Origin of the sequence: Embleya sp. NBC_00888, assembly GCF_045207655.1 — a bacterium.
Classification (GTDB): Bacteria; Actinomycetota; Actinomycetes; order Streptomycetales; family Streptomycetaceae; genus Embleya.
Map to the genome: position 1 here is coordinate 5857967 of NZ_CP108784.1, position 57671 is coordinate 5915637.

The following is a 57671-nucleotide window of genomic DNA, read 5'->3' on the forward strand; positions in this document are numbered from 1 at the left end:
AGGCCGAGCCGGGCGAGCGCAAGCCGAGGAGGACCAAGCCGAGGAAACTCACGGCCGCCGAGCGGGCCGAGGCGAAGGCGGCCCGGGCCGCGGCGAAGCCGGCGCCCGACCCGAAGCCGGAGCCGGGGGCCGCGTCGGAGTCGGAGCGGGACCCCTCGTGAGGATCGACGTCGTCACGATCTTCCCCGAGTACCTCGCGCCGCTGGACGTCTCCCTGGTCGGCAAGGCGTGCGCCAAGGGGCTCATCGACGTACACCTGCACCAGTTGCGGGACTGGACGTTCGACGTGCACAAGACCGTCGACGACAGCCCGTACGGTGGCGGCCCCGGCATGGTGATGAAGCCCGAGCCGTGGGGGCTCGCGCTGGACGCGGTGCTGGAGCAGGGCCGTGGCGAGGCCGCCGCCGTGCCGCGGATGATCGTGCCGACCCCCTCCGGGCGCCCGTTCACCCAGGACCTCGCGGTCGAATTGGCCGACGAGCCGTGGCTGTTGTTCGCGCCCGCCCGGTACGAGGGCATCGACCGGCGGGTGTTGGACGAGGCGGCCACCCGAATGCGGGTGGACGAGGTGTCCATCGGCGACTACGTGCTCGCCGGCGGCGAGGTGGCCGTGCTTGTCATGGTCGAGGCGGTGGCCCGGCTGCTGCCCGGCGTGCTCGGCAACGCCGAGTCGCACCGGGACGACTCGTTCGCGCCCGGCGCGATGGCCAACCTGCTCGAGGGGCCGGTGTACACCAAGCCCGCGCAGTGGCGCGGTCGCGAGGTGCCGCCGATCACGGTGTCCGGGAACCATGGCGCGATCGCCCGGTGGCGGCGGGACGAGGCGCTGCGCCGGACCGCCGCGCACCGGCCCGACCTGATCGCCAGGATCGATCCGGCGGCGGTGGACAAGAAGGACCGGGCCACCCTCGCCGAGCTCGGCTGGGTCGAGCGGGACGGCCGGTTTCAGCCGGCCGAGGCACCTGTGGCAGACTGAGACGCTGTTGCCATGTCCCGATCCGGACCGGGTTCCCCGGGAGCCGGACGGCACCCCTGCCACAGGGGGAGCGCCACTCGGGAGCGGCGACCCCACACCTGTGACCACGAAACCCGTGGGTGACCTGTGGCACCCACGAGAAAGCGACGCGAGATGAACAAGCTCGACCACATCGATGCCGCATCCCTGCGGGACGACGTCCCGGACTTCCGTCCCGGTGACACCCTCAAGGTGCACGTGCGAGTCATCGAAGGCAACAAGTCCCGCGTCCAGGTCTTCCAGGGCTTCGTGCTGCGTCGCCAGGGTGACGGCGTCCGCGAGACCTTCACGGTCCGCAAGGTCAGCTACGGCGTCGGCGTGGAGCGCACCTTCCCGGTGCACACCCCGGTGATCGAGAAGATCGAGCTGGTCACCCGCGGCGCGGTCCGTCGCGCGAAGCTGTACTACATGCGCGACCTGCGCGGCAAGGCCGCGAAGATCAAGGAGAAGCGCACGGACCGTCCGGGCCGCTGACCCGTACGTTCCACCCGGGGTGCCTCGACCGTGTCGAGGCGACCCGGACGCTAGGCTCGTTCGTGATGGACGACGCAGAGCAGAGCAAAGGCCGTGCCTCCACGGCGGAGGAATCCGCCGGTACCTCGTCCACCGAGGTCGTGGAGGCGCGGCCTTCGCGTGTCTCGGATCGGGCACGGAGCACGGACGGCGGCGGGAGCGGGTCCGAGGGAGCGGTCGCCACGGTCGCGGAGGCGGCCAACTCCCCGCACCCGGCGAAGGATTCGCCCGCGGAGCCGACTCGGGTACCGGCCGCCGCCCCGGAGCCCGAGGCAGTCGCCGACCTCGGCGCGGATCCGGTCGCGGAACCCGACGCCGGCTCCGGCGCCGATCCGGCGGTGGAGCGGGACGAGCCCGCCGATGCCGATGCCGATGCCGACGCGGAGGACGAGGACGCGCCGCCCGCGCCGGGCCGGCGACGGATGCCCGCGTGGGTCGAACTGCCGCTGCTGGTCGCGGTCGCGATGGTGGTGGTGCTGGCGGTGAACTCGTGGGTGGCCCAGCCGTTCGTGATCCCCAGCGGTTCGATGGAGAACACGCTGCAGGTCGGCGACCGGGTCCTGGTCAACAAGCTGGCCTACGAGTTCGGCGACATCCGGCGCGGCGACATGATCGTCTTCGACGGGCGCGGCTCGTTCACCCCCGAGGACACCGACAAGCCCAACCCGGTGACCGGCGCGCTGCGCAAGCTCGGCGGGGTGTTCGGCTTCACGAACCCGGACGACAACGACTTCGTGAAGCGGGTGATCGGGATCGGCGGCGACGTGGTCAAGTGTTGCGACGCGCAGGGTCGGATCACCGTCAACGGAGTGCCGCTGGACGAGGGCGACTACCTGCATCCGGGCGACAAGCCCTCGGACTTCCCCTTCGAAGCCGAGGTGCCCAAGGGCAAGCTGTGGGTCATGGGCGACCACCGCAGCAACTCGGCAGACTCGCGCGATCACCTCGGCGAGCCCGGCGGCGGCATGGTGCCCGAGAGCCGGGTGATCGGGCGCGCGCAGTGGATCATCTGGCCGTTCGGCCGGATCCGGGGCGCGGACCGGCCGAAGACGTTCGAGCGGTCGGACTTCGACCGTCGTGGGTAAGCGCGGCAAACCCAAGGGCGCCCGCGCCGCCCGCCCCTCCGGGCCGAGCGCGGGCCGGGACGTCACCGGCGCCGCCGTCCCGCCCCCGGGGTCGGCCGGCGCGGTGGTGCTCGGCGAGGCCGAACCGCCACCCGCGCCACCCGCGACGCCCCCGGCAGCCGCGGCGCCGTCGGTGGAGACGGGCAGGCCCAAGCGCCGCCGCCGCGGCCGGCGTTCGCGGCGCAAGGACAAGGTGGTGCCGCTGTGGCGCGAGTTGCCGATGCTGGCGGTGATCGCGCTCGCGCTCGCGCTGCTCATCAAGACGTTCCTCGTGCAGGCGTTCTACATCCCGTCCGGTTCGATGGAGCACACCATCAACGTCGGCGACCGGGTGCTGGTGGACAAGTTCTCGCCCTGGTTCGGGTGGACTCCCGAACGCGGCGAGGTGGTGGTCTTCCGGGACCCGGGCGGGTGGTTGGGCAAGAAGAACTCGGACGATCCGCCGCCGGGACTCAAGCAGGTCAAGCAGGGCCTCGTGTTCGTGGGGATGCTCCCCTCGGACGACGAACAGGACCTGATCAAGCGGGTGATCGGGGTCGGCGGCGACACGGTGGCCTGCTGTGACCCCTCCGGTCGGATCACCGTCAACGGCGTCCCGCTGGACGAGCCCTACCTGTACAAGGGCAACGCACCCTCGGAGAAGAGGTTCAGCGTGACCGTGCCCAAGGGGCGGTTGTGGGTGATGGGCGACCATCGCGGTGATTCCGCCGACTCGCGGGCACATATGGATCGGCCCTATCAGGGCACGATCCCGGAGGGTGATGTGGTCGGCCGGGCATTCGTGGTGGCCTGGCCGTTCGGTCGGGCGCATCGACTGCCCGTTCCGGAGACGTTCGGGAACAAAGCCCTGTCGGTTGCGATTCTCCCGTCCACCCCGGTCGTTATGGGAATGGTGGGTGCGGTTCCGATGGTCCTGCTACGCCGACGTGTACGCTCGCGCCGGCGCATGCCGGACCCTTGGGGTCGACATCGACCCGGCGACGTGCGCGGCACGGGTCGGAAATCATCAAGACAGAGCTGTGGGCAGCCGGTGGACAGCCCCGACCGGGTGCCGTCCGGCCTGCACGGGTACGAGGAGGCGCCGTGGGGGAAGTCGTGATCGGAGCGCGATCCGCTGGTGGAGACGACGATCGTGGGCGGGAGCCGCACGAGCGGCATCCGACCGACGCGCCGCACGATCCCGGAGCGCCACCGACCCAACCAACGAGCGGGGACGGGCCGACGCAGTCGCCCGATCTGGTGAAACGACCAGGAAACGGCGCCGCCCCCGACGCGGCGCCGATCTTCCCGCCGGCGGGTCCAACCCCCACCCCCGGCGGCGGCCCGGGCGACGGTTCGCCGCCCGACGCGGACGGTCCCGGCGGTCCCGGCGGCTCCGGCGGATCGGACGAGCCGCAGGATTCCGGCGACGGCGAGGGTGCCTCGGACTCGGGCGAGCGGCGGAAGAAGAAGGGGTCGTTCTGGCGGGAGCTGCCGCTGCTGCTGCTGATCGCCATCGTGCTGGCGCTGCTCATCAAGACCTTCCTGGTCCAGGCGTTCTCGATTCCCTCGGAGTCGATGGAGAACACCATCAAGGTCGGCGACCGGGTGCTGGTGAACAAGTTCTCGCCGTGGTTCGGCGCGGAGCCCGAGCGTGGTCAGGTCGTGGTCTTCCACGACCCGGGCAATTGGCTCCAGGAGGCCCCGAAGCAGTCCGACAACGCGGTGGTGCGCGGACTGCAGAAGGGCATGTCCTGGGTCGGCCTGATGCCGTCCGCGGATGAGAAGGACCTGATCAAGCGGGTGATCGGGGTCGGCGGCGACCGCGTGCAGTGTTGTGACGCGCAGGGCCGCCTGATGGTCAACGGCAAGCCCTTGGACGAGAGCTCGTACCTCAAGAAGGGCGTGGCCCCCTCGACGAAGGTGTTCGACGTGACCGTGCCCAAGGGTCGGATCTGGCTGATGGGCGACAACCGCGACAACTCCTCCGACTCGCGCTATCACATGGACCAGCCGGGCAACGGGACGGTCGACAAGGACCAGGTGATCGGGCGCGCCTTCACCGTGGTGTGGCCGTTGAACCGGATCCACGGACTCGGGGTGCCGGGCACGTTCGATCAGCCCGGTCTCGGGCTCGACGTGATCGGCGGTACGCCGATGGCGGCCGGGCTGATCGGGGCCGTGCCGCTGGTGTTGTGGCGGCGGCATCGTCGGGCCGGGGCGGACGACGCGTCGCACGCGCGGGTGACCACGCGCGATCCCTCGGGAGCGCCGCCCGCCTGAGCGTGGGCTCTCGCGCACGGCCGGGTCGCTCGGGAATCCTTCTCCCGGGCGACCCGGCCGTACGCGTTCGGGGCACAATCCGTGGATGACGACTCAACCCGTGTCATGGCCCGGAGATGTGCCCGAGCCGGTTCCGGACTACCCCGCCGACCTGGCTCCCGACCTGGAACGCCGCGCCGTGCGTGTGGTGCTGCTCGACCCCGATGATCGGGTGCTGCTCTTTCGCACCCACGTCCCCGAATCCGATCCGCAGCAGTGGTACGACCTGCCGGGCGGCGGCCTGGACCCCGGCGAGAGCTACGTGGACGCGGCGGTCCGGGAGATTCTGGAGGAGACCGGCCTGCGGATCGCGCCCGCGGATGTGGGCCCGCCCACCTGGCGGCGGAGTGTGACCTGGGTGCGACCGGGGCATCGGCGGGTGCAGCACGAGTTCGTGGTGCTGGTGCGGATCGCCGAGCGTACGCCGAAGGTCTGCGAGGATCGGTCGCTCTGGACGGCCGACGAATTGGCCGAGTACCAGGAGGCGGTGTGGTGGACGCCGGCCGAGATCGCGGCGGCCCCGGCACGGTTCTATCCGGGACGACTGCCCGAGTTGTTGCCGGCCTTCCTGGCCGGCGAACTGATCGACGAGCCGTTCGAGCGCTGGAACGGCTGAGCCGCGCCGGGCGGCCGGGATCCGCGGATCCGGGCCGAACGGCTGCTCCCGGACGGTTGTGCCATGGTGCGCCGGTGGCCGCGTGGGTCGCCGGTACACAATGGGAGACGTCAGCGAAGCGCAGGAGCGAGGGGCGCGCATGAGTGCGGAAGATCTCGAAAAGTACGAGACCGAGATGGAGCTGCAGCTCTACCGCGAGTACCGCGACGTCGTGGGTCTCTTCAAGTACGTCATCGAGACGGAAAGGCGCTTCTACCTCACCAACCAGTACGAGCTGCACGTGAGGTCGGCCGACGGGGAGGTCTTCTTCGAGTTGTCCATGGCGGACGCGTGGGTGTGGGACATGTATCGACCCGCGCGATTCGTGAAGAATGTCCGAGTCCTTACCTTCAAGGACGTCAACGTCGAGGAACTGACCAAGAGCGAGTTCGAGATGCCCGCGGGCAACGAAGGGTTCGGCAACTGAGCGAACCCGCACACCCGCGAGGGCGGCGTCCACAGCGGCCGAGTTGTGCACAGACGGACGCGGAACGACTCTCGACCACCTCCGGTTCCGGCACCGTCGGGGCCGGAGGTGGTCGTTGTGCGGACCGATGCGGCCGGCGGCGAGGACCGGGGCGAACAGCCCCGGGATGCGGGACACCCGGGCGCCGGGACCCCGGGTGCGGGAGATTCGGGCGCGGGGAGCGGGGGTGCGCGGAGTCGGGGCGCGCCGGCCCGGCAGTCGCGGAACACCGCCGTGGGGCGGTACGGCGAACGGGTCGCCGCCCGGTATCTGGTCGAGGCCGGGATGGCCGTCCTGGACCGGAACTGGCGCTGTCGTGACGGCGAGATCGACATCGTCGCGCGGGACGGGTCCACGCTCGTGGTGTGCGAGGTCAAGACCCGGCGCGCGGGCGGCTTCGAGCATCCGTTGGAGGCGGTCGGCGCGGTCAAGGCGCGGCGACTGCGGGTGCTCGCGGAGCGCTGGCTGCTCGCCCATCCGCTCGGCGGCCCGCCGGGGCGCGAGGTGCGCATCGACCTGGTCGCGGTGGTCCCGGCCGAGCGCGGGGCGGCCCTGGTCGAGCACATCCGAGGGGTGGGCTGAGCATGGGCTTCGCACGCACACGCTCGGTCACCCTGCTCGGTGTGGACGGCGTCGTGGTGGAGGTACAGGCCGACCTGGAGCCGGGGGTGACCACCTTCACGCTGGTGGGCCTGCCCGACAAGACCCTGGTGGAGTCGAAGGAGCGGGTCCGCGCCGCGCTCGTCAACAGCGGCGAGGAGTGGCCGCAGCGGCGGCTCACGGTGGGCCTGTCGCCCGCGACCGTGCCCAAGACCGGCTCCGGGTTCGACCTGCCGATCGCGGCCGCCGTGCTGGCCGCGGCGGGCGTGCTCGACCCCCGCGCGATCGAGGACCTGGTGATGGTCGGCGAACTGGGCCTGGACGGGCGCCTGCGGCCGGTGCGCGGGGTGCTGCCGGCGGTGATGGCCGCCGCCGCGGCCGGCTGCGGGCGGGTCGTGGTGCCCGCCGTGGTGGCCTGCGAGGCCGAATTGGTGCCCGGGATCACCGTGTGCGGGGTGACCTCGCTGCGGCACCTGCTCGCGCTGCTGCGGGGTGAGCCGGTGCCGGTCGAGGAGCGGGCGGTGGCCGACATCGGCCTGGGCCCGGACCCGTTGGCCGTGGTCGGCACCCTGGCCGCCGGTCCCGCGCCGGCGGGTGCGCAGCCGGCCGACCTGGCCGACGTCGCCGGTCAGGGCCGGGCCCGTCGGGCCCTGGAGGTGTGCGCGGCGGGCGGACACCACCTGTTCCTGCTCGGCAGTCCGGGAGCGGGCAAGACGATGCTCGCCGAACGGCTGCCCGGGATCCTGCCCGCGCTGGACGGTCCGGCCTCGCTCGAGGTCAGCGCGGTGCACTCGATCGCCGGCACCCTGCGCCCGGACCTGCCGCTGGTGACCGTGCCGCCGTTCTGCGCGCCGCACCACAGCGCCACGATGCCCGCCATCGTGGGCGGCGGCAACGGCCTGCCGCGCCCGGGCGCGGTGTCCCTGGCCCACCGCGGCGTGCTCTTTCTGGACGAGAGCCCGGAGTTCAGCGGGCGGGTGTTGGACGCGCTGCGCCAGCCGCTGGAGTCCGGCACGGTCACCGTCGCGCGCAGCGGCGGGATGTTGTGCTTCCCGGCGCGGTTCCTGCTGGTGATGGCCGCCAACCCGTGCCCGTGCGGGCGGTTCTCCGGGCGCGGCCTGGACTGCACGTGCTCGGTGCTGATGCGACACAAGTACCTGTCCCGGTTGTCCGGGCCGCTGATGGACCGGATCGACGTACGGGTGACCGTGGACGCGGTCTCCCGGGCCGAGCTGTTCGCGCCGGAGGGGACGGGGGAGCGGTCCGAGGTGGTGGCCGCGCGGGTGCTCGCGGCTCGGGAGCGGGCCGCGCGGCGGCTGGCCGGGACCGGGTGGGCGGTCAACGCCGAGGTGCCCGGACGCGAGCTGCGTACCCGCTGGAGGATCGAGCCGGACGCGCTGGATCGGGCCGCCCGGGACATGGAGCGCGGCCTGCTCACCGCCCGGGGCCTGGATCGGGTGCTGCGGGTCGCCTGGACCGTCGCCGACCTGCGCGGGCACGAGCGGCCCGGCCGGGACGACGTGGACGCGGCGCTGGAGCTGCGGACCGGGATCGTCCGGGGGGACTCGGCCGGCGACGACGGGCCCGCCCGGTGACCGGGCCGGACCCGCTGCCGTGGGGCGACGCGGACCCGGCGGTCCGGGCAGCCCGAGCCCACGCAGCGCAGGCAGCTTCGGCGGTCCCGGCGGTCCCGGCGGTCCCGGCGGTCCCGGCGGTCCCGGTGGGCGAGGACGGCGCGGTCGGCGCGGTCGGCGCGGACGAGCGGGTGGCCCGGGCCGCGCTGACCCGCCTGGTGGAGCCGGGTGACGCGGCGTTCGGCCGCGCGGTGCGCGCGCACGGCGCCGCACGGCTGCTGCGCGACCTGTGCGGCCCCGGACCGCTGCCGGTGGAGCTGGCCCGGCGGGATCCGGCGGGCTACCGGGTCCGGCTGGGCGGCCACGACCCGCGGGCGGACCTGGCCCGGATCGCCGGGCTCGGCGGCGCCTTCGTGGTCCCGGGCGATCCGGGCTGGCCCAGCCAGCTCGACGACCTCGGGGACGCCCGGCCGCTGGGCCTGTGGGTGCGCGGCGCGGCACCGCTGCGGCTCGCCGCGCTGCGCTCGGTGGCGGTCGTGGGCGCGCGGGCGTGCACCGACTACGGCGCGCACGTGGCCGCGACCGTGGCCGCCGACCTGGCCGAGGCGGGCTGGACGGTGGTCTCCGGCGGCGCCTACGGCGTGGACGCCGCCGCGCACCGGGGCGCGTTGGTGGTGGCCGGGCGTACCGTCGCGGTGCTCGCGTGCGGGATCGACGTGAACTATCCGCGCGGCCACGAGCGGCTGCTCGCCCGGATCGCCGAGGAGGGCACGCTGGTCACCGAGCTGCCGCCGGGCGCGCACCCGACCCGGTACCGCTTCGTCGAGCGCAACCGGGTGATCGCCGCGCTGACCAGAGGCACCGTGGTGGTCGAGGCGGCGCTGCGCAGCGGTGCGCTGATCAGCGCGCGTCGGGCGGCGCGGCTGGGGCGCCGGGTGATGGGCGTGCCGGGGCCGATCGGCTCGCCGAGCTCGGCCGGGGTGCACGCGCTGCTGCGCGAGCCGGGATCGGTGCTGGTGACCCGGGCGGCCGAGGTGATCGAGGAGGTGGGGCTGATCGGCGACGACCTCGCGCCGGTGTTGTCCGGTCCGGTCCGGCCGGGGGACGACCTGGCGCCCGAGACGCGTCGGATCCTGGAGACGGTGCCGATCCACGACACGCTGTCCACGGCGCTGATCGCCCGCGAGGCCGGCGTCGCGCCCGCCGCCACCCGCCGCCACCTCGACGTCCTGGTCGGCCGGGAACTGGTCGATCGCACCTCGAAGGGGTGGCGTCGCCGTGGCGGTGCTTGACCTGGGGCGGCAGTGATCATCACCGTGAGGGGAGGCCCAATCGAGGAGGTGCCATACCCCGTGACCGACGAGAGCGTGGCCGAGGAGAGCGGCCCCGACCGGATCGCCCCGCCGCCGGTCGGATCCGCCCGAACGACGGAGCGTGATCCGGCCCACCGGCTGGCCCGCCACCCGCGCGCCCGGCACGTCGCCACAGCCGGCCGGCTCGAACGCGCGTGCCCGACCGGTATCGGCCCGACGGGCGACGACACGCCCGTACCGGCCCACGACCTCGCGGATTCGCCGGCCCCCGGACGGCGCCGCGGCGCGGCGGGTGCGCCCGTCCGGGCCGGCGCGGTCGGCGCCGCCCCCGGGCGCGCCATGGCGCACCCGCCCGGCACACGAGGGCGAGCACGCGCGCTGCCCCGGGACCGGCGCCCCGCGCGCGCCCTCGGGCGGTGGATCATCGCCGGTGGGCGGCGACACGCGGGTGCGATCGCGGGGCCCGCCGCCGGGCGGATCGCCCCCGGGCCGCGCGCGCTGCGCCCGGAGCCGCGAAGGCGCCCGGCAGCCGCTCCGGCGAGCCCGCCCGAGAGCGCGCACCACGATCCGCGCGACCTCGGCCGCACCGCCACGAGCCGGCCGATCGAGGCCGGACCCGATCTTCGTAGCGCTCGGCACTCGCCAGGTCACGCTACGCTCGCGAATACCCAGATTTGCACGCACGTCTCCGTGGAACGACACAAGGCCACGCATGCCCAAGCAAACCCCAGGGCGTAAGAGCGCCACCGCGGCCGGCTCCGAGGACGGACCGGCCGTCACCGTCGAGGACGGTGGCGCTTCCAACCGCGCGCTCGAGAACCTCTGGAGCGACTTCAAGCGCTCGGGGGATCCCACCCTGCGGGAACGCCTCATCCTGAATTACTCGCCGCTCGTGAAGTACGTCGCCGGGCGGGTCGGCGTCGGACTTCCGGCCAACGTGGACCAGGCCGACTTCGTCTCGTACGGGATGTTCGGCCTGATCGACGCGATCGAGAAGTTCGACCTCGACCGCGCGATCAAGTTCGAGACCTACGCGATCAGCCGCATCCGAGGCGCGATCATCGACGAACTGCGCGCGCTGGACTGGATTCCCCGGTCCGTGCGGCAGAAGGCCCGCGCGGTGGAACTGGCCTACGCGGGCCTGGAGGCCAAGCTCAACCGCACGCCCACGGAGGTCGAGGTCGCCCGCGAGATGGGCATCGCGCTGGAGGACCTGCACGCGATCTTCAGCCAGCTCTCGCTGATCAACGTGATGGCCCTGGACGAACTCCTGCACACCGGCCAGGACGGCGGCGACCGGCTCAGCCTGGTGGACACGCTGGAGGACACCACCGCCGACGACCCGGTCGAGGTGGCCGAGAGCCGCGAGATGCGGCACCTGCTCGCCCGGGCGGTCAACGCGCTGCCGGAACGGGAGAAGACCGTGGTGACGCTCTACTACTTCGAGGGCCTGACCCTGTCCCAGATCGGCCAGGTGCTCGGGGTCACCGAGAGCCGCACCTGCCAGATCCACACCAAGGCGGTGCTGCAACTGCGCGGCAAGTTGTCCGACGCGCGATGAAGGTTTCGCGCGTTGTTCGCGGCCCGGCCGTCGTCGGATGTCGGTGCGATTCCTTAATGTGGACAAGTGGACAGCAATTCGGCAGGCACGGCGGCATCTCGAGCGGGACGACCGGTGACCGCGGATCGATCGATCCGCGGTCACTACGAACCCGAGGACCTGGCCCGCTGGGTCCCCGAGCCCAACAAGCGGCCCGGGCGCACCGCGTTCGAACGCGATCGGGCCCGGGTGCTGCACTCGGCCGCGCTGCGCCGGCTCGCGGGCAAGACCCAGGTGGTGGTCCCCGGCGAGACCGCCGCCGCGGGCCAGGACAGCCCGCGGACCCGGCTGACCCACTCGCTCGAATGCGCCCAGATCGGCCGTGAGCTGGGCCAGGCGCTGGGCTGCGATCCCGACCTGGTGGAGACCGCGTGCCTGGCGCACGACCTGGGCCACCCGCCGTTCGGGCACAACGGCGAGCGAGCCCTGGACGAGGCGGCCAAGAGCTGCGGCGGCTTCGAGGGCAACGCGCAGAGCCTGCGCCTGCTCACCCGGCTCGAACCCAAGACGTTCGGCCCCGACGGCCGCAGCGTGGGCCTGAACCTGACCCGCGCCGGACTGGACGCGGTGCTCAAGTACCCGTGGCCGCGCCGCTCGGACACCCACTCCTACGGCGCCTACGACGACGACCGCGCCGTGTTCGACTGGGTGCGCGGGGACGCCGACCCGAGCCGCCGCTGCCTGGAGGCCCAGGTGATGGACTGGTCGGACGACGTCGCCTACTCGGTGCACGACCTCGAGGACGCGGTCCAGTCGCACCGACTGGACCTGGTCCGGCTGCGCGACCCGGGCGAGCGGCGCGAGTTGCTCGACCTCACCGTGCGCCGCTACCGCCCCGACTGTGAGGCCGACGAACTCGGCGAGGCGCTGGACCGGCTGCTCGCGCTCGACTTCTGGCCGGCGGGCTACGACGGCTCGCGCCGCGCCCAGGCCCGGCTCAAGAACGCCACCAGCGGCCTGATCGGCCGCTTCTGCCTGGCCGCCGAGCACGCCACGCGCGAGTTGTACGGCACCGAGCCGGTCACCCGCTACGCCGCCGACCTGATCGTCCCGCGCGCGATCCGGCTCGAATGCGCCGTGCTCAAGGCGGTCACCGCGCGCTACGTGATGGCCCGCGAGGGCGCCGAGCGGCTGCGCGAACGACAGCGCGCGGTGCTCACCGAACTGGTCGAACTGCTGGCCGCCGACGCTCCGGAGAGCCTGGACGCGTCGCTGCGCGAGGACTGGGTCGAGGCCACCGACGACGCGGCCCGGCTGCGCGTGGTGATCGACCAGGTGGCCTCGCTCACCGACCGCGCCGCGATCACCCTGCACGCGACGCTGAGCGCGCGGTGACCGCGCCGGTCGCCGCCCACGCCCGTCCGGTCGACCCGTAGACTCGACGATCGTGGCCGGCCGTATCCGTGAGGAAGACGTCAGGCGGGTCCGCGAGACGGCACGCATCGCGGAGATCGCCGAACAACACCTGCAACTCCGCAACGCGGGCGGAGGAAACTTCAAGGGGCTGTGCCCCTTCCACGACGAGAAGTCCCCGTCCTTCCAGGTCAGCCCGGCGAAGAACCTCTGGTACTGCTTCGGCTGCGGCGAGGGCGGCGACGTGCTCGACTTCGTCATGCGCCTGGACCACACCACGTTCTCGGAGACCGTGGAGCGACTCGCGCAGCAGTACGGCATCGAGCTGCGCTACGAGGAGGGCGGCTACACCCCGGGTCGTCAGCAGGGCCGGCGCACCCGCCTGGTCGAGGCGCACAAGATCGCCGCGCGCTGGTTCGCCGACCAACTCGCCGGCCCCGAGGCGGAGACCGCCCGCCGCTTCCTCGCCGACCGCGGCTTCGAGCAGGACGCCGCCGAACACTTCTCGCTCGGGTACGCGCCCAAGGGCTGGGAGAACCTGGTGCGCTTCCTGCGCGGCAAGGGCTTCACCCCGCAGGAGATGCTGGAGGGCGGCCTGGCCAGCGAGGGTCGCAACGGTCCAATGGACCGCTTCCGGGGCCGGCTGATCTGGCCGATCCGCGACATCACCGGCGACGTGATCGGCTTCGGCGCGCGCAAGCTCTACGACGACGACAACGGCCCCAAATACCTCAACACCCCCGAGACGCCGATCTACAAGAAGTCCCAGGTGCTCTACGGACTGGACCTGGCCAAGAAGGAGATCGCCAAGTCCGGGCGGGCGGTCATCGTCGAGGGCTACACCGACGTGATGGCCTGCCACCTCGCCGGTGCCGGAACCGCGATCGCCACGTGCGGCACGTCCTTCGGCGACGAGCACATCAAGGTGCTGCGCCGGCTGCTGATGGACTCCGGCGAGTTCCGCGGCGAGGTGATCTTCACCTTCGACGGCGACGCGGCGGGCCAAAAGGCCGCGCTGCGCGCGTTCGAGGAGGACCAGAAGTTCGTCACCCGCACCTTCGTCGCGGTCGAGCCGGGCGGTCTGGATCCGTGCGACCTGCGCCTGGAGAAGGGTGACGAGGCCGTGCTCGGCCTGATCGACGGGCGCGTCCCGCTCTTCGAGTTCGCCATCAAGAGCCGGATCGAGGGCCACGACCTGTCCACCGCCGAGGGCCGGGTGGCCGCGTTGGACGCCGCCGCGCCGGTCATCGCGGGCATCAAGGACCAGGCCCTGCGGCACACCTACGCGGTCCGGCTCGACTCGATGCTCGGCTTCCTGGACGAGCGGTTCGTGGTCGGCCGGGTCGCCCAGATCAACCGGTGGCAGCGCGAGCGCGCCGCGCGCGGCGAACGCGGCGCGGGCCCGGGTCAGGCGCCCCCGCAGTCCGGCCGACCGGCCCAGGCCCCGCAACGACCCGCCGGCTTCCGGCCGGACCCGCGGGACATGTGTCAGGCCGTGCAGCGCGAGGTGCTCAAGCTCGCGCTACAGGCTCCCGAACTGGTGGCCCCGGCGTTCGACCACTACGAGGCCGACGAGTTCACCGCCCCGGCGTACGCGGCCGTCCGGGCCGCGATCGCGGCCGCCGGCGGCGTCTCCTGCGACCTCGCGCCGACCCCGAACTGGGTCGCCGAGGTGCGCGCCGCCGCACCCGACGACACCATCCGGCACATGGTCACCGAACTGGCGGTGGAGAGCCTGCACCGCACCGCCGAACCGGACCGCGCCTACGCCGACGGCAACCTGGTCCGACTGCGGGTGTTCTCCGCCGAACGCCGGATCGCGGACGCCAAGTCCCGTCTGCTGCGCATCGATCCGGTCCGCGACGTGGACGCGTACGCGCTGGTCTGGCAGGAACTGACCACGCTGGAGACGTACAAGCGCGCGCTGGTCGACCGAGGCGCCGAGGCGCTGTACGCCCCCGGCGGCTGATCCGCCCGCCGCCCGCCGGCCGGAAACCGCCCCGACGGGACCGGCGCGCCACGTCGATCGCCGCGATCGCCCGTGCGCCGGCGAGATTTCCGCGCCTGGCTCTCGGCTACAGGCCCCCTCGTACAGCAGACTGGGGAAGGTGCATCGGCACACCAGACGGGGGAAAACGCCCGGCGGCGACCCCGCCCACACGGATCGGACGGATGAGCCTGAACCGGGCCCGGCCACCGTCCTCACCCAGCACGCCACCCCAGGAACCGTGCCACCCGCGACACCCGAGCCGGACGCGGCACCCGAGCCACCCGCGACACCCGCACCGACCGCGGCCGCCCTGTCGCACACGGCCGAGCAGACCGCGGGATCGGACACCGACGCCGAGTCGGACGACACCCCGCGGCCGGCCGAGTCCGGCGGCTCGTCCGCCGACCTGCTGCGCCAATACCTGCGCGAGATCGGCCGGGTGCCGTTGCTGAGCGCCGCGGACGAGGTCGAACTGGCACGTCGGGTCGAGGCCGGCCTGTTCGCCGAGGAACGCCTGCTCGACGACCCGCCCGTCGACCCCGCCGCCCGCGACGCGCTGGCCACCCTGGTCCGCGACGGCGAGCGGGCCAAACGCCGCCTGATCGAGGCCAACCTGCGCCTGGTGGTCTCCATCGCCAAGCGCTACGTCGGCCGCGGCCTGGGCCTGCTCGACCTGGTCCAGGAGGGCAACCTGGGCCTGATCCGGGCGGTGGAGAAGTTCGACTACACCCGCGGCTACAAGTTCTCCACCTACGCGACCTGGTGGATCCGCCAGGCGATGAGCCGGGCGCTGGCCGACCAGGCCCGGACCATCCGGGTCCCGGTGCACGTGGTCGAGTTGATCAACCGGGTCATCCGGGTGCAGCGCCGGCTGTTGCAGGAGCGCGGCGAGGAGCCCACCGCGGAGGACGTCGGCGAGGTCCTCGACCTGACCGCCGAGCGGGTCACCGAGATCCTGCGGCTGGCTCAGGAGCCGGTGTCGCTGCACACACCCGTCGGCGAGGACGAGGTGCTCCTGGGCGACATCGTCGAGGACAGCGACGCGACCTCCCCCGCCGAGGCCGCGGCCTACCTGATGCTGCGCGAGCACCTGGAGGCGCTGCTGTCCACCCTGGGCGACCGGGAACGCCAGGTGGTGCAACTGCGCTACGGGCTCGCCGACGGCGAACCGCACACCCTGGAGGAGATCGGCCGGGTCTTCGGGGTGACCCGCGAGCGAATACGCCAGATCGAGTCGCGCACACTCTCCCGACTCCGCGAAAGGTCCTACTCGGAGCAACTGCGGGGCTATCTCGACTGATCCCTACCATTCCGAGGTTCGTCTGCTGTCAGAATTCGCCCATGCCGACAAGCCCGACACCCACCCTCGTCGCCGGGGTGCACTGCTCAGCGCGCCAGTTGCGCATCCTCGTCTGCGACGCCGCGACCGGTACGCCCCTGCGCCAGGGGCGCGCCGCGTACGCCGAGGGCGCCGCGACCACGCCCGGCGCGTGGCTGCGGGCCTTCGGCGAGGCCGCGGCGGGCGGCCTCCTCGACGGTGTGGCGGCGATCGGGGTGGCCGCGCAGAACCACGGCGCGGTCCCGTTGGACGCGCAGGGTGTGGTGCTCGGGCATCCGCTGCCCGGGGACGACCTCGGAGCCTCCGGTGCCGCCGCGGACCTCGTGGACGCGCTGGGCGGGCCGGGGGCGTGGACGGCCGCGACCGGATCGGTGCCCGGTTCGTCGTCGGCGATCGCCCAACTGCGCCGATTCGCCCGGTTCGAACCCGACGCGGTCGCCCGGATCGCCTCCGTGCTGCTCCCGCACGACTGGGTCACCTGGCAACTGCTCGGCTGCCCGCCGGAGCCGGTCACCGACCGCGCGGACGCCTCGACGACCGGCTACTACGCCACTACCGGCGAGTGGCGCGAGGACCTGTTGCACCTGGCCATCGGCCGGGTCCCGCGCACGCCGCTCGTGCTGCCGCCGGGCGGTGCCGCCGGGCGCACTCCCGAAGGTGTGCTGGTCTCCGCCGGCACCGGCGCCGAGGCGGCCCTGGCGCTGGGCGCCGGGTTGTCCGACGGCGACGTGGTGGTGGCGATCGGCACCACCGGCACCGCCTTCGCACCGCACCCGGTGTCGGTGGCCGACCCGACCGGGGTGGTCGCGTCCTACGCGGACGCCACCGGGCGGTACCTGCCACTGGTGCGCACCCTCAACGCGGCCCGGGTGCTGCGCGGCACCGCGTCGATGCTGGGCCTGGACGCCGAGGAGTTCGACCGGGTCGCGCTGGAGTCCACCCCGGGCGCCGCCGGACTGGTGCTGCTGCCCTACCTCGAAGGCGAGCAGATCCCCGACCTGCCGCACGCGGCGGGCACGCTGACCGGGCTGCGCCGGGAGAGCATGACGCCGGCATCGCTCGCCCGGGCGTCGGTGGAGGGGATGTTGTGCGGCATCTCGGACGCGTTGGACGTGCTGCGCGATCGGGACGTGGCGGTGGACCGGGTGGTGCTGGTCGGCCCGGGCGCGCGCTCGGCCGCGGTGGCCACGATCGCGCCGGCGCTGCTCGGGTTGCCGACGGCGGTGCCCGCGGCGGCGCTCGCCGGGCGCTACGTGGCCCAGGGCGCGGCCCGGCAGGCCGCGTGGGCGCTGTTCGGCGTGCTCCCGGCGTGGCCCTCGGGGGTGGGCGCGTTCCCGGAACCGGGCGAGGAGGAACTGGCGCTCGGCGACGCGGTCCGGGCGCAGTACCGCGAGGTGCGTGATCGACTGCACCCGGGCGCGGTGGCGCCGCCGCGCGAGGGCGCGGACGCGGGTGGGCGCCACCGCCGGGGGTGATCGGCCGGGGCGCCGGCCGACGGATGCTCGGCCGGCGCCGTACGGGCCCGATCCGCGGCCCCGCTCGACCGATGCCACCGGCCGTCGCGGGAGCCACGGGTACTGCGGGGACGCGGGTGCTTCCCCGCGTCGGGTGCCTGCGAGTACTACAGCCCCTGTCCGTAGCGCGGCGGTGTCACCGACGTGCCGTTCGCGCCGTGCCGGCCGAACCGGTCCGGCAGGTGCCGGCCCACCCGCTCGGGCAGGTGCTCGCCGATCGCCCGGCCGGCCTTGACGCCGGCCCCGCGGCCGAGTTCGGCCGCCGCGTGCCCGGCCTTCTGGGCGGGCGGGCTGCCCGCCACCGTGCCGGACAACTTCCGGATCTGCTCGTACCGCTCACGCCCGGCCTTCGCCCCCAGCACGTAGCCGATGGCGAGGCCGGTGACGAAGGTGAGCTTGTTGATCATGGTGTCCTCCGCGGTCGTGTGTCCCGCCCGTGCACGTCAGCGCCTACCCGGGCGCGGTGCGTAGGCAACCTGTGAGGTCCTACCGGAAAAACCCTGGTGCGGGCCACCCCTCGGAATGCGCTAATGTATTCCACGCAGCGACCGCCGAACGGTCCGACGCAATCCCGCATAGCTCAATTGGCAGAGCAGCCGGCTGTTAACCGGCAGGTTATTGGTTCGAGTCCAATTGCGGGAGCCACCGGAAGCGCCCACCAGGTTCACCTGGTGGGCGCTTCCGCGTTGCCCGGCCGGGCTACTCGCTCCCGGTGCGGGCCCAGAACTCGCGCCACGACGCCCACGCCTGGGGCAGCTCCGCCTCGGTGATCATCGGGTTGTTCGGGAAGTGGAAGCGGTCGGGCACGGCCAACGGGTGCTCCAGCACGTCGGCCGCGTAGAAGACGCTCGGCTTGCGGCTGCGGAAGTACCACCGCCCGTCCCGCCGTTCGTAGCGGTCCCGGTAGATCATCGGCATCACCACCCACAGGTCGCCCACCTCGTGCTCGGGGCGGCAGTACACGACGCCCGTGGCGTGGTCCCGGTCCACCAGGTCGATCACGTGGTTCCCGATCAGGTGAAAGGTGATCCCGTACGGGCGCAGCACCGGGTCGAACCACCGGGCCAGCGCGTCCCGGCCGACCCCGCCGTCACCCGTGCGGACGTCGTCCACGAACAGCGCGGCCAGCGCCGGCACGTCCCGACCGTCCAGGGCGAGCGCGTAGCGGGCGGCGAGTTGGCGGATCTGCTCGTGCGCCTCCAGGCGATCGAGCCGGGTGGTGATCGGGTCCGACATGCTGCCTCCGTAAGCTGACGGTCAGTCAGATATCACCGTGTCAGATGCCCGGCCGGGACGATGCCCCGGGTCCGCGCGTTCGGCACCCACCCGTGGGGAGCGGTCGCATGGTCGACGTCGGCATCTACCTGGACCTGCGCAACCCGGTCGAGTGGCGGCAGGATTGGGCCCGGCTGTACGCGTTCACGCTGGAGTTGTGCGAGGAGGCGGACCGGCTCGGAGTGCACTCGATCTGGACCACCGAGCACCACGGCTTCGACGACGGCTACCTCAGCCAGCCGCTCACCCTGGCCGCCGCGATCGCCGCCCGCACGAAGCGGGCCCGGATCGGCACCGGCGTCACGATCGCGCCGCTGCGGCACCCGGCGCACCTGGCCGAGGAAGCCGCGATCGTGGACCTGGTCAGCGGCGGCCGGCTGGAACTGGGCATCGGCACCGGTTACCGGAAGCCCGAATACGACCTGTTCGACCGGTCCGACCTGATCGCGACCCGGTTCTCGGCCACCGACGCGAGCGCGCGCGAGATCCGCAGATTGTGGGAGAGCGGGACGGTCACGCCGGGGCCGGTCCAGGGCCGGCCGCGGATCTGGCTCGGCTACCAGGGGCCGCAGGGCGCGCGGCGGGCCGGGCTGCTGGGCGAATCGCTGCTGACCGCGAATCCGGCGATGGCCGCGCCGTACCTGGACGGACTGCGCGAGGCGGGCCACGACCCGGCCGGCGCCCGGATGGCCGGGCTGCTGAACGGATGGATCACCGAGGACCCCGAGCGGGACTGGCCCGTGGTCTCCCGACACCTGGCGCACCAGTGGGACGGCTATCACCGGTACGCGGTCGAGGGCACCGACGCCGCTCCGCCGCGTGCGATCGATCCGGACCGGTGGCGGGCACGCGGACTGTCCGCCGCGCCGGGCCACTTCCTGCACGCGACGCCCGAGGACGCGGCCCGGGAGATCCGGGCGTACGTGGCCGATACGCCGATCGAGACGGTGTGGTTCTTCGCGTCGTTGAGCGGCATGGACGAGGAGATGGCGCGCGCACACGTGACGACGCTGTGCTCGCGACTGGCGCCGCTGGTGGCGTGATTCGGGCGCCGACCCCCGGGGCCGGCCGGAACGGCGCGGCGCGGGCGCTCCCGACCGCCGCCCGGGCGCGTGGGCACGGGTCGGGCGGCGTTCGGGCGAGGTCGGCGGGAGGCGCCCCGCCGGGACTACGGGATGATCACCGTCTTGCCCCGGGCGCCGCCGAGGCGGCTGCGGGCGATGGCGGTGGGAGCGTCGCTCAGCGGCAGGCGGGCCTCGATCGGCACGGTGATCCGGTGCCCGCGCAGTTCGTCGGCGAGCCGGTCGTACAGCTCCGCGGTGGACTTCTGGTCGTGGTTGATCGCCTCGATCCCGCGCTCGGCCAATTCCCCTGCGTCGGCCACGAACTGGGTGGTCAGCGCCACTCCGCCGTCCCGGATCAGCCGGGCGTAGGCGGCGAAGTCGGTCGCGTCGGAGACCAGGTCGACCAGCGCGTCCACGCCGTCGGGATAGTCCGAGCGCACCTTGTCCGCGACGATCCCGCCGGTCGCGTCGTAGGTCTGGGCGGCGCCGAGCGCGCCCATCTTCGACGCGCCGACGCCCCGGGTGACCGCGAGCACCCGGACGTCGCGCGCCGCCGCGAGCTGGGTCAGGAAGGTGCCGACGCCGCCTGCCGCGCCGACCAGCAGGAGGGTCTGACCGGCGCGCACGCCACCCGCCTCCAGCAGGCCCAGCGCGGTGCCCGCGGCGGTGGGCAGCGTGGCGGCCTGGGCCGGGTCCAGATCGGCGGCGGAGGCGATCAGACCGGTCGAGGGCACGGTCAGGAACTCGGCGTACGCGCCGACCGCGCCGACCGGCGCGCGCAGCGCCGAGCCGAACACCTTGTCGCCGACCGAGAACCGGACCGCGTCCGAACCGGCGTCCACGACCGTGCCCGCGAAGTCCACCCCGAGCACGAGCGGGAACGAGTGCTTCATCGACTCGGCGAGCATGCCGTCCGCGACCTTCCAGTCGAACGGATTGACGGCCGCCGCCGCGACCTCGACCAACAGCTCACCCCTGGCGGGGGTGGGTTTCGAGACGTCGACGACCTTGGGGTCGCCTCCGAACTCGTTCACGGCGACAGCGCGCATGGTGGTTCTCTCCTCGCACGAACTCCAACGATGACCGGGATCACCCGAGTGACCGCGCGCGGCGCGTCGTAAACGACCGGCGGGCATGGGCGGCCCGGACCCGACGGCGCGATGCGGCGCACGCGGCCTCGACCCGATCGAGCGATGAGATGCGAACACTTTCGGGCAGGATGAGACAACGCTCGTGAGGATCCCCCCAAGCGTTGGTCGCGCCTGACCGGTTATGCTGCGTCAGGCTGTCCGGCAGCGGACGGCACGGGGGCGGTAGCTCAGCTGGTTAGAGCAGGGGACTCATAATCCCTTGGCCGTGGGTTCGAGTCCCACCCGCCCCACCCGTTCAGGTCGGCGTCTCGCTGTGCGTGTCCCACTCGTATGTCTCGATCGTATGCTTTCGTCGCTTGGCTTCGTCGCTGTGTGTCGTCGAGCGACTCTTTTCCGTAGTCGAGTGAGAGCTTAGCGGTCCCAGTGGGGATTCCGGGAGGGAAATCACTCGTACGGGCTATCCCCATGTATATCCCTGGCGTGACGTGACCTCGGCCAGCGTGCGCTGACCCGCCACGCTCGGGTGGAACCAGTCCCAGTGGCTGACGTCGTTCTTGCCGAAGCGCTGGGTGTTCACCACACCGCCGTCGTAGCGGCAGTTGGACCAGGTCGAACACACCTCGCGCAGCTTGGCGTTGAAGGCGGTCACCCGGTCGCGCACCCGCTGCCGGCGATCCAGCGCGGCGGGCTTGGCCGATTGCGGATCCTCCAGCATCGACTGGCACACGTTCGCCATCGACCACACCGCGCGGGCCATCATCTCGTCGTGACCGGTCTCCCACATGCGACCCAGGTCCGGCACGCTGACCACCAGGACGCGCGTGCGCGGCAGACCCTCGCGCAGCACGTCCAGCGCGTCGCGGAACTGGCTCTCGAACGTGCCCGGCGAGGTCATCTCGGCCTCGGAGCGCCGGCACGCGTCGTTGGCGCCCATCAGGATCGTGACGTACTCGGCCCGCTCCTGGACCGCCTTGCGGGCCTGGCCGGCCAGATCCGACATCCGGGCGCCGGTCTCGGCGTTGTTGAACACGGCGTCCGCGGACAGTCCCAGCCGCTTGGCGTGACTGTTCACGTCGGCCGAGGTGCCGGTGGCCCACGACTTCTCCGGGCAGTCCTGGAGCGGTGAGCACGTGTCGAAGCCGCGTGTGATCGAGTCGCCCAGGGCCGCCATCGAGCGCGGTCGGGGCGGTGTGGTCGCGGTCGCCGGCGCGTCCGGCGTCGGGGTGACCGCCTTCCCGTTGGGCTGTTCGGCCGAGGTCGGGTTGCCGGGTTTCCCGGTTTGCCTTCCGCTCGGCTCGGCCGCCGGCTTACCGCCGACCGCGGCCGGGGCGGCGTCGCCGCCACCCGAGTCGTTGCACGAGGACAATGCCAACAGCGTCGCGACCATCGTCGCGGTGACCACCCCTACTCGTCGTTTCCCGCCCACGCCGCCCCTCCCGACCCCTAGCATCGACACGACGATGTCCATCGACGGTACGTCACTCCTTCGTGTGAAGGCCGACAAAGCCGGGAGTGGCGTTGTCGACGGCCGGGCACGTTGAGTGCAGTGGCTCACCATTCCGAGACGGTGAGTAACGAATTGTTCCTTCACATCGGACAATTGCCCACATGTGATTACGGACAGCAACTGGTGCCTGTGGTACATCCGTGGTCTGTGGGGCACAATGGAAGACCGGGATTCGAACAGGCAGTCCGAGACAAGGGTTGAGGCCGCTGGGGAAGGCGAACCTCGTCCTTGAAGCCTGGAGGTCCCGGTGACGACACGTGGAGTTCTGTACGTGCACTCCGCGCCGCGTGCGCTGTGCCCGCACGTCGAGTGGGCCGCAGCGGGCGTTCTTGGCGTGCGCGTGAGTCTTGACTGGGTCCGCCAGCCGGTGGCGCCCGGCATGTTGCGGGCCGAGCTGTCCTGGCAGGGCGCGCCCGGTACCGCGTCGCGCCTTGCCTCGGCGCTGCGCGGGTGGCACCTGCTGCGCTTCGAGGCCACCGAGGAACCCTCGGCCAACGCCGAGGGGGAGCGCTACAGCAACACCCCCGATCTCGGCATCTTCCACGCCGTCACGGGGGCGCACGGCGACATCCTGATCCCCGAGGACCGGCTGCGCGCGGTTCTGGGTCGGGCCGCCCGCGGCGAGGTCGATCTGCGCTCCGAGGTGGAGAAGCTGCTCGGCAAGCCGTGGGACGACGAGCTGGAGCCCTTCCGCTACGCGGGGGAGGGCACGCCGGTGCGCTGGCTGCACCAGGTGGTCTGAGCCCGGGCGGTGGACCCGGGGCGGCGGCCGGAGCCGCCGGGGAGAAGACATACGTATAGACATACCGACGCGTGGGGCCCTTCCGAATCATCCGGAAGGGCCCCACGCGTCTCCGCCTTCGGGCCTACAGCGGGATGTTGCCGTGCGCGCCGCGGGTGCGCGGCGCGGCGGCGATCGCCTTCGCGATCGCGATCCGGCTCTCGTCCGGGTCGATCACCTCGTCCACGACGCCGAGTTCGATGGCCCGCTCCAGACCGCCGGCGACCTTCTCGTGCTCGGCCGCCAACTCCAGCTCCACCTGCGGCCTCAGCTCGTCCGGGACCTCGGCGAGCCGGCGCCGGTGCAGGATGCGCACGGCGGCGACCGCGCCCATCACCGCGACCTCGGCGGTCGGCCAGGCCAGTACCCGGGTCGCCCCCAGCGAGCGCGAGTTCATCGCGATGTACGCGCCGCCGTACGCCTTGCGCGTGACCATCGTCACGCGCGGCACGACACACTCGCCGAACGCGTGCAGCAGCTTCGCGCCGCGGCGCACCACGCCGTCCCACTCCTGGCCCACACCGGGCAGGTAGCCGGGCACGTCCACGACCACCACGAGCGGCACCCCGAACGCGTCGCACATGCGTACGAAGCGGGACGCCTTCTCGGCCGACGCCGAGTCCAGGCAACCGCCCAGGCGCAGCGGGTTGTTCGCGACCAGGCCCACGGTGCGCCCGCCGAGCCGGCCGAGCGTGGTGACGATGTTCGGCGCCCACTTGGGGTGCAGTTCCTGGCCGGGCTCGTCCAGCAGGCCCTCGACCACCGGGTGCACGTCGTAGGCCCGCTTGGCGGACTCGGGCAGCAGCGCGCCCAGTTCGCGGCGGCCTGGGCCGGTCGGGTCGATCTCGCCCTGGTTGGCCAGCAGGTCGGCCAGGCCGCGGGCCCGGTCGATCGCGTCCTGCTCGGAATCGGCGACCACGTGCACCACACCGCTGCGTCGGCCGTGCGGCTCGGGGCCGCCCAGGCGCAGCGCGTCGACGTCCTCGCCGGTGACCGAGCGGACCACGTCCGGACCGGTGACGAAGATTCGGCCCTCGGGCGCCAGGATCACGATGTCGGTCAGCGCGGGCCCGTAGGCCGCGCCGCCGGCGGCCGCGCCGAGCACGACCGAGATCTGCGGGATCCGGCCCGAGGCCATGGTCATCGCGTGGAAGATCCGGCCCACCGCGTGCAGGCTGGCCACGCCCTCCTGGAGGCGGGCGCCGCCGGAGTGGAACAGCGCGATGATCGGCGCCTGCTCGGCCATCGCCCGCTCGTACGCCTCGACCACGATGGCGCAGCCCTCTTCGCCCATCGCGCCGCCCTGGACGGTGGGGTCCGAGGCGTAGGCGACCACCCGGGCGCCGTTGATCGTGCCGACGCACGCGAGGGTGCCGGAGGTGGTCTCGTAGGCGGAGATCTCCTCGTACGAGCCCGGGTCCACCAGGTTGCGCAGCCGCAGCCTCGGGTTGCGCGGGTCGTCGTCGCGGTGCGGACGGGTGGGCCTGGCGGCGGGCGCGGATGCGGCCTTGCCACCGGGTCGGTTGTCCATCACGGTCACGTGTATACGGTCCGTCCTGCCCGCCGCGTCACGCGTGTCGGGCATGGTGCCGCCCGGCGGCGCGCGTCGCGGACGAGCGCGAGAAGCCCGGGGGTCACCCGAACCGGCGGAAGGCGACGACGACGTTGTGCCCGCCGAAGCCGAACGAGTTGTTGAGCGCGGCGATGTCGCCGTCGGGCAGCGTGCGCGGCTCGCCCCGGATGATGTCCAGGTCCACCTCGTCGTCGAGGTCGTCCACGTTGATCGTGGGCGGCGCCGTGCGGTGGTAGAGGGCGAGCACCGTGGCGACCGACTCGACCGCTCCGGTGCCGCCGAGCAGGTGGCCGGTCATCGACTTGGTGCTGGTGACGGTGACCTTGTCGGCCGCCGCGTCGCCCAACGTGGCGCGGATCGCCCTGAGTTCGGTGACGTCGCCCGCCGGGGTCGAGGTGCCGTGCGCGTTGACGTGCACGATCTCCTCCGGCGCGAGGCCGCCGTCCTCCAGGGCCAGCGCCATCGCGCGGGCGATGTCGCGGCCGGTCGGCTCGGGCTGGGCGATGTGGTGGCCGTCGGAGCTGAGTCCGGCGCCCGCGACCTCGGCGTATACGCGGGCCCCGCGGGCCGCCGCGTGCTCGGCGCTCTCCAGGACCAGGACGCCCGCGCCCTCGCCCATCACGAAGCCGTCGCGGCCCTTGTCGTACGGGCGCGACGCGCGCTGCGGCTCGTCGTTGCGCTTGGACATCGCCATCATGTTCGCGAAGGCGGCCATCGGCAGTGGGTGGATCGCGGCCTCGGTACCGCCGCAGACCACCACGTCGGCGCGGCCCGAGCGGATCATCTCCAGGCCGTAGGCGACCGCCTCGGCGCCCGAGGCGCACGCGCTGACGGGGGTGTGCACACCCGCTCGCGCGCCCAGCTCGATGCCGACGTTGGCGGCCGGGCTGTTGGGCATGAGCATCGGGACGGTGAGCGGGCCCACGCGACGCGGACCCTTGTCGTTGAAGATGTCCCACGCGTCGAGCAGGGTGGTGACGCCGCCGATGCCGGAGGCGATGACCACACCGAGGCGGATCGGGTCCACGACGAGCGCGTCCGGGGCGTCCTCGGGCGCGGTGTTCTTCGCCGCGTAGCCGGCGTCCAGCCAGGCCTCGCGCGCGGCGATCATCGCGAACTGGCCGGAGCGGTCCAGGCGACGCGCCTCGACCTTCGGCATGACCTCCAGCGGCTCGACCGCGATGCGCGCGGCGAAGGTGACCGACAACTGCGCGGCCCATTCCTCGGTCAGCGCCCGCGCGCCGGACGTGCCCGCGAGCAGCGCGGACCACGTGCTCGCGACATCCCCGCCGACCGGCGTGGTCGCGCCCAGACCGGTGACGACCACGGTTCGCGCGGCGTCGTTGCGCTCGGTCGACTTCACTGTCTTCTCACTCCCACGCTGTTGTTTCGGGCGATCCGGCGGCTGGGGTGCCGGTGCCGGTGGTGCTGCGACCGACCGGGCCGGACTCGCGGGTGCGGGTCCGGCCCGGGGTACGGCCGGCGCTGCTTTCGACCTAGGCGGCGGCCTTGACGATGTAGTCCACCGCGTCGCGGACGGTCTTGAGGCCCTTGACGTCGTCGTCCGGGATCTTGACCTCGAACTTCTCCTCGGCCGCCACGACGACCTCGACCATCGACAGCGAGTCCACGTCCAGGTCGTCGATGAAGGACTTGTCCAGCTCGACCTCGTCCTGCGGGACGCCGGCGATCTCGTTGACGATGTCGGCGAGGCCCTCGAGGACCTGCTCCTGGCTGGCAGCCATGTTGCTCCTTGATTCGAATCTTCTGCGGTGACGGGTACTGCTGATATTGCTCGTCCGGTCGGCGGCGACCGACGGGGGACTACGGAAGCGTAATGACCTGCCCCGCGTAGACGAGGCCGGCCCCGAATCCCATGATCAGGGCGGTGCCTCCGCTGACCGCTTCGCCGCTTTCGAGCATGCGCTCCATCGCGAGCGGGATGGACGCGGCGGAGGTGTTGCCGTTCTCGGCGATGTCGCGGGCGACCGGCACTTCGGCGGGCAGCTTCAGTGCCTTGATCATCGCGTCGGTGATCCGCATGTTGGCCTGGTGCGGGATGAACGCGTCCAGGTCCTCGGCCTTGATCCCGGCGGCGTCCAAGGCCTGCTCGCAGACCTTGGCCATCTCCCACACGGCCCAGCGGAAGACCTTCTGGCCTTCCATCTTGAGCGTGGGGAATTCCTGCTCGCGATCCTCGCGCAGGTCGTTCCAGTCGACGGTCTGGGTGATCGCCTCGGACTGCGAACCGTCCGAACCCCACACGACCGGGCCGATGCCCGGCGTGGCCGAGGGACCGATCACGACGGCGCCCGCGCCGTCGCCGAAGATGAACGCGGTGCCGCGGTCCGACAGGTTGGTCAGGTCGCTGAGTCGCTCGACCCCGATCACCAGGACGTACTCGGCGCTGCCGGCGCGGACCATGTCGCTGCCCAGCGAGACGCCGTAGCAGAAGCCCGCGCAGGCCGCGGAGACGTCGAACGCCGCCGCCCGCCCGCCGCCCGCGCCCAGGCGGTGCGCGATCTCGGTCGCGATGGCCGGGGTCTGCTTGAGGTGGGTGACCGTCGAGACGATCACGCAGCCCACCTGCGAGGCGTCCAGGCCGGCGTGCGCGAGGGCCTTGCCGGCCGCCGCGATGGACATCTCGGCGACGGTCTCCTCCGGGGAGGCCCAGCGCCGGGTCTTGATCCCGGACCGGCTCTGGATCCACTCGTCGGACGAGTCGATCCGGTCCACCAGCTCGGAGTTGGGCACGATCCGAGCCGGGCGGTAACCGCCGACGCCGAGGATGCGCGCGTGCGCGGCACCGGCGCGGGGGGTGATGGTAGCGGTCACGCGTGGTCCTCCCGTACGGGTTCGAGGCCGGGTGGGTTCGCGGCCGGGTGCGGAGCGACTGTCACGACGTACGTCACAGCGAGCTCTGCGGGTGGATGCGCAGCAGCGGCATGCCGGGCGCGACCGGGTCGCCGTCCTCGACGAGCCACTCGACCACGGTGCCGCCGTGCGGGACGGTGATGGTCTGCTCGTCACGGTGCGAGCGCACCGTGGCGACGCGGGAGCCGGGCACCAGCGAGTCGCCCGCCTTGACGTTGGTGAGCTCGACGATGCCCTTGAACGGCGCGACCACCAGGCGCCACGTGGGCGAGGCGTCGATCGTGCTGGGGCTGCCGTGCCGCTCGACCAGCTTACGGGCCGCCTCCAGGTCGTCCGGGGTCTTGAGCGCGACCCTCTCCACGTCCGGCAGGGCGCGCTTGGCCAGACCGGTCAGGGTGCCGGCCGGGGCCACCTCGATCAGGCCGGTGACGCCCAGGTCCTTCATGGTCTCCATGCACAGGTCCCAGCGCACCGGGTTGGAGACCTGGGTGACCAGCCGCTTGACCACGTCGCGGCCGTCGTGCAGGACGGCGCCGTCGGAGTTGGAGATGAACGGCGTGCGCGGGTCGCGCACGGTCACGCCCGGGACCAATTCGGCGAGCCGGCTCACCGCGGAGGCCATGTGCTCGGTGTGGAAGGCGCCGGCCACCGCGAGCGGTCGCACCTTCGCCCGCTCCGGTGGGTCGGCGGCGAACGCGGCGAGCTGCTCCAGGGTGCCGGCCGCGACGATCTGGCCCGCGCCGTTCATGTTCGCCGGGGTCAGGCCGTGCTCGGCGATCTTGGCGAGCACCGCCTCCGGGGTGCCGCCGAGCACCGCGCTCATGCCGGTCTGCGTCACGGCGGCCGCGGCGGCCATGGCCTTGCCGCGTTCGCGGACCAGGGTCATCGCCGACTCGGCGGTGATCACCCCGGTGCCGGCGGCGGCGGTCAGCTCGCCCACGCTGTGACCGGCGGCGGCGCCGACCACGCGGTAGGCGTCGGAGGGGTGCGGGAAGAGCGCGAGGGCGGCCACCAGACCCGAGGCGACGAGCAGCGGCTGGGCCACCGCCGTGTCCCGGATCTCGTCCGCGTCGGCCTTGGTGCCGTAGTGGATCAGGTCGAGCCCCGTGACGGCGGACCACCAGCGCAGCCGATCGGCCACACCGTCGAGGTCGAGCCAAGGAGCGAGGAATCCGGGCGTCTGGGCACCCTGTCCGGGAGCGACGAGTACGAGCACGAGGTCAAGCCTCTCTCCTGCCAGGGGTGTGAGCCCCTTATCGGCAGGGACGAAGATCCGATGGCGACTTTGTGGGTTTCCTACAAAAGGTGTTCGGGTCAGCTTTCGATCGCGGCGAGCCGGCCGAGGATCAACGAGACCTGGAGGGTGAACGCGGAACGCGTCTCGGTCGGTACGAGTCCGGTAACGTCCACCACACGTCGCAGCCGGTAGCGCACGGTATTCGGGTGTACGAAGAGCATCCGGGCGGCTCCCTCGAGACTCGCCGCCTGCTCCAGGTACACGGAGAGTGTCTCCAGCAGCGCGGAGCCGGCGGCGTGCAGAGGTATGTAGATCTCCTCCACCAACTGGTCCCGGGCCTCCTCGTCGCCCGCGAGCGCGCGCTCGGGCAGGAGATCGTCGGCGGACACCGGGCGTGGGGCGTCCGGCCACGCGACGCACGCGCGGTGTCCGGACATCGCCGCCTGCGCGGAGCGGACGGCGGCCAGCAGGTCCGGTACCTCGGGGCCGACCACCACCGGGCCCGGGCCGAACTGGCCGATCAGCGAACGGGTGGCTCGGATCGGGTCGTCGGTGCCGCCCAGGATCACCACGAGCCGCTCGCCCTGGACGCCGGTGAGCACGTTCAGTCGGGCGTGCCGGCCGGCCCGGTGGATGCCGTCCACGACCGCCTGGGTGTCCGCGTCCGGGGCGTTGCCCACCACGACCATGACCGAGTCCGGCGAGCCCCAGCCCAGGGCCGAGGCGCGGGAGAGGATGCCCTCGTCGGCCTCGCCGCGCAGCAGCGAGTGCACGACCAGCGCCTCCAGTCGGGCGTCCCACGCGCCGCGCGTCTCGGCGGCGTGCGCGTACACCTGCGCGGTCGCGAAGGCGATCTCCCGGGAGTACAGCAGCAGCGCCTCGCGCAGCGCCTGCTCGTAGCCGGGCGCGGCCAGGGTGGCGATCTCGGCCTCGACCACCTCGATCGTGGTGCGGATCAACTCCACGGTGTGCGGCAGCGTGATGGTGCGGGTCAGTTCGCGCGGCGCGGTGCCGAACACGTCGGCGCTGACCTTCTGCGGGGTCTCCGGATGCCGGAACCACTCGGTGAACGCGGAGATGCCGGCCTGCGCGACCAGGCCGATCCAAGAGCGGTTGTCGGCGGGCATGTTCCGGTACCAGGGGAGCGCCTCGTCCATCCTCGCCAGGGCGGCGCCGGCCAGTGCGCCGGCGGACTTCTCGAGCCGGCGGACGGTCGCGGCGCGCAAATCGGGCTTGGAACTCACCTTGCCTATCATCCTCTGCTTGTCGGGCGACTCGGTCGCCGGCTCGCGGGTGGGAGTGGGGGTGAGGCGCGGATGGCCCGGGTCTGGGGTGTGGGGGGGCCGGGGTGGCGGGCCGGGTGTCGTGGGCGGGCGTGGGGTGGCGGGGCCTGGGGTGTGGGGGCGTGGGGTGGCCGGGCCGGGTGTCGTGGGGGCGTGGGGTGGCGGGCGAGAGTCGTGTCCCGCGGCGTTGCTGCTTGTTGGGCGACTTCGTCGCCGGCTCGCGAGGCACCGCTTTTTCTTTCCCCCGCAAGCTCCTCCAAGAAAAAGCGGCGCCTCGCTCGGGACGGCGTGTCCCTCCGCTTCGCTCCGGGGCACACCGTCCATACCTGCGGCTCCGCCGCTCTCCGCGCTTCGCGCGTCGATCACTGGGGTGGGGGTGGGTCGGGGGCGCTGACGCGCCTGGGGGGTGGGCGTTGGTCATGTGGGGGTGGGCGTGTCGTGGGGTTTGTGGTGTCTGCGGTGGCGGTCGGTGTGGGCGCCGTGTAGTACGGCGGTGTGTACCGCTCGGGCGAGGCGGGCGCCCCATAGGGAGCGGGGGCCGCCGAAGGGTTCCGTGGGGGTGCCGGGGACTGGTGTGCGGGACGCGATGCAGATCGCGTCCGAGGGGGTTCCGGTGCAGGCGTAGCCGGCGTCCAGCAGGGCCTGCACCTTCGCTTCCGTGGCGGTGGCCACCGCGTTGATCAGGGCCGCGTCGGAGAGGGGGGCGGGGATGGCGGCGAGGACGTTGATCGTGCCGGGCGGGGGTGCGCCGGGGCGGCCCGGGGCCGGGTCGGCGGCCCAGGTCGGGATGCCGATGCCGGTGGTCACCGCCGCCTCGACGCCCTCGTCCGCGCCGTGTGTCCATGCGGTGACGTCGGCGGCGGTCATCAGGCCCACGCCCGGGCCGGTCAGGTCCAGTGCGGCGGCCACCTCCTCCAGGTGGGTCACCGGGTCCATGCGGTCGTAGCCGGCGCGGACCTGGAGGTTGAGGACCCACGCGCGTTCGCCGATGCCGCCGCCCAGCAGTGCGGAGGAGGCCATGCGCCAACCGGGCCCGGCCGGCCACAGCAGGGACGGGCGACGGGTGGTGTCCTCGTCGCGCCACACCGTTCGCGGGCGGAGCAAGGCGGCCGGCGTCGCGCGCGGGCGGGGCAGGGTGCTCACGGAGACCCCTCGGCGGTGTCCCGGCCCAGGTGCCCGGGGCGGACCAGGTGTACCCGCGGGCGGCCGTCCGGACCGGTGTCGACCGACACCCGAGCCTGGTAGTGCTCGGCGATCGACTCGGGGGTGAGCACCTCGGCGGCCGACCCCGACGCCACCGGCCGCCCGTCGACCAGCATCAGCAGCCGATCCGCGTACTGCGCGGCCACGCCCAGGTCGTGCAGCGTGGTGAGCACGGTCAGGCCGTCGTCGCGGCGCAGCCCGTCCACGATCTCCAGCACCTGCTGCTGATGGCCCAGGTCGAGCGCGGTGGTCGGCTCGTCCAGGAGCAGCACCGGGGCCTGCTGGGCGAGCGCCCGGGCCAGCACCACCCGTTGCCGCTCGCCGCCGGAGAGCCGGCCCACGTCCCGCCCGGCGAACGGGCCCAGGTCCAGCCGCTCGATCACCTCGTCGGTGATCGCCCGGTCGCGCCGCCCGGGACGGGCCAGATAGCCCAGGTGCGGGGTGCGGCCGAGCAGGACGTACTCGTGCACCGGCATCTGCGCCGGCACCACCGGGCTCTGCGCGGTGTAGGCGATGCCGCGGCCGAGTTCGCGCTGGGACATGTCGCGGACCGGGCGCCCGGCCACGCTGATCGAGCCCAGATAGGGCAGCAGTCCCGCGACCGCCTTGAGCAGCGTGGACTTGCCCGCGCCGTTGGGGCCGATCACCGCGAGCCACTCGCCCGGCTCGACGTCCGCGTGCACGTCGCGCAGGACCGGGACCCGGTCGCGGTCCACGCCGGTGTCGCGCAGCAGCAACCGGGCGCTCATACGTCCACCTTGCGGGTGCCGCGCAGCACGAAGACGAAGAACGGCGCGCCGACGAACGCGGTGACCACGCCGATCGGCAGTTCGCCGGGGGCGGTCAGGGTGCGCGCGAGCAGGTCGGTGAGCACCAGGAAGGCCGCGCCGCACAGCAGCGACATGGGCAGGACCCGGCGGTAGCTGCCGCCCACGAAGCGGCGCACGATGTGCGGCACCACGATGCCGACGAAGCCGATCAGGCCGCTGATCGCGACCGCCGACGCGGTGGCCAGGGAGGCGGCGAGCAGCACCACCAGGCGCACCCGGCCGGCCCGTACGCCCAGACCCGCGGCCTCCTCGTCGCCGACCGACATGACGTCGAGCAGGCGTCCGTGGACGAGCAGCACCGCGGTGCTCACCAGCGCGTACGGCAGGATCATCCGCAGGTCGGCCCAGCCGATCCCGGACAGTCGGCCGAAGATCCACGAGTAGATCCGGCGCAGTTCGTCGGTGTTGGCGGATTGCACGTAGGTCTGGGCGGCGGCCAGGAACTGGGCGACCGCGACCCCCGCCAGGACCAGGTTCGCGGTGCCGTCCGAGCGGCCCGCGCTCGTGCCGAGTCCGTAGGCGAGCAGCACCCCGCCCATCGCGCCGACGAACGAGGCGAGCGGCACCACCGGGATCCCGCCCACGCTGTCCCCGTCCGCGTACACGATCACCAGCGTCGCGCCCAGGCCCGCGCCGGAGGCGGCGCCGAGCAGGTACGGGTCGGCCAGCGGGTTGCGGAAGACGCCCTGGTAGCCGGCGCCGGCCATGGCCAGCAGCCCGCCCACGGTCACCGCGGCCAGCACCCGGGGCAGCCGCAGGTCCATCAGGACCGCGTACTGGACCGGGGACAGACCGTGGTCGAGGTCCACGAACGGCAGCTTGTCCAGCAGCGCGAGCACCACCCCGCTCGCGGGCAGATCGGCCGCACCGACGGTCAGCGCGAGTACGACGACGCCGACCAGCAGTACGCCCGCGCAGAGCAGGGGCAGTACCGCCGGTCGGGATCGGGTGGGCAGGAGGTCCCGCACGAGCCGGCCGTCAGCCCTGCGTCGCGCCGGCCTTGGTGACCGCGCCGGAGACGGCCCGGACCAGGTCCACCACGCGCGGTCCCCAGCGCGAGGCTATGTCGTCGTCGAGTCCGACCACGCCGCCGTTGCGCACGGCGTTCACCTTGTCCCAGCCCGGTCGCTTGGCCACCACGTCGGCGTTTTGGCCGCAGCACTTGGTGTCGGCGAGGAAGACCAGGTCGGGGTTGGCCTGCACGAGGTACTCGGCGGAGAGCTGCGGGTAGCCGGTGCCGGCCTTGTCCGCCTCGTCGGCGATGTTCTTCAGGCCGAACTGCGCGTACACCTGGCCGATGAAGGTCTTGGAGGTCGAGGTGTAGAGCGTGTTGTCCAACTCGTGGAAGTAGCTCAGTTGCCTCGCGGGCTTGGGCGTCGCGGCGACGATGCCCGCGATGTCGGTCCGCATCCTCGCCGCGACCTCGCCGGCCTCCCGGCTGTGTCCGGTGGCCGTGCCCAGCGTGGTGAGCTGCGCGTACGAGTCGTCGAAGGTCTTGGCCGCGGGGGTCAGCACGACCGGGATCCTGAGCTTGTTCAGCGCCGCGACCAGGCCGTCGATGTCGTCCGAGGCGACCACCAGGTCCGGGGTGTAGTTGGTGATCGCCTCGATGTTCGGCTTGAAGCCGGACAACTTGGTCTTGGGCGCGTTCGCCGGGAAGTTCGACTGGTCGTCGACCGCGGTGACCTGGCCGCCGGCACCGATCGCGAACAACATCTCGGTGGCGCTGGGGGTCAGCGAGACGATCTTCTTCGGCGCGCTCGCGATGGTGACCTTGGTGCCGCCGGAGTCCACGGTCGCCGGGAAGGCCTTGGCGTCGGGACCCGACCCGGTGGAGCCGCCGGCCGCCGCGGGTGTGCCCTGGGGCTTCCCGTCCTTCGAGTCGTCCGAGTCACCGCACCCGGTCAGGACGAGCGCGCCGAGCAGCAGCGCGGCGGCGGAACGAAGCAGGGGTATGGATCTCAACGAAAACTCCAGGTCCCGGGACACGGCAGGTGTCGGGACCCGTGGAGACGGATCGCCCCTCCTGCGAGGCCGATGTCGTCGGCGCGGACGAGGCGACCTGGCTCGTCCCCGAACACCCGGGAGAGGGGCGGGGCATCACAGTTGCGGGACAGCGCCGGGATCCCACCGGACTTCGCTGCGTTCGACGCCGTCGGCGACAAACCGGCCGCCGACGCGCGAACGATATCAACGGGGCCGTTCACCCTCGGTGATTGGGGCCGGTTTGCGGGTGATCCGCCCGCACGCCAGGGGCCCCGGGCCCCACCGGGCGCGGGAACAGCACGCGCCCGGTCCGCGGTTGAAAACGGCATGACCACCTTCGACGTGCGCCGGGCCGGCGACCGCTTCCATACGCGCGCGGGCTGGCTCGACTCGCACCACAGCTTCTCCTTCAGCCGGCACTACGCGCCGGACAACACGCACTTCGGACTGCTCCTGGTCAGCAACGACGACGTGGTGGCGCCCGGTACCGGCTTCGACACGCATCCGCACCGGGACATGGAGATCGTCACGTGGGTGCTCTCCGGCTCCCTGGTGCACCAGGACTCCGAGGGCCACAACGGGATCATCCACCCGGGGCTGGCCCAGCGGATGAGCGCGGGCCGGGGCATCCTGCACTCGGAGAAGAACGACGCGACCGGCTCGGCCGAGCCGGTGCACTTCGTGCAGATGTGGGTGGTGCCGGACGAGACCGGGATCACGCCGGGTTACCAGCAGCGCGACGTGCGGGCCGAGCTCGAGCGCGGCGGGCTGGTGCCGATCGCGTCCGGGCGACCCGGGCACGACGCGGCGATCCGGATCCACCGGAAGGACGCCGCGCTGCATGTGGCGCGACTGCCCGCGGGCGGCACCGCGACGCTGCCGGACGCGCCGTTCGCGCACGTGTTCGTCGCGCGCGGCATCGTCGAGCTGGAGGGCGCCGGCGTGCTCGCGGCGGGTGACGCGGTGCGTCTGGCGGACGCCCAGGGACAGCGGATCACCGCCTTCCCGGACGGCCCGGCCGAGGTGCTGGTGTGGGAGATGCACGCCGGGTTGACCGACGCGTGAGGATTCGTGCTTGCTTGGAGTGCGCTCCAACTCCGTAGCGTTCATGTCGTGCCCGCCCCACCGGGGCGGGCTCCCCACCGGAGGCTCAACGATGTCGGCCACGCAGCAGGTCACCGCACCCCAGGACTACGAGGTCGGCAAGTACTCGATCGGCGAAGTGGTGGCCCGCACCGGCCTGACCGCGCACACGCTGCGCTGGTACGAGCGGATCGGCCTGATGCGGCACGTGAGCCGGCAGGGCCCCGGGACGGGACGAGACGGGAACGGGCGGGGGAGTCGGCGTCGCTACAGCGACCACGATCTCGACTGGCTGGAGTTCGTCGGCAAGATGCGGCTGACCGGGATGCCGGTGGCGGACATGCTCCGATACGCGGAGCTGGTCCGCCTGGGCGACGAGACCCGGGCCGCGCGCCGAGAGCTGTTGCAGGACCACCGCGAGGAGGTCCGCAACCGGATCAGCGATCTCCAGAGCTGCCTGCTCGTCATCGACTACAAGATCGAGACGTACGCGGACGCGGAGCGGAGTAACGACGATGAGCACTCACAAGACGAGCACTCTCAGGCTGGGTGACGACGGTCCCGAGGTCTTCGCCCAGGGGCTGGGCTGCATGGGCATGAGCGCCTTCTACGTGGGCGCCGAACACGCCGAGTCGGTGGCGACCCTGGAACGCGCGCTCGACCTGGGCGTCACCCTGTTCGACACCTCGGACGTCTACGGCCCGCACACCAACGAGGAACTGCTCGGGGCCTTCCTCGCCGAGGGCGGCCGGCGCGAGCGGATCACCCTCGCGACCAAGTTCGCGATCCACGTCTCGCCCGAGGGCGTGCGCGAGATCCGCGGCGACGCGGCCTACGTCAAGCGGGCCGCCGAGGCGAGCCTGCGCCGGCTGCGCACCGATGTGATCGACCTGTACTACATGCACCGTCGCGACGTGCGGGTGCCGATCGAGGAGACCGTCGGCGCGATGGCGGAGCTGGTGCGCGACGGCAAGGTCCGGCATCTGGGCCTGTCCGAGGTGACCGCCAAGGAGCTGCACGCGGCGGCGGCCGTGCACCCGATCGCCGCCGTGCAGTCGGAGTGGAGCCTGTTCACCCGCGACATCGAGGACTCCGTGGTGCCCGCCACCCGCGAGGTGGGCGCGGCGCTGGTCGCCTACTCGCCGCTCGGCCGGGGCTTCCTGACCGGTGCCTGGGCCGCGGCGGAGACGCTCCCGGAGGGCGACTTCCGCCGCCGCCAGCCGCGCTTCACCGGCGACAACGCCGCCGCGAACGCGGCGATCCTGGAGCCGGTGCGGGCGATCGCGCGGGCGCACGGCGCGACGCCGGCGCAGGTCGCGCTGGCGTGGGTGCAGTCGCGCACCGAGGCGTGGGGCCTGTCGGTGGTGCCGATTCCGGGCACCACCAAGCGGCACCGCCTGGAGGAGAACGTGGCCGCGGTCGACCTGGTGCTCACCGAGGCCGAACTGGCCGCGCTGGAGCCGATCGCCGGGCAGGTCACCGGCGCGCGGTACCCGGACATGGCGGCCACCTTCAACGACCGCGACTGAACCGGCCCGAGGCCGCCTCGCCGACGCGGGGCGGCCTCAGCCGCGGCGGCGTCCGTCGCGATCGAGGCGATCCACCACGTGTTGCCGGAGCAGCCCGTCGAAGCCCGAGTCGCGGATCCGACGGGTCAACTCGGACGGCGTGGTGTGCAACGCGGTCGCCGTCGCGACCAGATCCCACTCGTGCGCGCGCAGGTTGGCGAGCAGGTGGCCCCTGCGGGTCTGCGTGGGGGACAGCCGAAACGTCTTGCAGTACGCGAGCCGGCCGTCCTCGTGGGTGATGCGCTCGCCGATGTGGTTCTCCTCGTCGAGCCGGAACGAGGGCAGGAACCGGGTGAGTTCGAACGAGCCCATCCGGTACACCGATTCACTCGTGTAGGCACCCTCGCCGGTGAGGCCGGCCAGCATCAGGTGATGGAACCGCTCCCACGCGCGGGACTGTTCCGCCGCCTCGCGGCGCAGGTTCGCGAGTGAGGACACCCGCTCGCCGTCGATCGCCACGACGAAGTCCGGAACCGCCTCGACGTAGTTGGCGTAGTGGAACAGCACCTCGCCGTACAGGTCCTCGAGCAGCGTGGTGTGCAGGGCCCGGTAGTCGGAGGGGTGCGGCACCACGAACACGCTCGCGAGCGTGTCCGCGACGTACAGCGCGACCCCGCACTGTCCGCGATGGATCTCGAACACCTTGAGCGCGTCGGCCAGACCGCGCACGACACAGCCGCAGAACGCCTCCTCCGTGCGCGGCGACAACCCCTTGCGCACGGCCCGGTCGGTCCACTCCTCCCACACGATCGACGGCCCGCCGAAGTGCAACGCGAGATATCCCTCCATGGCCAGGTGCATCGGGAGGAAACGCAGCCGGTTGCTGCTCTCCCGGTGGGCCATCCGTCGCAACGCCCGCCGGGGCGCCCGCATCCGCGCGCTCGAGGGCATTGCCGGTCGTTCCTGGAGCTGGGTGCCGAACGCCGCCGACGGGTCGGCGTCGGTGCCCCAGGACGCCACGAACGCGTGCGGGATGAAGGCTTGGTAGCAGGTGCCGTCGCCGACGTCGACGATCGAGGGGTCACCGGCCCCGTACACCCGTCGATCCAGCCGCAGGCCCACCAGCGGCTCCTCGCGCACCAGCGGCACCAGCCGGATCGCGCCCCACACCTGTGCGGGTCGGGCGGTCAGGCCGGTCGTCGCGAACGTGTCGCTCATACCGCCGCCTTCCGGGCTCGGAACCGGTCCTGACGATCCGCCAGGTAGTGCCGCAGCTCCTCGAACCCGGCCCGCCCCTCGGCGAACCGGGCCAACTCGACCAGCGCCGGCACGTCCTCCGCGTCGCGCACCCCCACCGTCGGCACGCTCGCCGACAGCCGCTTCACGTCGAAGCCGTCCGCGTCGTACACGGGATTGAGATGCACCACGGTGGTCGCCCCGTCCGGATCCAGCCTTTCGCGCCACACCCGCAACACCTCGGCGGCCAGCCCCGGCGGGCTGTTGTCCCAGCCGTCGGAGACCACGACCAGGCGGTCCGGGGCCAGTTCGAGCGCGTCGATCAGCCGCTCGCCCAGCGGCGTGGGCCCGCTCGGTCGCACCAGCAGCGGGTCGTGCAGCCCCGAGGTCCACAGCCCGGTGAACTCCCGCGCGAGCGCCTTCAACAGGAACCGGCAGGCCAGCGCGACGGCCAGCGGCCGCTGCCGCTTCGCGGTCGACCCGAACGAGGAGAAGCTGTCGTCGAGCACCGCGACGACCCGGCCCCAGGTTCCCGCGGCGTCGCCCGCCGCCCGCCGCGCGGATTCGGTCAGCGCGTGCCGCAACTCGTCGTATCGGGCGGTGCGATCGGCGCGCGGCAGGGACAACACGTAGGACGCCAGCCGGGTCAGCGGCATCCGGGAGAGGTCCGCCCGCACCGCGCCGACCTCGGCCCGCTCGCCGGCGCCCTGCAGCCGCAACCGCTCCAGCCGGGTCAGTTGCGGGGCGATCCGCTCCAGGAAGGTCGCGCGCTTGATGCGGTGCTTGGAGGCGAGCCCCTCGGCGACGGTGTACGGCAGTTCGTACAGCGCGCTCTGCGCGTAGTGCGCCTGGCGCCAGGTCTCGAACAGCGGGGTTTCGAAGGCCGCCACCTTGCGGGGCGCGGTGAACAGGAACGTGCCGGTCTCGGCGGGCGTGCGCAGGTGTGCGTGCCGAAGCGTGGCCTTGACCCCGGTCCGGTACTTCACCGCGTCGAAGACCGGATCACGGCGGCCCGCCGTCCACTCGCGCATGATCGCGCGCGTACGGCGGTTGTTGACGCCGCGTCGGGCCAACTCGCGAAAGAGCTTCCAGACCCGCTGAGGGGCCATCAGTTCCAGCCGGCGCGCGATCAGTTCGCCCTCGCGGCGGCGCACCTCGGGAGCCAGGTCGCGGCTGCTCTCGAGCAGGTTCCGGACGATCAGGGCGGCGTTGAAGTCGTTGATGTCCAGCGCGAGGGTGGCGGCGTACAGCTCGCGGTAGTTGCCCGCGATGTACTCGTGCAGGAACCCGACCGACAGCCGTTGCGCGTCCGCGTCGTCGCGGAACTCGCGCTGGCCGGTGGCGGTCACCGCGGCGTTGACGAACATCACCACGTCTTCGCACGCCGCCACTTCCCGGCGATCCACCACGCGTCCCCTCGGCCGGACGAAAGCTGACGCCGGCCGGGGAATGGAGGCGCGAACAGCGAAGTGACGCTTAAGAGGCGATTCCGAAAGTCGCAGCCGAAGTCCCGCGGCCGGCCCCGCGAGTCTAGACCCGAGGCGATCCCGAAGGCTCGGCAATAACGGCCGCGGCCCCGATCCAGGACAAGGATCGGGGCCGCGGCCGGACTACGTGCCGATCAGGCGTCGCCGCCGACCGTGCCCACTCCGGCCGCCTTGACGTCCAGGAGTTCGTAGCGCTTGATCGCGTCCGCGACCACGCCGGGCTCGATCTCGCCGCGGCGGGCGAGCTCGGACAGCACACCCACCACGACGGACTCGGTGTCCACGTGGAAGAAGCGCCGGGCCGCGCCGCGCGTGTCCGCGAAGCCGAAGCCGTCGGTGCCCAGCGACGCGAAGTCCGCCGGGACCCAACGCGAGATCTGGTCCGGTACGGCCCGCATCCAGTCGCTGACCGCCACCACCGGGCCGGGTCGGCCGTCGAGTACTCGGGTCACGTACGGGATGTGCGGCTCGGCCTCGGGGTGGAGCAGGTTGTGCTCCTCCGCCGCGACCGCGTCGCGCCGCAGCTCGTTCCAGGACGTGGCCGACCACACGTCGGCGACCACGTTCCAGTCCTCGGCGAGCAGCTTCTGCGCGTCCAGCGCCCACGGCATACCGACACCGGAGGCGAGGATCTGGGCACGCAGCGCGCCCTCCTTGGCGGGACCGTCCTGGTAGAGGTACAGGCCCTTGAGGATGCCGTCCACGTCGACGTTCGCGGGCTCCGCCGGCTGCGCGATGGGCTCGTTGTAGACCGTCATGTAGTAGAAGACGTCCTCGGCGTTCTCGCCGTACATCCGCCGCAGACCGTCCTTGACGATGTGCGCGATCTCGTACGAGAAGGCCGGGTCGTAGGCGACACAGGCCGGGTTCGTCGAGGCCAGCAGCTGCGAGTGCCCGTCCGCGTGCTGCGTGCCCTCGCCGGTCAGCGTGGTGCGACCGGCCGTGGCGCCGAGCACGAAGCCGCGGCTGAGCTGGTCGGCCATCTGCCAGAACTGGTCGCCGGTGCGCTGGAACCCGAACATCGAGTAGAAGACGTACACGGGGATCATCTGCTCGCCGTGCGTCGAGTACGTCGAGCCCGCGGCGATCAGCGACGCCACACAGCCGGCCTCGGAGATGCCGTCGTGCAACATCTGACCCTGCGCCGACTCCTTGTACGACAGGAGCAGCTCACGGTCCACCGAGTCGTAGGTCTGCCCGTGCGGGTTGTAGACCTTGGCGGTCGGGAACATCGCGTCCATGCCGAAGGTGCGGTACTCGTCCGGCGCGATCGGCACGAAGCGCTTGCCGATCTCGGAGTCGCGCATCAGGTCCTTGAGCAGGCGCACGAACGCCTGCGTCGTGGCGACCGGCTGCTTCGAGCCCTTCTTCAGCACGCTGTAGACCGGGTCGCCGGGCAGCTTGAGCGGCTTGGAGCGGTCCAGCCGCTGCGGCAGCGAACCACCGAGCGCGGCACGCCGCTCGCGCATGTACTCCATCTCCTCGGACTTCTCACCGGGGTGGAAGTACGGGGGGACGTCGCCTTCGAGCTGCTCGTCCGAGATCGGCAGGTAGAGCCGGTCGCGGAACGCCTTCAGGTCCGACTTGGTGAGCTTCTTCATCTGGTGCGTGGCGTTGCGCGACTCGAAGTTCGGGCCGAGCGTCCACCCCTTCACCGTCTGCGCCAGGATCACCGTCGGCTGACCGACGTGCTCACGTGCCGACTTGAAGGCCGCGTAGACCTTGCGGTAGTCGTGCCCGCCGCGACCGAGCTTTTGGATGTCCTCGTCGGTCAGGTCCTGCACCATCCGACGCAGCCGCGCGTCGTCGCCGAAGAAGTGCTCGCGCACATACGCGCCGGACTCCACCGCGTAGGTCTGGAACTGGCCGTCGGGCGTCGTGTTCATCTTGTTCACGAGCGCGCCGTCGGTGTCCTGGGCCAGCAGCGGGTCCCAGTCGCGACCCCAGACGACCTTGATCACGTTCCAGCCGGCGCCGCGGAAGTACGACTCCAGCTCCTGGATGATCTTGCCGTTGCCGCGCACCGGACCGTCGAGTCGCTGCAGGTTGCAGTTGATCACGAAGGTGAGGTTGTCCAGCTCCTCACGAGCGGCCAGCCCGATGTTGCCGAGCGACTCCGGCTCGTCCATCTCGCCGTCGCCGAGGAAGGCCCAGACGTGGCTGCGCGAGGTGTCCTTGATGTTCCGGTTGTGCAGGTACCGGTTGAACCGGGCCTGGTAGATCGCCCCGAGCGGGCCCAGGCCCATCGAGACGGTCGGGAACTCCCAGAACTCCGGCATCATCCGCGGGTGCGGGTAGCTCGGCAGCCCGTTCGGGGCGGCCGACTTCTCCTGGCGGAAGCCGTCGAGCTGGGCCTGGGTGAGGCGTCCCTCCAGGAAGGCACGTGCGTAGATGCCCGGAGACGCGTGTCCCTGGAAGTAGATCTGGTCGCCCGACTCCCCGTGGTCCTTGCCGCGGAAGAAGTGGTTGAAGCCGACCTCGTACAGGCTCGCCGAGGACGCGTAGGTGGCGATGTGCCCGCCGACCCCCAGCCCCGGGCGGTTCGCCCGCGACACCATGATCGCGGCATTCCACCGGACGAACGCACGGATGCGCCGCTCGATGTTCTCGTCGCCGGGGAACCAGGGCTCGCTCTCCGGGGCAATCGTGTTGATGTAGTCCGTGCTGCGCAGGCCCGGCACGCCGACCTGTCGTTCACGGGCCCGTTCGAGCAGCTTGAGCATGATGTAGCGGGCTCGCTGGCGGCCCTGCTCGTTGATGACTGCGTCCAGCGACTCCAGCCATTCCCCGGTCTCGTTCGGATCGATGTCGGGGAGCTGGCTCGGGAGGCCGTCGCTGATGATCGAGAAGCGCTCTCGTCCGGAAGCCACGCTGTTCCTTCGCCTTATCGGTAGATGGGGACCCTCCCCGCGAGAGCGGGGTCGACCACCCTGAGCGGTGTCGCGCCGTCCCCATCGTGGTACCCGGACGTTGGATCCGTCATCTCTACCGACCGGTAATGGACCGGCGGGGTGCCCGCCTGCGCCACATGTACCGAGCCCGATCCGTGTTCGGTTACCGCGAAAGGAGCGGAGCTGCCCTGATCGTCCGACTGTCGCCGGACGCTCCACGCGGCGGTTCGCGATTGCGGGGTGATGCAACCGTGAACCTCCAAGACCTTACGCCGACTGTCTTACGCGCGGCGCACTGGCGTAGTTCCCTGGGGGTGTGAGTGGTTTCGCACCCGTTCGAGAAGGAGGTCACAGCCGATGCGGGCACGAATTGGCGACCGGCTCCACGTGCACGGGAAGACGGTCGGTCGAGGAGACCGATTCGGGGAGATCGTCGAGGTCAGGGGGCCGGACGGGGCACCGCCGTATGTGGTGCGGTTCGAGGACGGACACACCGGGTTGGTGATCCCCGGCGCGGACGCGGTGATCGAGACCGCCGGCGGCGCCGACCCGGCCGCGGGACGGCCCCGGCGGACCTGGTGAGCATTCGTCTGTCAGGCTGGACCCTCGAATACGTTGCGTGATCCACACCTGGCGGGGGTAGCTTCCGCACAGGGCGCGGTGTGGCGTTTGCGCGAGTACGTGACCTGGGTACTTGCGCGAACAGCCTGGCGCGTGTGGACTTACGCGCGTGAGCCCCGAAGCGTTGTGGGGCCGGACAAGGGAGGTTAATTCGTGAGCGCGACCGCGGACCACGCGGAAGAGCGGGCCAACTCGGCCGTTCGACTTGGGTTCCAGCCCGGACAGGTGGTCCAGGAGCTCGGTTACGACGACGACGTGGACGAGGAGCTGCGCGAGGAGATCGCGGAGCTCACCGGAAACGAACTCGTCGATGAGGACTACGAGGAAGACGTCGCGGACGTCGTCCTGTTGTGGTTTCGCGAGGACGACGGCGACCTCGTCGACACCCTCGTGGATGCCCTCGCCACGCTCACGGATGGTGGCCATATCTGGCTGCTGACCCCCAAGACCGGCCGTGACGGATATGTAGAACCCTCGGACATCGGTGAGGCCGCGCCGACGGCGGGCTTGGCCCGCACGACGAGCTTCGGCGCCGTCAAGGATTGGTCGGCGACCCGTCTGGTGTCGCCCAAGGCGGTGCGCAGCGGCAAGAAGTAACCCGATGCCACTGCGGTAAGCAGACGAATGCGGCCCCGGTCGGTGATGAAGGTCACCGGGCGGGGCTTGCTTTGTTGGGCGACTTTGTCGGGGGGTGCGGGCTCGCGGGTGGGGGTGCGGGTGGGGGTGGGTCGTGGGTGGGGGTGTGGCGTGGTGGGCCGGAGTCGTGGGTGCGGCGTTGCTGTTTTTTGGGCGACTTCGTCGCCGGCTCGCGAGGCGCCACCTTTTTTCTCTCCCCCGCTTCGCTCCTCCGAGAAAAAAGGTGGCGCCTCGCTCGGGGCTTCGTGTCCCTCCGCTTCGCTCCGGGCCACGAAGCCCACACTTGCGGCTCCGCCGCTCTCCGCGCTTCGCGCGTCGATCACCGGGGGTGGGCTGGGTCGGGGGCGCTGACGCGCCTGGGGTGGGGCGTGCGGTGGGGAGGGGCTGGGTCGGGGCGTTGACGGGCTGGAGCCAGGGTCGGGGCGTTGACGGGTCTGGGGTGGGGTTAGGGGCGGGGGCGGCCGAGGGTGGGGAGTAGGGAGGTCATGCGGGCGACGTTGGTGAGGGCGCCGGCGGTGAGGCGTAGGGCGGGGCCGCCGGGGAGGCCGGGGACGTGGTCCAGGAGGGGGGCCAGGGCGAGCAGGCCGGGCAGGTTGTGGGGCTTGAGGTCGCGGCGGGCGAGCAGGGCGGGGGCGGCGCGGCGGCCGGCGGAGGCGTCCAGGAGCAGGGCGGCGGTGCGGGCCTCGACGGCGGGCAGGTTCGGCCGGCCGGGCGGGAGCGGGAAGACCTCCCAGCCGATGCCGCCGGTGCCGGGCGCGGCGAAGCCCCAGCCGCCGCCGGGCACCGCCAGGCCGGTCCGGGTCCGGACTCCGTGCCGGGCGGCCAGCGCGCCGGTGATGTCGGCCAGCGCCAGCACCCCGGCGTCGAGCAGTTCGGGGGCGGGCTCGCCGGCGCCGCACGGGGCCAGGTCCAGCGCGTGTACGGCCAGTTCGTAGGCGATCGCGCCGAACTGGGTGAGCAGCGGGACCGGGCCGACCTGTGAGCCGGTGCGGGCGAGCGCCAGCTCCGGGTCCGCGGCGGTGGCGTCGAACGCGGCGGCCAGGCGCCGGCGGCCGTCGTCGAGCGCGGCCAGCAGGTCCTCGAGACCGGCGTCGCGGTGTGCCCGGACCAGGTGACCGTTGACGTCGTCCTGGTCCATCGGGGCGGCGTCGGGAGCCCGTCGGCCGCTCGCCTCGGCGAGCAGGCGGGCCAGCAGCGGGGCGTCCGGCCAGGACGCGAGGTGGCTGATCACGGCGCGGCCGTCCCAGCCCGGCAGCCGGGACGGCGCGTTCGGGTCGACCCGGGCGGCCAGGTCACGGAAGGCGTCCCACGCGGCGAGGGCCCGCTCGCGCTGCGTTCGGGCGGGCATGGAGGCGGTGCCCCAGGGGCCGCTCACGATCTCGATCGAGGACATGCCCGCATACTGCCCGCTCGCCCGGTGCCCGAACGCCGCACCCCGGCCGCCCCGAGCCCGCCCGAAGCCCCCGGCTAGGCTCGCGCCGAGAGGCGGACGTCGCCGCCCGGGACAAGGAGATGCGCATCATGGCCGTCGAGATCGGTAGCAAGGCCCCCGAGTTCGAGCTCAAGAACCAGCACGGCGAGGTCGTTCGGCTCGCGGACTTCCGCGGTGAGAAGAACGTCCTGCTCGTCTTCTACCCGTTCGCGTTCACCGGTGTGTGCACCGGCGAGCTGTGCGCGCTGCGCGACGATCTGCCCAACTTCCAGAACGACGACGTGCAGGTCCTGGCCGTGTCCTGCGACGCGCCGTTCTCGCTGCGCGTGTTCGCCGAGCAGGAGGGCTACGAGTACCCGCTGCTGTCCGACTTCTGGCCGCACGGCGGGGTCGCGCGGGCGTACGGCGTCTTTGCCGAGGACAAGGGCTGCGCCGTGCGCGCGACCTTCGTCATCGACAAGGAGGGCGTGGTCAAGTGGAGTGTGGTCAACGCGATCCCGGACGCGCGGGACCAGGCGGAGTACCTGAAGGCGCTCGCGAGCGTCTGATTCGGCGCGGTCGGGGGTTCTCCGGCGGGTTCGGGCGTAGGTCGGGCCGGGTCGGGGTACCCGTGCCGCGGCGAGACTCCCGCCGGTCAGGAACTCATGACTAGGATCGGCGCGTTGTCTCGTCTGTAGGCGAAAATTCCGGGGCACCAGTTGCTCCATGAACCTTTGGAGGACTCGTGGGCGTCAGCCTGAGCAAGGGCGGCAACGTCTCGCTCTCGAAGGAGGCTCCGGGCCTCACTGCTGTTCTGGTCGGCCTGGGCTGGGATGTGCGTACGACCACCGGCACGGACTTCGACCTCGACGCGAGCGCGATCCTGCTCAACGGAAGTGGCCAGGCGCCGTCCGACGGCCACTTCGTCTTCTTCAACAACCTCAAGAGCCCCGACGGCTCCGTCGAGCACACCGGTGACAACCTCACCGGTGAGGGCGAGGGGGACGACGAGGCGATCAAGGTCAACCTGGCGGGTGTCCCGGCGGATGTCGAGCGGGTCGTCTTCCCGGTCTCGATCTACGACGCCGAGACGCGCCAGCAGAGCTTCGGCCAGGTCCGCAACGCGTTCATCCGCATCGTGAACCAGGCCGACAACAAGGAACTCGCCCGGTACGACCTCACCGAGGACGCGTCCACGGAAACCGCGATGGTCTTCGGCGAGCTCTACCGCAACGGCGCGGAGTGGAAGTTCCGCGCGGTGGGCCAGGGCTACGCCTCGGGCCTGCGCGGCATCGCCAAGGACTTCGGAGTCAACGTCTGATAGGCGAGACATCACGAACGCCCGCCGACCGCACCCGCGGTCGGCGGGCGTTCGTCGTCCCGGACCGGGGTGGGGTCGTGCGCGGCGCCGTCGGAGCGCCCCCTCCCGCACGCTGTGAGCTGTGCGAAAAGGGGGTCCCGCCGGGTCGGGGGCATGGCAAGGTTGAAGCGAATGTACGACGATCAGGAGGAATCGATGGGGGTCACCCTCGCCAAGGGCGGAAACGTCTCGTTGAGCAAGGCCGCACCCAATCTCACCAATGTCTTGGTGGGTCTGGGCTGGGACGCGCGCGCCACCACGGGCGCCTCGTTCGACCTGGACGCGAGTGCGCTGCTGTGCGGTGGTGCGGGCAAGGTGCTCGGCGACGACTATTTCGTCTTCTACAACAACCTCAAGAGCCCCGAGGCTTCGGTCGAGCACACCGGCGACAACCTCACGGGCGACGGTGACGGCGACGACGAGGTGATCCTCGTCGATCTGATGGCCGTTCCCGACCAGGTCGAGAAGGTGGTTTTCCCGGTCTCGATCTACGACGCCGAGATGCGCGGGCAGACCTTCGGACAGGTCCGCAACGCCTACATCCGGATCGTGAACCAGGCGGACAACAACGAACTCGCGCGATATGACCTTACCGAGGATGCGTCAAGCGAGACAGCCATGATCTTTGGAGAACTTTACCGTTACCAGGGGGAGTGGAAGTTCCGGGCGGTAGGTCAGGGGTACGCTTCGGGCCTGCGGGGGATCGCACTCGACTTCGGCGTCAGCGTGCAATGAGTACGTACTGACGGTGTGTGTCAGGGTCGGTCACCCGGTGGGGCCGGCCCTGACGCCTTTTCCGAGTCTCTCGGGTGGGGGCGTGAGGGCCGGTCTTCCTGATGACCCACCCGGAGATGCAATCCCCAGGTAGATAAGGACCTCATCCGTGGTAATCCGTACGTTCGGCTGGTCGTTCGGCGTGACGGTGGTCGGTCTCGCCGTCGCCGCGTATTTCTGGGGGGCGACCGGATTCGGCATCGTGCTGATCCTGTCGATCCTCGAGATCTCGTTGTCTTTCGACAACGCTGTAGTAAATGCCACGATCCTCAAGAAAATGAATGCCTTCTGGCAGAAGATGTTCCTGACGGTCGGTATTCTGATCGCCGTCTTCGGCATGCGGCTCGTCTTCCCGCTGCTGATCGTCAGTTTGACCGCCGGAATCGGTCCGGTGGACGTGGTGGATCTCGCGTTCCACGACGACAAGATGATCGACGGGATGACCTACGCGGAGCACCTGGACGAGGCGCATCCGGCGATCGCCGCCTTCGGTGGTCTGTTCCTGTTGATGATCTTTCTGGACTTCATGTTCGACGACGAGCGTGAACACAAGTGGATCGGCCCGCTGGAGCGCGTCACCGGCAGGCTCGGCAACTTCGACGTGTTGTCCACGCTGATCGCGCTGATCGTGCTCGTGGTGACCGCGCAGACGCTCTCGCCCGCGCACAAGGAGGGCACGGTCATGGTGGCCGGCGTGCTCGGCCTGATCGCGTACCTGGGCGTCGGCGGGCTCTCGGACTACTTCGAGACGCACGGCACGCTGGCGCACATCGACGACGAGGAGGACGAGGACGAGGCCGAGGAGGGTGCGGCGCCGGCCGAGGCCGGGGGTCGCAGCGGTCCCAAGCCCGTGCAGCTCGCCGCCGGCAAGGCCGCGTTCTTCATGTTCCTCTACCTCGAGGTGCTCGACGCGTCGTTCTCCTTCGACGGTGTGGTCGGCGCGTTCGCGATCACCCAGGACCTGCTGATGATCACGCTGGGTCTGGGTATCGGCGCGATGTACATCCGGTCGCTCACCGTCTACCTGGTGCGCCAGGGCACGCTGGACGACTACGTGTACCTGGAGCACGGCGCGATGTACGCGATCGGCGCGCTGGCGAGCATCCTGCTGGTGTCGATCAAGTGGGAGATCCACGAGGTGATCACCGGCCTGGTCGGGGTCGGCTTCATCGGCGTCGCGCTGGTCTCCTCGATCATGCGCAACAAGCGGATCGGCCATGTCCCGGGGCAGAGCAACAGCGGTGTGAAGGTCGACGCCTAGCCTTCGACCGCACCCCGCGTCCCGCACGCGGGATCACGACCGGTACCGCGCCCGAGCACCGTTCCGGGCGCGGTACCGGTTTTTTCCGGCCCCGTTATGTTGTGTACTGAAGCCGCCACTACGCGTACGCGCACCGGCCGGGGGATCAGGGAGGGCTTGATGCCGCTTTTCGACTGGCGTCGGGGATTGATGGAGCGCGAGCCCGAGCACGGCGGGCACAAGGTCGCGCTGACTCGCTCGACGCCCGAGGTCTCGCTGACCCAGGCGGGTTCCGCGACCGGGACGCTGCGGGTCAATCTGCACTGGAATCCACAGGTCGAGGAGGCGCCGCCGCGCCAGCGCAGCGGCGGGTTGTTCCGGCCGCTGGCGGTGCAGTCGCCGCCGCTGCCGCAGAAGATCGACCTCGACCTCGGCTGCATGTGGGAAATGAGCGACGGCTCGAAAGGCGTCGTGCAGGCCCTGGGCAACCTCTACGGGACCTTCAGCCAGCCGCCGTACGTGCGGCTGGACACCGACGACCGGTCCGGCTCGGCGTCGGGCGAGACGTTGTTCATCAACATCGACCAGGCGCGGAACGTGCGCCGGTTGTTGATCTTCGTCTACATCTACGAGGGCATCCCGGCGTTCGACCAGGTCAACGGGGTGGTCACGCTGTTCCCCAACTCGGGGCTGCCGATCGAGGTGCGGTTGGACGAGCACGCGCGCGAGGCGCACACGTGCGCGGTCGCGGTGGTGGAGAACCACGGCGACGAGATCGTGGTGCGCCGCGAGGTGCGCTACGTGCACGGATACCAGGCCGAGCTGGACCGTGAGTACGGGTGGGGGCTGCTGTGGGCGCGCGGCTACAAGTGATCGCCCGACCGGTGGCCGCTCCCCCGGTGACCGCCCGCCGGTAGCGGACCCGTGCGTGAACGCCGCCGGGTGTGCGGCGGCGTCCACGCACGGAGCGTGGTCCGCTCAGCCCTGGAACTGCGGACCCTGCGGCGGGGTGTCCAGTCGGCGCATTTGGGGCGGACCGCCCTGACCCTGCGGCGGCGTGCCCGGGTACTGCTGCTGGGGCGGCATGCCCATGCCCTGCGGCGGGGTCATCCCGGGCGGCATGGGAGCGCCGTGCGAGGGCGTGTACGGTCCGGGCTGCCCCGGCCCGCCGGGGCCGGGCGGGTACTGGCCCGGCGCGGGCAGTTGCGGGCCGCCCGGAGGCATGTGCATCACGCCCGGCGGGGTCTGGAAGGACATCCCGTGCGACGGCGTGCCCTGCGGCGGGAAGCCCTGGGGCGGCGTGCCGCCGTGCGCGGGGGGCGGCGGGACCGACGCGCCGCCGGAGGGGGTGTGCGGGTAGCCGGGGGGCGCCCCGCCGATCGTGTGCGGGGCCGGCGGCGGCGGGATCATCGGGCCGTCGTGGCGCGGCGGCGGAGGCGGCACGGGCGCGCCGCCGTACGGCGTGTTGCCGGAGATGGGCAGCACACCCTGCGGCTGTGCCTGCCGGTGCGCGGGCGGGGCGGGCAGCGTGCCCTGGCCGTAGTGCGGCTGCGGCAACACGGCGGTGGGAGCCGGCTCCTGGTACGAGGGCGGCGCGGGCGGGCCGTCGCGGTACGTCGGGGGCGGCGGCGGGGCGGGCGCGCTCGGCGGGGACTGGTGCACCGGCGGCAGCGGCGTCGGCACGGGAGCCGGTGCCGGGGCGCTCGGCTCGTCGTCGACGCTGATCCCGTAATCGGTCGCCAGGCCCGCGAGACCGCTCGCGTAGCCCTGCCCGACCGCGCGGAATTTCCACTGGTCGCCGCGCCGGTAGATCTCGCCGAATACGAAGGCCGTCTCGCTGGTGGCTCCGGCGATCGGGAAGTTGAGCAGCTCGCCGCCGCCGTCGGCGTCGTACAGTCGAAGGACGAGGCCGGGTACCGAACCGATGGTGCCACCGTCCGCGGACGCGGCCACGATCACATGTTGCACATCGGCGCCGAGGGCGGCGACGTCCACCCGGACGCCGTCCGTGCAGCGGTCGGGCGCGGACTTCTTGCCTTCGTGCACCACCGTGCCGGACGGGTGCCGGGGCTGGTTGTAGAAGACGAAGTCGTGGTCGCCGCGCACCTTGTTGTCCGCGCCGAGCAGCAGAGCCGAGGCGTCCATGTCCGGAACACCGGCTCCCGGCCGCCATTCGAGCACCACGCGCACGGACCGGGCAGGGAGGGCCGTATTCGCTCCCTTGGACATCACCTGGGTCATGCGCCCATCCTGCCGTCCCGAAGGAGCTGCGCTCAACGTGGGGCGTGCTCGTGACGATTGTGTGAACACATGGTCCTATAACCGGATCGTACGTCTTCGATTTTGCTTTTCGGTTACCGTAGGCAGCGCCTGCCGGCGGCTCACCGGCTCGGCGCGAATGCGCCTTCGGAACAAACCAGGGCGCGTACGGGTTCCCGCCCCGTCGCGCCTTTGCCACCACCACCGTCAGTCGAGGGGGATCAGAACACGATGCGGCATTTCGGCTACCTGGACGATGCGGTCCGCGATCATCTGTTCCACCGCCCGCCGGGGACCTTCGACCGGGACAGCGACCCCGCCGTGTTGGCCTCGGCGCTCGGCGCGACGCTGTACAGCCCCGCGACGCGTGGCACGCTCGCGGCGGACATCGTCAAGCAGGCGGCCCGCGGTGTGACGTCGATGGTGTTGTGCCTCGAGGACTCGATCGACGATCGCGAGGTGGTCGGCGCCGAGCAGAACCTGGTCGAGCAACTGGCCGCATTCGCAGGCTCCGGAGTCGAGGGCCCGCTGCTGTTCATCCGGGTCCGGCACCCGGAGCAGATCACCGACCTGACCGAGCGGCTCGGTGACACCCTGCGCGTGTTGTCCGGGTTCGTGCTGCCCAAGTTCGAGCCGGACAGCGGCGCGCGCTACCTCAAGGCCCTGGACGAGGCGATCGCGATGAGCGGGCGCCCGCTGTACGCGATGCCGGTGCTGGAATCGCCGTCCATCGCCTACATCGAACACCGGCGCGCCGTGCTCGCCGAACTCGCCGAGCTGATCGGCACGCACCGGGACCGGATCCTGGCGGTGCGGATCGGCGCCACCGACTTCCAGTCGGCGTACGCGCTGCGCCGCTCGCGCGATCTGACCGCGTACGACGTGCACCTGGTGGCCGGTCTGATCGGCGACATCGTCAACGTGTTCGGCCGCGCGGACGGCACCGGACACGTGATCAGTGGGCCGGTGTGGGAGTACTTCCCGCAGGGCGAGCGGCTGTTCAAGCCGCAACTGCGGCGCACCCCGTTCGCCGAGGCCGAGGACCCGGACGAGGCGGTCGAGCTGCGTACCCGGCTGATCTCGGCCGACCTGGACGGGCTGATCCGCGAACTCGAACTGGACAAGGCCAACGGCCTGCTCGGCAAGACCGCGATCCACCCCAGCCACGTGGCGGTGATCCACGCGATGTCCGTGGTCACCCACGAGGAGTACTGCGACGCCACCGACATCCTGGCCGAGAGCGCGGCCGGCGGCGGGGTGCTGCGCTCGGCGTACACGAACAAGATGAACGAGGTGAAGCCGCACCGGGCCTGGGCCCAGGCGATATTGCGCCGGGCGCACGCCTTCGGCGTCGCACGCGAGGAGGTCACCTTCGTCGACCTGCTCGCGGCCGGCATGGAGTGAACCGTCCGCCGGGGCCGGGCGTTCCGGGGCGGTGGGATTCGATCGGGTATCAGGGAAGCGGGTTCGTGGGTTGAGGGAACATCGGATGGAAACCTGGTCGGGGAGTTGGGTCGCCGAGCGGCTCGACGTGACGCTCGCGGGGGACGGACTCGACGCGTTGGTCGGGCTCGCGCTGCGGCGGAACCCGCGCCGGGCCCACCTGTTGGTGTCCACCGTGCTCGGCAAGCACATCCCTCAACGACCCGAGGTGGTCCACGACGCGGGTCGCGACCTGGGCGCGCGCGTGGCGGCGGTACTGGCCGGCGAGCCTACGCCGGTGGTGCTCGGGTACGCGGAGACCGCCACCGGTCTGGGGCACTGCGTGGCCGAGGCGCTGCCCGGGGCGACCTACCTGCACTCGACCCGGCGCCCGGTGGCCGGGGTGGCGCAGTTCGGCGCGTTCGAGGAGGAGCACTCGCACGCCACCTCGCACCTGATCCTGCCGCGCGATCCGCAACTCCTGGCCGGAAGCGCGCCGTTGGTCCTGGTGGACGACGAACTGTCCACCGGGCGAACGGTCGCCAACACCATCCGGGCGCTGCACGCGGTGGCGCCGCGCGCGCACTATGTGATCGCCGCGCTGATCGACGTGCGCGGCCCGGCCGACCGGGCCGAGTTCGAGGTCTTCGCGGCCGAACTCGGCGCCCGGGTGGATGTGGTGGCCCTGGCCGCGGGCACCGTCGCGCTGCCCGAGGACGTGCTCGTGCGCGGTACCGAACTGGTGGCCGCGCACGACGACGAGCGGTCCGAGAGCGGCGGGGCGGGTCGCGTGCGCACGCTCGACCTGGACTGGCCCGCCGACCTGCCCGACGGCGGCCGGCACGGGTTCACCCAGGCCGATCAGGACGCGCTGGAGGCGGCGTTGCCCGCGCTGGGCGCGGCGCTGGCCGAGCGGGTGCTCGGTCGGCGGATCCTGGTGCTCGGCTTCGAGGAACTGATGTACACGCCGCTGCGGTTGGCCCGCGCGCTGGCCGAACACGTGGGCGCGGACGCCGAGGTGCGCTACTCGACCACGACCCGCTCGCCGGTGCTCGCGGTCGACGATCCCGGCTACGCGATCCGCACCCGGCTGCAATTCCCGTCCCACGACGACCCCGCCGACGGTCCCGGCGCCCGCTACGCGTACAACGTCGCGGCCGGCACCGACCCCGCGCGGCGGTTCGACGAGGTGCTGATCGTCGTCGACTCGGTCGCCGACACCCCCGAACTGCACGCGCCCGGTGGCCTGCTGGACGCGCTGTCCCGGGTCACCGACCACGTCGGTCTGCTCGTTGTCCCCTCCTTCACCCCCGAGGTGCGCAGGTCATGAACCACCAGCCGAGCCCGCACGGGCACGACACCGGCAAGCTGCCGGACCCGCTGTACGGGCCCGCGTTCTCCTCGTACGCCGCCGACGAGGTCGCGTGGCTGCTCAAGGACCTGTCCGCGGTCGAGTTGGAGGCACCGCTGGAGGAGCGCGAGGAGGCGATCCAGCACGCGGGCGCGCACTACGCCGAGTCGCTGCCGATCGAGTACCAGCCCTCGCCCGAGTACCAGGCGCTGTTCCACGCCGCGTTGGACGCCTCGGCGGACCGGATCGCGCACGCGGTCGGCGTGGTCACCGAGACCATCCTGGCCGAGCGCGGCCGGGACGCGGTGCTGGTCTCGCTCGCCCGCGCGGGCACCCCGGTGGGCGTGCTGATGCGCCGCTGGGCCGAGCGCGCGCACGGCCTGACGCTGCCGCACTTCGCCGTGTCGATCGTGCGCGGACGCGGCATCGACACCACCGCGCTGCGCTGGCTGGGTCGCGAGTTCGACCCGTCGCGGATCGTCTTCGTGGACGGCTGGACCGGCAAGGGCGCGATCACCCGGGAACTGTCCGACGCGCTGGAACTGACCGCCCAGACCACCGGCATGCGCTTCGACCCGGAACTGGCGGTGCTCGCCGACCCGGGCTCGTGCGTGCGCACCTACGGCACCCGCGACGACTTCCTGATCCCGTCCGCGTGCCTGAACTCGACGGTGTCCGGGCTGGTTTCGCGCACCGTGCTGCGGGAGGACCTGATCGGTCCGGACGATTTCCACGGCGCGAAGTTCTACGCCGAACTGGCCGACGTCGACGTCTCCGGTCTGTTCCTGGATGCCGTCACGGCGCGGTTCGGCGCGGTGGCCGAGGACGTGGCGCGCGATCAGCCGCTGCTGGCCGCGAGCGACCGGTCGCCGACCTGGGAGGGATGGCGCGCGGTGGAGCGGATCGGTGCCGAGTACGAGATCGACAACATCAACCTGATCAAGCCCGGCGTCGGCGAGACCACACGGGTGCTGCTGCGCCGGGTCCCGTGGCAGATCCTGGCCCGCAAGGGCGTCGGCGCGGAGTTGGACCACGTGCGGATGCTCGCCGCCCAGCGCGAGGTGCCGGTGGTCGACGTGGACGACCTGCCGTACTCGTGCGTGGGCCTGGTCAAACCGGGCTTTCGCCGGGACGGGGGCAACGCGTGAGCATCGTGGTGGCCAGCGATCTGGACCGCACCCTCATCTATTCGCAGGCCGCCGCCCGACTGGGCCTGGCGGCCACGGACCCGACGCCCGAGCTGGTATGCGTGGAGGTGTACGACGGCGCGCCCATGTCGTTCGTCACCGGCGGCGCGGCCGTGCTGCTTGCCGAGTTGGCCGAGCACACCACCTTCGTGCCCACCACGACCCGCACCCGCGAGCAGTACGCGCGGATCGTCCTGCCGGGCCGGGCACCGGAGTTCGCGATCTGTGCGAACGGCGGCCACCTGCTCGTGCACGGCGAGAGCGACCCGGACTGGCAGGCGGGTGTGCGCAAGACGCTGGCCGCGAACGCCGCGCCGCTGCCCGAGGTGGTCGCCCACCTTGAACGGGTCGCCCGTCCCGAGTGGACCCACAAACTCCGGGTGGCCGAGGACCTGTTCACCTACCTGGTAGTGGAACGCGCGGACCTGCCGCCCGAGTTCGTACCCGAGACGACCGCGTGGGCGGCCGAGCGCGGCTACGGCGTCTCGCTCCAGGGCCGCAAGCTCTACTTCGTCCCGGAGGCCCTGACCAAGGGCGACGCGGTGCGCGAGGTCGCCCGGCGGGCCGGCGCGGACGCGGTGTTCGCGGCGGGCGACTCGCTCCTGGATATCGAACTGCTGCGCGCGGCGGACGCCGGGGTGCGCCCGGGGCACGGTGAGCTGGCCGAGACGAACTGGGGTGCGCCGCACGTCGAGGCGCTCACCGAGCAGGGGGTGTCGGCGGGCGAGCGGATCGCGGCCTGGCTGCTGGAGCGGAGCCGTTCGCCGGTGCGGTGATCGGTGACCGCTGATCGGTGACCGGTGCTCACCGGTCGGCGCCGGCGGCCGGCGGCCGGCGGTCGGTGATCGCGGTGGTCTCGGCGGTCTCGGTGATCGCGGTGGTCTCGGCGGAGGATTGAAGGCACGGCCTCGGGTCCGGCACGGTTGAATGGGCCGCGCCGAGGGAGAGGAGGCGCCGTGGATCCTGCCGAGTGTGCGGTGTGGTGGGCGGAGCCGGATCCGGACGCGGTCGCGCGGGCCTGGCTGGACGGCGCCGAGCGGGTCAGGTACGAGCGCTATCGGCGGCCCGCCGATCAGGCCAGGTTCGCCACCGCCCGAGCGCTGGCCCGGGGTGTGCTCGCGGCTCGGCTGGAGGTGGCCCCGGGCGACGTGCGCTTCGACACCACGTGCCGGCTGTGCGGGTGTGACCGGGGCAAGCCGCGCGTCCTCGGCGGCCCGGCCGAGCTGGACTTCTCCATCTCGCACGCCGGCGAGCGGGTGGTGCTCGCGGTGATCGAGGGCGCCGAGGTCGGCGTGGACGTGGAGCGGATCGCCACCGTCGAGGGCACCTTGTCGGCGGCCGAACTGGCCGCGCAGACCCGGCTTCCGGTGCGGTCGCGGGCCGTGGACGCGATCACCCGGTGGACCCGCAAGGAAGCGCTGCTGAAGGTGTACGGGCTGGGTCTGACGGTGGATCCGCGCACGCTGACGGTGTCCGGTGCGGGTGAGCCGCCTCGGCTGCTGGACTGGCCGGATCCGCCGTCGACCGTGCCGGCCGCGGGGGATTCGGGCAGTGCGTGGGCCGACCCGGAAAGCCGACATCCGCACCGCGAGCAGGAGGCGGTGCGGATGTACGACCTGACGCCGGGGGTGGGCTATGCCGCGACCGTGGCGCTGCGTGGGCTCGGGCGGTACGCGGTGGTCGAGCGGTGGGCGGGGGAGTCGCCGATCCGGGAGACGAGCTTGGAGCGGGGCGTCGGCTCGGACCCGGAGCGGGGCTTGTAGCGACGCTCGGAGTGGGCCTCGGAGCGGGGCTCGCCGGCCGGCTCAGACGCAGGCGCCGCGGACGGTCAGTAGTTCGGCCCGAGCGTGCAATTGCCGGCCGCACTCCATGTCGAAGGTCAGCTCGAAGCCGTCCCGCGCGGCCCGTACCCGGGTCAGCGCCACCTCGGTGAACCGGTCGAGCGCGCCGCACAGCTCGTGCATCACCAGCCCGGTCGAGGACAGGCCGAGCACCGTGCCGTCACCGAGGGTCACCAGATCGCAGCCCCGGTTGCCGCTTGCCGCCTGCGCGTCGGTCACCCGCAGCGGACCGCGGCCGAGCGAGTGCAGCCACGTGACCGCCTGGCGATGCAGTACCGCGCGCTCCTCCTCGTAGGCGAGGACCATCATGCGATGCATGTCGGTCATGTCGTTCGTGTGCAGCGGCATCGTGGGGGCGGTCCGCGGCTCCCGCCGCAGCGCGCGCAGGTTCGGCAGCGCGAGAACGACGAGGAGAAGCGCGAACAAGAGCATCAAGAGCACGGGCATGTGCGACTTCCCGGTGTCAGCATCGTGGTCGACGGCGCGGCACACGGGGGTGTCGGACCCGTGAATCGGGATCAAGGTCCCGAAGTCGGCCGGTCCGACGACTTTAAACCTTAAATTTCGGGAAGGTGGGTGATGGTGCCGATTCTTTACCCGACTGGTCGAACATGGCGACGATTTCACTACGCTGAGTTGCGTAAAGTGTGTTATATGCGGCTAATGTCGCTTTTCCGATTTTCGGTGCTGACGCGACGTGATGCCGAGTGATGTCAGTGCGGTCCGGGGCCGGCCCGGTCCTCACGGATGACCTGGACCGTGGCCGCGACCTCGGCCCGGATGGCGCGGGTCTCGCTGAGGAAGCGCCACCAGTTCGGGCGCGGCTGCTCCGGCTCGGCGGCGATCGCCTCCAAGCGGAAGACCAACGCGTCCAGGCGGCGGGCGTAGCGCTCCTCGGCATTGGCCCGACCGCCGAGCGCGAGCCGCTGGGCGTCGCGCAGCGCGAACCGGGTGCGCTCCAACTCGGCCTCGGGGTCGCGGGCCACCTCCTCCAGCGCGCGCAGGCGGTCGGAGACCGAGGCCATCGCCTCGTCGGCCTCCTTGAGGGTGGCCCGCGCGGTGGCCAATCGGCTCACCGCGTCGGCGTACTCCCCGCGACCGGCCGAGGCGCCGGCCTCTTCCAGACGGGCGTGCGCTACGCCCAGTGACTGTCGGGCCTTGGCCGGGACCTGCTCGAGGTCGGTCCAGCAGGACTGTACGTAGTCGCGGCGCAGCCGATGCAGGGCGGGTTCCACGCCGGCCAGTCGAGACTCCAGGGCCTGTGCGCGGGTGCGCAGCGAGGACAGCCGGTTGGTCACCTCCT

52 protein-coding genes, 2 tRNA genes and 1 pseudogene (2 of these 55 running past the window's edge) are annotated in these 57671 nt (G+C 71.9%); 34 read left to right on the plus strand and 21 right to left on the minus strand.

What is annotated here, in order from left to right; all coding sequences use genetic code 11:
* From rimM to OG948_RS25205, 16 genes are all read left to right on the plus strand, one after another.
* Positions 1-161, plus strand: the final stretch of a protein-coding gene (gene rimM, locus OG948_RS25130; RefSeq protein WP_406298621.1) for a ribosome maturation factor RimM. The gene continues 547 nt to the left of window position 1, outside the view; the window shows 161 of its 708 coding nt (coding positions 548-708); the start codon falls outside the window, past its left edge; its stop codon occupies positions 159-161.
* The gene (gene trmD / locus OG948_RS25135) at positions 158-976 is read left to right on the plus strand and encodes a tRNA (guanosine(37)-N1)-methyltransferase TrmD (RefSeq protein ID WP_406298622.1); all 819 of its coding nucleotides are present in this window, start codon (positions 158-160) and stop codon (positions 974-976) included. The genes rimM and trmD overlap by 4 nt, the downstream gene beginning before the upstream one ends.
* A 153-nt stretch (positions 977-1129) precedes the next feature.
* Complete coding sequence (rplS, locus tag OG948_RS25140) at positions 1130-1489, plus strand: 50S ribosomal protein L19 (RefSeq protein WP_020553234.1); 360 nt, start codon at positions 1130-1132, stop codon at positions 1487-1489.
* A gap of 65 nt (positions 1490-1554) precedes the next feature.
* Positions 1555-2613, plus strand: coding sequence for a signal peptidase I (gene lepB / locus OG948_RS25145; protein WP_406298623.1), 1059 nt, complete (start codon positions 1555-1557; stop codon positions 2611-2613).
* Positions 2606-3751 (plus strand): signal peptidase I, encoded by a 1146-nt coding sequence (lepB, locus tag OG948_RS25150; RefSeq protein ID WP_406298624.1) that lies wholly within the window; start codon positions 2606-2608, stop codon positions 3749-3751. The genes lepB (OG948_RS25145) and lepB (OG948_RS25150) overlap by 8 nt, the downstream gene beginning before the upstream one ends.
* A 140-nt stretch (positions 3752-3891) precedes the next feature.
* Positions 3892-4914, plus strand: coding sequence for a signal peptidase I (gene lepB / locus OG948_RS25155; protein ID WP_406298625.1), 1023 nt, complete (start codon positions 3892-3894; stop codon positions 4912-4914).
* Positions 4915-4999: 85 nt separating this feature from the next.
* Positions 5000-5569, plus strand: a complete 570-nt coding sequence (locus OG948_RS25160) for an NUDIX hydrolase (RefSeq protein ID WP_406298626.1) — start codon at positions 5000-5002, stop codon at positions 5567-5569.
* Positions 5570-5708: 139 nt separating this feature from the next.
* Positions 5709-6035: a DUF2469 domain-containing protein gene (locus tag OG948_RS25165; RefSeq protein WP_395872691.1), complete on the plus strand. Its 327-nt coding sequence runs from the start codon at positions 5709-5711 to the stop codon at positions 6033-6035.
* Positions 6036-6152: 117 nt separating this feature from the next.
* Entirely contained in the window at positions 6153-6656 is a 504-nt protein-coding gene (locus OG948_RS25170; protein WP_406298627.1) for a YraN family protein, read from the plus strand.
* Positions 6657-6658: 2 nt separating this feature from the next.
* Complete coding sequence (locus OG948_RS25175; protein ID WP_406298628.1) at positions 6659-8269, plus strand: YifB family Mg chelatase-like AAA ATPase; 1611 nt, start codon at positions 6659-6661, stop codon at positions 8267-8269.
* A complete protein-coding gene (gene dprA, locus OG948_RS25180; RefSeq protein ID WP_406298629.1) occupies positions 8266-9540 on the plus strand; it encodes a DNA-processing protein DprA in 1275 nt (424 codons plus the stop codon). Before OG948_RS25175 ends, dprA begins: the two co-directional genes overlap by 4 nt.
* Before the next feature lie 733 nt (positions 9541-10273).
* The gene (gene whiG, locus OG948_RS25185) at positions 10274-11122 is read left to right on the plus strand and encodes an RNA polymerase sigma factor WhiG (RefSeq protein ID WP_406298630.1); all 849 of its coding nucleotides are present in this window, start codon (positions 10274-10276) and stop codon (positions 11120-11122) included.
* A gap of 114 nt (positions 11123-11236) precedes the next feature.
* Positions 11237-12496 (plus strand): deoxyguanosinetriphosphate triphosphohydrolase, encoded by a 1260-nt coding sequence (locus OG948_RS25190; protein WP_406298631.1) that lies wholly within the window; start codon positions 11237-11239, stop codon positions 12494-12496.
* Positions 12497-12548: 52 nt separating this feature from the next.
* Positions 12549-14483, plus strand: coding sequence for a DNA primase (gene dnaG, locus OG948_RS25195; protein WP_406298632.1), 1935 nt, complete (start codon positions 12549-12551; stop codon positions 14481-14483).
* Between the two features lie 139 nt (positions 14484-14622).
* Entirely contained in the window at positions 14623-15804 is a 1182-nt protein-coding gene (locus OG948_RS25200; protein WP_406298633.1) for an RNA polymerase sigma factor, read from the plus strand.
* A gap of 41 nt (positions 15805-15845) precedes the next feature.
* Positions 15846-17318 (plus strand): FGGY-family carbohydrate kinase, encoded by a 1473-nt coding sequence (locus OG948_RS25205; protein WP_406298634.1) that lies wholly within the window; start codon positions 15846-15848, stop codon positions 17316-17318.
* Between the two features lie 146 nt (positions 17319-17464).
* Here the strand turns inward: OG948_RS25205 and OG948_RS25210 are convergent, their stop codons facing one another.
* Positions 17465-17764 carry a YtxH domain-containing protein gene (locus tag OG948_RS25210; protein ID WP_406298635.1) on the minus strand — a complete coding sequence of 100 codons (300 nt, stop codon included), beginning with the start codon at positions 17762-17764 and terminating at the stop codon, positions 17465-17467.
* Positions 17765-17926: 162 nt separating this feature from the next.
* Between OG948_RS25210 and OG948_RS25215 the strand changes: the two genes are divergently transcribed.
* Positions 17927-18002: transfer RNA gene (locus OG948_RS25215), tRNA-Asn, on the plus strand.
* Positions 18003-18056: 54 nt separating this feature from the next.
* Here OG948_RS25215 and OG948_RS25220 read toward each other — a convergent pair.
* The gene (locus OG948_RS25220) at positions 18057-18593 is read right to left on the minus strand and encodes a nuclear transport factor 2 family protein (protein ID WP_406298636.1); all 537 of its coding nucleotides are present in this window, start codon (positions 18591-18593) and stop codon (positions 18057-18059) included.
* A 107-nt stretch (positions 18594-18700) separates the two neighbouring features.
* Here OG948_RS25220 and OG948_RS25225 point away from each other — a divergent pair, with 107 nt between their 5' ends.
* Entirely contained in the window at positions 18701-19675 is a 975-nt protein-coding gene (locus tag OG948_RS25225; protein WP_406298637.1) for an LLM class flavin-dependent oxidoreductase, read from the plus strand.
* Positions 19676-19800: 125 nt separating this feature from the next.
* On the opposite strand, the gene OG948_RS25230 is transcribed toward OG948_RS25225, so the two are convergent.
* The gene (locus OG948_RS25230; RefSeq protein ID WP_406298638.1) at positions 19801-20745 is read right to left on the minus strand and encodes an NADP-dependent oxidoreductase; all 945 of its coding nucleotides are present in this window, start codon (positions 20743-20745) and stop codon (positions 19801-19803) included.
* 258 nt (positions 20746-21003) lie between these two features.
* Here OG948_RS25230 and OG948_RS25235 point away from each other — a divergent pair.
* A tRNA-Ile gene (locus OG948_RS25235) sits at positions 21004-21077 on the plus strand.
* Positions 21078-21244: 167 nt separating this feature from the next.
* On the opposite strand, the gene OG948_RS25240 is transcribed toward OG948_RS25235, so the two are convergent.
* The gene (locus tag OG948_RS25240) at positions 21245-22255 is read right to left on the minus strand and encodes an SGNH/GDSL hydrolase family protein (protein WP_406298639.1); all 1011 of its coding nucleotides are present in this window, start codon (positions 22253-22255) and stop codon (positions 21245-21247) included.
* A gap of 286 nt (positions 22256-22541) precedes the next feature.
* Here OG948_RS25240 and OG948_RS25245 point away from each other — a divergent pair, with 286 nt between their 5' ends.
* Entirely contained in the window at positions 22542-23036 is a 495-nt protein-coding gene (locus OG948_RS25245) for a DUF3145 domain-containing protein (protein ID WP_026218798.1), read from the plus strand.
* Between the two features lie 124 nt (positions 23037-23160).
* Here OG948_RS25245 and OG948_RS25250 read toward each other — a convergent pair whose 3' ends face one another.
* From OG948_RS25250 to OG948_RS25295, 10 genes are all read right to left on the minus strand, one after another.
* Positions 23161-24606 (minus strand): acyl-CoA carboxylase subunit beta, encoded by a 1446-nt coding sequence (locus OG948_RS25250; protein ID WP_406300334.1) that lies wholly within the window; start codon positions 24604-24606, stop codon positions 23161-23163.
* Positions 24607-24709: 103 nt separating this feature from the next.
* On the minus strand, positions 24710-26011 hold the full coding sequence (gene fabF / locus OG948_RS25255; protein ID WP_395872717.1) for a beta-ketoacyl-ACP synthase II: 1302 nt from the start codon (positions 26009-26011) through the stop codon (positions 24710-24712).
* A 133-nt stretch (positions 26012-26144) separates the two neighbouring features.
* Entirely contained in the window at positions 26145-26393 is a 249-nt protein-coding gene (locus OG948_RS25260; RefSeq protein ID WP_395872719.1) for an acyl carrier protein, read from the minus strand.
* Between the two features lie 79 nt (positions 26394-26472).
* The gene (locus tag OG948_RS25265; protein ID WP_406298640.1) at positions 26473-27483 is read right to left on the minus strand and encodes a beta-ketoacyl-ACP synthase III; all 1011 of its coding nucleotides are present in this window, start codon (positions 27481-27483) and stop codon (positions 26473-26475) included.
* A 73-nt stretch (positions 27484-27556) separates the two neighbouring features.
* On the minus strand, positions 27557-28738 hold the full coding sequence (locus tag OG948_RS25270) for an acyltransferase domain-containing protein (protein WP_406298641.1): 1182 nt from the start codon (positions 28736-28738) through the stop codon (positions 27557-27559).
* Between the two features lie 98 nt (positions 28739-28836).
* Positions 28837-30015 (minus strand): PucR family transcriptional regulator, encoded by a 1179-nt coding sequence (locus tag OG948_RS25275; protein ID WP_406298642.1) that lies wholly within the window; start codon positions 30013-30015, stop codon positions 28837-28839.
* Positions 30016-30459: 444 nt separating this feature from the next.
* The gene (locus OG948_RS25280; protein WP_406298643.1) at positions 30460-31185 is read right to left on the minus strand and encodes an adenosylcobinamide amidohydrolase; all 726 of its coding nucleotides are present in this window, start codon (positions 31183-31185) and stop codon (positions 30460-30462) included.
* Positions 31182-31994, minus strand: coding sequence for an ABC transporter ATP-binding protein (locus OG948_RS25285; protein ID WP_406298644.1), 813 nt, complete (start codon positions 31992-31994; stop codon positions 31182-31184). The genes OG948_RS25280 and OG948_RS25285 overlap by 4 nt, the downstream gene beginning before the upstream one ends.
* Positions 31991-33043 (minus strand): FecCD family ABC transporter permease, encoded by a 1053-nt coding sequence (locus tag OG948_RS25290; RefSeq protein WP_406298645.1) that lies wholly within the window; start codon positions 33041-33043, stop codon positions 31991-31993. Before OG948_RS25290 ends, OG948_RS25285 begins: the two co-directional genes overlap by 4 nt.
* A gap of 10 nt (positions 33044-33053) precedes the next feature.
* On the minus strand, positions 33054-34040 hold the full coding sequence (locus tag OG948_RS25295; RefSeq protein ID WP_406298646.1) for an ABC transporter substrate-binding protein: 987 nt from the start codon (positions 34038-34040) through the stop codon (positions 33054-33056).
* 348 nt (positions 34041-34388) lie between these two features.
* Between OG948_RS25295 and OG948_RS25300 the strand changes: the two genes are divergently transcribed.
* From OG948_RS25300 to OG948_RS25310, 3 genes are all read left to right on the plus strand, one after another.
* Positions 34389-35126: a pirin family protein gene (locus OG948_RS25300; RefSeq protein ID WP_406298647.1), complete on the plus strand. Its 738-nt coding sequence runs from the start codon at positions 34389-34391 to the stop codon at positions 35124-35126.
* A gap of 91 nt (positions 35127-35217) precedes the next feature.
* Entirely contained in the window at positions 35218-35697 is a 480-nt protein-coding gene (locus OG948_RS25305; RefSeq protein ID WP_406298648.1) for a MerR family transcriptional regulator, read from the plus strand.
* Positions 35660-36673, plus strand: coding sequence for an aldo/keto reductase (locus OG948_RS25310; RefSeq protein ID WP_406298649.1), 1014 nt, complete (start codon positions 35660-35662; stop codon positions 36671-36673). Before OG948_RS25305 ends, OG948_RS25310 begins: the two co-directional genes overlap by 38 nt.
* Positions 36674-36709: 36 nt before the next feature.
* Here the strand turns inward: OG948_RS25310 and OG948_RS25315 are convergent, their stop codons facing one another.
* The 3 genes from OG948_RS25315 to aceE form a co-directional block, all read right to left on the minus strand.
* Complete coding sequence (locus tag OG948_RS25315) at positions 36710-37870, minus strand: ARPP-2 domain-containing protein (protein ID WP_406298650.1); 1161 nt, start codon at positions 37868-37870, stop codon at positions 36710-36712.
* Positions 37867-39255, minus strand: coding sequence for a hypothetical protein (locus OG948_RS25320; RefSeq protein WP_406300335.1), 1389 nt, complete (start codon positions 39253-39255; stop codon positions 37867-37869). The genes OG948_RS25315 and OG948_RS25320 overlap by 4 nt, the downstream gene beginning before the upstream one ends.
* A 254-nt stretch (positions 39256-39509) precedes the next feature.
* A complete protein-coding gene (gene aceE, locus OG948_RS25325; RefSeq protein ID WP_406298651.1) occupies positions 39510-42245 on the minus strand; it encodes a pyruvate dehydrogenase (acetyl-transferring), homodimeric type in 2736 nt (911 codons plus the stop codon).
* 378 nt (positions 42246-42623) lie between these two features.
* On the opposite strand from aceE, the gene OG948_RS25330 reads away from it, so the two are divergent.
* The gene (locus OG948_RS25330) at positions 42624-42848 is read left to right on the plus strand and encodes a DUF1918 domain-containing protein (RefSeq protein WP_395872736.1); all 225 of its coding nucleotides are present in this window, start codon (positions 42624-42626) and stop codon (positions 42846-42848) included.
* A 192-nt stretch (positions 42849-43040) separates the two neighbouring features.
* Positions 43041-43484: a DUF3052 domain-containing protein gene (locus OG948_RS25335; protein ID WP_026217985.1), complete on the plus strand. Its 444-nt coding sequence runs from the start codon at positions 43041-43043 to the stop codon at positions 43482-43484.
* 484 nt (positions 43485-43968) lie between these two features.
* On the opposite strand, the gene OG948_RS25340 is transcribed toward OG948_RS25335, so the two are convergent.
* Entirely contained in the window at positions 43969-44916 is a 948-nt protein-coding gene (locus tag OG948_RS25340; protein ID WP_406298652.1) for a maleylpyruvate isomerase N-terminal domain-containing protein, read from the minus strand.
* A gap of 128 nt (positions 44917-45044) precedes the next feature.
* On the opposite strand from OG948_RS25340, the gene OG948_RS25345 reads away from it, so the two are divergent.
* The 5 genes from OG948_RS25345 to OG948_RS25365 all read left to right on the plus strand — a co-directional run bounded on the left by OG948_RS25345 (position 45045) and on the right by OG948_RS25365 (position 49181).
* Positions 45045-45503 (plus strand): peroxiredoxin, encoded by a 459-nt coding sequence (locus tag OG948_RS25345; protein WP_406298653.1) that lies wholly within the window; start codon positions 45045-45047, stop codon positions 45501-45503.
* Positions 45504-45679: 176 nt separating this feature from the next.
* Entirely contained in the window at positions 45680-46255 is a 576-nt protein-coding gene (locus tag OG948_RS25350; RefSeq protein ID WP_395872739.1) for a TerD family protein, read from the plus strand.
* A gap of 195 nt (positions 46256-46450) precedes the next feature.
* Positions 46451-47029 (plus strand): TerD family protein, encoded by a 579-nt coding sequence (locus OG948_RS25355; RefSeq protein ID WP_395872759.1) that lies wholly within the window; start codon positions 46451-46453, stop codon positions 47027-47029.
* 148 nt (positions 47030-47177) lie between these two features.
* Entirely contained in the window at positions 47178-48329 is a 1152-nt protein-coding gene (locus OG948_RS25360; protein WP_406298654.1) for a DUF475 domain-containing protein, read from the plus strand.
* Positions 48330-48488: 159 nt separating this feature from the next.
* On the plus strand, positions 48489-49181 hold the full coding sequence (locus OG948_RS25365; RefSeq protein ID WP_406298655.1) for a Tellurium resistance: 693 nt from the start codon (positions 48489-48491) through the stop codon (positions 49179-49181).
* 105 nt (positions 49182-49286) lie between these two features.
* Here OG948_RS25365 and OG948_RS25370 read toward each other — a convergent pair whose 3' ends face one another.
* Positions 49287-50549, minus strand: coding sequence for a TerD family protein (locus OG948_RS25370; protein WP_406298656.1), 1263 nt, complete (start codon positions 50547-50549; stop codon positions 49287-49289).
* Between the two features lie 249 nt (positions 50550-50798).
* On the opposite strand from OG948_RS25370, the gene OG948_RS25375 reads away from it, so the two are divergent.
* The 4 genes and pseudogenes from OG948_RS25375 (at position 50799) to OG948_RS25390 (ending at position 56290) form a co-directional block, all read left to right on the plus strand.
* Positions 50799-51971, plus strand: coding sequence for an HpcH/HpaI aldolase/citrate lyase family protein (locus tag OG948_RS25375; RefSeq protein ID WP_406298657.1), 1173 nt, complete (start codon positions 50799-50801; stop codon positions 51969-51971).
* An 85-nt stretch (positions 51972-52056) separates the two neighbouring features.
* A pseudogene (locus tag OG948_RS25380) lies at positions 52057-54488 on the plus strand (phosphoribosyltransferase).
* Positions 54485-55303: an HAD family hydrolase gene (locus OG948_RS25385; RefSeq protein WP_406298658.1), complete on the plus strand. Its 819-nt coding sequence runs from the start codon at positions 54485-54487 to the stop codon at positions 55301-55303. The pseudogene OG948_RS25380 and the gene OG948_RS25385 overlap by 4 nt, the downstream one beginning before the upstream one ends.
* A 180-nt stretch (positions 55304-55483) precedes the next feature.
* Positions 55484-56290, plus strand: a complete 807-nt coding sequence (locus tag OG948_RS25390) for a 4'-phosphopantetheinyl transferase family protein (RefSeq protein ID WP_406298659.1) — start codon at positions 55484-55486, stop codon at positions 56288-56290.
* Positions 56291-56332: 42 nt separating this feature from the next.
* On the opposite strand, the gene OG948_RS25395 is transcribed toward OG948_RS25390, so the two are convergent.
* Positions 56333-56815: a hypothetical protein gene (locus OG948_RS25395; protein WP_406298660.1), complete on the minus strand. Its 483-nt coding sequence runs from the start codon at positions 56813-56815 to the stop codon at positions 56333-56335.
* A gap of 266 nt (positions 56816-57081) precedes the next feature.
* Positions 57082-57671, minus strand: the 3' portion of a protein-coding gene (locus OG948_RS25400) for a hypothetical protein (protein ID WP_406298661.1). The gene runs 769 nt beyond the window's last position; 590 of the gene's 1359 nt are visible here — the last part of the coding sequence; the start codon falls outside the window, past its right edge — the gene reads right to left on this strand; it ends in the stop codon at positions 57082-57084.

Coding starts and splice junctions, on each gene's coding strand:
- OG948_RS25315 (WP_406298650.1), bottom strand. CDS start 37,870: ATGAGCGACACGTTCGCGACGACCGGCCTGACCGCCCGACCCGCACAG.
- OG948_RS25310 (WP_406298649.1), top strand. CDS start 35,660: ATGAGCACTCACAAGACGAGCACTCTCAGGCTGGGTGACGACGGTCCC.
- OG948_RS25160 (WP_406298626.1), top strand. CDS start 5,000: ATGACGACTCAACCCGTGTCATGGCCCGGAGATGTGCCCGAGCCGGTT.
- OG948_RS25275 (WP_406298642.1), bottom strand. CDS start 30,015: ATGATAGGCAAGGTGAGTTCCAAGCCCGATTTGCGCGCCGCGACCGTC.
- OG948_RS25305 (WP_406298648.1), top strand. CDS start 35,218: ATGTCGGCCACGCAGCAGGTCACCGCACCCCAGGACTACGAGGTCGGC.
- OG948_RS25320 (WP_406300335.1), bottom strand. CDS start 39,255: ATGTTCGTCAACGCCGCGGTGACCGCCACCGGCCAGCGCGAGTTCCGC.
- OG948_RS25165 (WP_395872691.1), top strand. CDS start 5,709: ATGAGTGCGGAAGATCTCGAAAAGTACGAGACCGAGATGGAGCTGCAG.
- OG948_RS25300 (WP_406298647.1), top strand. CDS start 34,389: ATGACCACCTTCGACGTGCGCCGGGCCGGCGACCGCTTCCATACGCGC.
- OG948_RS25355 (WP_395872759.1), top strand. CDS start 46,451: ATGGGGGTCACCCTCGCCAAGGGCGGAAACGTCTCGTTGAGCAAGGCC.
- OG948_RS25285 (WP_406298644.1), bottom strand. CDS start 31,994: ATGAGCGCCCGGTTGCTGCTGCGCGACACCGGCGTGGACCGCGACCGG.
- OG948_RS25345 (WP_406298653.1), top strand. CDS start 45,045: ATGGCCGTCGAGATCGGTAGCAAGGCCCCCGAGTTCGAGCTCAAGAAC.
- OG948_RS25260 (WP_395872719.1), bottom strand. CDS start 26,393: ATGGCTGCCAGCCAGGAGCAGGTCCTCGAGGGCCTCGCCGACATCGTC.
- OG948_RS25340 (WP_406298652.1), bottom strand. CDS start 44,916: ATGTCCTCGATCGAGATCGTGAGCGGCCCCTGGGGCACCGCCTCCATG.
- rplS (WP_020553234.1), top strand. CDS start 1,130: ATGAACAAGCTCGACCACATCGATGCCGCATCCCTGCGGGACGACGTC.
- whiG (WP_406298630.1), top strand. CDS start 10,274: ATGCCCAAGCAAACCCCAGGGCGTAAGAGCGCCACCGCGGCCGGCTCC.
- OG948_RS25240 (WP_406298639.1), bottom strand. CDS start 22,255: ATGGACATCGTCGTGTCGATGCTAGGGGTCGGGAGGGGCGGCGTGGGC.
- OG948_RS25395 (WP_406298660.1), bottom strand. CDS start 56,815: ATGCCCGTGCTCTTGATGCTCTTGTTCGCGCTTCTCCTCGTCGTTCTC.
- OG948_RS25375 (WP_406298657.1), top strand. CDS start 50,799: ATGCGGCATTTCGGCTACCTGGACGATGCGGTCCGCGATCATCTGTTC.
- OG948_RS25225 (WP_406298637.1), top strand. CDS start 18,701: ATGGTCGACGTCGGCATCTACCTGGACCTGCGCAACCCGGTCGAGTGG.
- lepB (WP_406298623.1), top strand. CDS start 1,555: ATGGACGACGCAGAGCAGAGCAAAGGCCGTGCCTCCACGGCGGAGGAA.
- OG948_RS25230 (WP_406298638.1), bottom strand. CDS start 20,745: ATGCGCGCTGTCGCCGTGAACGAGTTCGGAGGCGACCCCAAGGTCGTC.
- OG948_RS25250 (WP_406300334.1), bottom strand. CDS start 24,606: ATGGACAACCGACCCGGTGGCAAGGCCGCATCCGCGCCCGCCGCCAGG.
- OG948_RS25365 (WP_406298655.1), top strand. CDS start 48,489: ATGCCGCTTTTCGACTGGCGTCGGGGATTGATGGAGCGCGAGCCCGAG.
- OG948_RS25205 (WP_406298634.1), top strand. CDS start 15,846: ATGCCGACAAGCCCGACACCCACCCTCGTCGCCGGGGTGCACTGCTCA.
- OG948_RS25210 (WP_406298635.1), bottom strand. CDS start 17,764: ATGATCAACAAGCTCACCTTCGTCACCGGCCTCGCCATCGGCTACGTG.
- OG948_RS25330 (WP_395872736.1), top strand. CDS start 42,624: ATGCGGGCACGAATTGGCGACCGGCTCCACGTGCACGGGAAGACGGTC.
- OG948_RS25175 (WP_406298628.1), top strand. CDS start 6,659: ATGGGCTTCGCACGCACACGCTCGGTCACCCTGCTCGGTGTGGACGGC.
- OG948_RS25220 (WP_406298636.1), bottom strand. CDS start 18,593: ATGTCGGACCCGATCACCACCCGGCTCGATCGCCTGGAGGCGCACGAG.
- OG948_RS25370 (WP_406298656.1), bottom strand. CDS start 50,549: ATGACCCAGGTGATGTCCAAGGGAGCGAATACGGCCCTCCCTGCCCGG.